The organism is Enterococcus sp. DIV0970a (assembly GCF_051711265.1).
Taxonomy (GTDB): Bacteria; Bacillota; Bacilli; order Lactobacillales; family Enterococcaceae; genus Enterococcus_D; species Enterococcus_D casseliflavus.
This window is the reverse complement of sequence record NZ_JBIOMF010000001.1, coordinates 346,028-403,698: the sequence shown is the minus strand read 5'-3', so window position 1 is coordinate 403,698 and position 57,671 is coordinate 346,028. Positions and strand designations below refer to the sequence as shown.

Genomic DNA, 57,671 nt, shown 5'->3' with positions numbered 1-57,671 from the left:
TTCTTTTCGTAATCTTGGATTTTTTAAGATTCCCTTGGTTTTTATTTGATTTGATATTTTGTGTAAAGCGCTTCCGTATTTTTTAGTAGAATAGACCATAGAGGTGAAAAAAATGAGGAATATAAAAATTGGGTTACTCCTTTGTTTGTGTTTGTCTTTCTTGGCTGGTTGCCAAGCAGTCAAAGAAACGACCGCTGAAACATCGGAAGAAAGTATCGTGATCGGTTTTTCTCAATCGGGAACAGAAAGCAGCTGGCGCAAGCGCCACACCGAATCGATTCGCACTGAATTAGAGAAGGAAGGCTATGAAGTGCTCTATCGTAACGGCTATATGAATCAAGAACGTCAGATTCAAGATATCCGCAGTTTTATCGTGTATCAAGTCGATGCCATCGTCTTTACCCCGATTCAGGAAAACAATTGGGAACCGATTTTGGAAGAAGCTGCGCAAGCGGGGATTCCCGTTTTCGTGGTGGACCGTCATGTCAACGTCAGCGATCCCTCCTTGTTTCTGACTCATATCGGGCCAAGCTTCAAAGCCGAGGGCAATCGTGCAGGTCTCTACGTCAGCAATTATTATAAAGAACATCAAAATGAAACGATCAATGTTTTAGAATTGACGGGACTGGATGCTACTTCTCCGACGTATTTGCGCTCAGAAGGGTTCCGAGAAACCATCAAGCGTGATTATGCCCACAACAATGTAACGATCCAAGTCAAAGATGAGCTAAATGGTGACTTCATTCGCCGCAAAGGCAAAGAAGTCATTGAACAATACATCGCAGAAGGCAAAATGGAGCAGATCGATGCCTTGTTCAGTCACAATGACGAGATGACTCTTGGCGCTCTTGAAGCCCTCGAAAAAACCGATATTGAGCCAGGGAAGGATTTGGTGATCGTATCGATCGATGCCCAAAAAGAAATGATCGACAAATTGAAGCAAGGGATCGTCAATTGTGTCGTTGAATGCAACCCAGATGCTGGTGTGTTCGTCAAAAATGCCATCTCGCGCTACTTGGCTCGCGGCGCCGATGCCATTCCTCGTGAAATCTATGTCCATGAAACAGTTTTTTCCAGTGATATGGACTTTGATCAGATTCCACCGAGAAATTATTGAGGAGATGAAGATGAAAACAAAAAGTATCAAGGGCATCTTCCAGCAGACCAACAAACTGATGATCCTCGTCGCCTTTATCCCCCTCGTAGTAAGCAGTGTCTTTTACTCGCGGCAGATTTTTATTTACCAAAACACCATCAACAATATTGAAGAAGCCAATCAATTATCGGAAAAAGTCGATGCCATTGTCTTGGAAGAAATGTGGGATTTAGTCTTTGGTCAAAAAACCGTCGCACAAGTTCAAGAAACCAATGTGATCGATGAACTAAGGAGCGATCTGCAGCACATTCAAGAAAATACCAGCACTGCCAAAGAACTCAATATTTTAGCAGTCGCCTTTCGGACGCTCGATTCTTTAGAAACCTATCAGCAACAGTTGATCGATAATATTCTCAACGATGAACCGGTGGAACAAAACCAATACGTCATGATCCAAGTGGATTCGGTGATCGATTTGCTATCCGATATTTTGCAGCAGTTTGTCGGAGTAGAGATCAGCTTAGCCAGCCAAACCAATCACGAACTGGTCCAATCCGTGTTGCTGCTGATCCTTTTTCAAGTCGTGTTACTTTTGATCATCTTTGCGATCATCAATAAAAACCGCCGCTTTGTTCGAGATAATCTGCAATACCCGCTGGATCGGTTGTTAGACCTTTCCAATGAACTATCCCAAGGACATTTGAGCTACCGAGCAGAACTGCCCGAAACCCCAGAGCTGCGGACTCTGACGAGTAGCTTGAATCGAATGGCAGATGACTTGACTCGGCTCTTGGAAGAAAATGCCTTGAAGCAGTATCACTTAGCCCAAAGTGAGGTGCGGGTCTTACAAGCCCAGATCACTCCACATTTCATCTATAATAGTTTAGATGCGATCGTTTCTTTGATCGAAGCTGCCCGTTACGAGCAAGCAACCGAAATGACTTATGCGCTGTCAGATTTTTTCCGCATCTCCTTAAGCAAAGGGCAAGACTGGATTCCGCTGGAAAAAGAATTGCGGCATGTGGACGATTACTTGAAGATTTTGCAGATCCGCTATGGCAGGATGCTGTCTTACACCATTGAAGATCAAACCGTCAGTCCAGAACTACAGGTTTTGAAAATGGTCCTGCAGCCCCTTGTTGAAAACGCCGTATATCATGGCACCAAGTTTGTCCGTCGTGTCGGCATGATTCGAATCACAGTGTCAGAATTGCCTCACCAGATTCAAATGACCATCAGTGACAACGGCGTTGGGATCGACCCTGAGCGTTTGCAGGAGATTCGTCGTAACCTTAAAGAAACCACTGATCCCGCCTCTGAGAGCGGCTATGGCCTATATAACGTCTATCGCCGTCTCCAGCTGAACTACGGCAGCGAAGCGCAACTGACGATCCACAGTCAATACCAAGAAGGCACCACGATTAACGTCACAGTACCAAAAAGGGAGGAACCCAACCATGTACAAAGTGTTCATAGTTGAAGATGAACATCTGATTCGCGATAGTTTGCGCCACCAAATCATGACTCTTGCCAAACAATACCCGATCGTTTATAGCGATGAAGCCGCAGATGGCGAATTGGCGCTGGCTTCGATCCTTGATCTGCGTCCTGATATTATTATCAGTGATATCAAAATGCCGTTTATGGACGGCTTGGTCTTTGCGAAAGAAGCCAAGAAATTATTGCCGCAAGTTCGCATTATTTTCGTTAGCGGCTTTGATGATTTTGACTATGCAAAAACGGCACTGCAGCTGCAAGCAGACGATTACTTGCTCAAGCCCATCAAAAACGAAGAATTAGAACAAGCCATCAAAACCGTCGTTCAACACTTAGATGAACAACAAGCCACTCATCAGCAATTATCCAAAGAAGACGATTTATTCGAAATGGAAATCAAAAAGAATCACTTTCTGAATCACCTCTTTAAACAAAAGATCACGATCTCAGAAGCCTTTTTGCAAGCAGAAGAACTGGGCCGGCGCTTTTCAGGCAAACAGTTTTGTGTGCTATTAGCAAAAACCCCCTTCAATCAAAGCTTTTCTGACTACACTCGCTTTAGCCAGCAGCTGACCAAAGCCTATGAACAAGATGATGCCGTCTTGTTCTCCAGTGTGTCCAGCCGCTTCATCAAGTTTTTGCTTTTTGACCATGACCGAGAACAAGTTTTAGAAAAAGCCTATCAGATCGCTCAAAGCCTCGTTCATGGTTCTGGGGAAGAAGTAGCAGTGGCGATCGGACCGGTAGCAGATCGCTTCTCGGGTATCTCTCTTTCTTATCAGAAAGCTCGTGACATGCTAAAAACCTATGGTAGCATCCGCAAGGAAAAAATCATCAGCTATGAAGACGACATTCGCGAAGGGGAACTATCCCCCACCAATCCTTTCAAAACCGACCTTGCTTCACGGCTGGCAAATGCTGGGAAACAGACGATCCCTGAGCTGATCGCTGAATTGATGGCGCCTCAAGGAACCGTTGAGCGAACGCAAATGTACCGTTTGTTCGTCTTAGTCGAACTGCTGGCATTGTTGAAGAAAAGAGACAGTCATTCGTTGCCCCAGATCGTTCAACACGCCCATGACTTAGACTATCTAGCGGCATTGACCCATGAGCCAGAGAACTATCAAACGACTCTGGCAGAACTGTTGCCATTATTAACCAAACAACCCATCAATCCTGCAATGGCGAAATATCAAAGCGTCATCAATCAAGCCAAAGCCTTTATTAGTGAGCACTTTTCTGATCCCAATATTTCCTTAAATGTAGTTGCTGAAAAAGTTCATTTGAGTCCAGCACATTTCAGCACCATCTTCTCGCAAGCCACTGATTCTACGTTTATCGAATACTTGACCGAGCAACGGTTGACCTTAGCTAAGGAACTGCTGTTAACGACCAATCTACGGCTATCTGAGATCGCCTTTGATGTTGGCTACAATGACCCAAATTATTTTTCCTTTTTGTTCAAGAAGAAAGAAAAAATCTCACCGAAAGAATACCGTCAAAAAAATGCCTAGATGAGTGAATGAATGGATGCAAAAAAAGAGTGAGGGACAGCAAAATCGTCCTCACTCTTTTTCATTTTCTACCTCATGCAGTTATTTCTTCTCCATAGCAGCTTTTAAAGCAGCTGCTAATGGGCTTTCTTGCGGTTCTTCTTGATTGATTTTGTTCATCAAGCGGCGTTCTTCGTGTTTCGACAGCTTTTTGCTGCGTTCCTTTTTATCCGCCATTTTTTCGGTGGTCCCATCGAATTTACAGCGGAAATAGGCGCCGTTTTTGCCTTCAATGATCTCCATCTTTCGGTGGCATTGCGGGCAGCGTCGGTTTGAAACTTTCGGGTCTTTCCGACGACGGTACTTGCAGGTGCCACTGGAGCAAACATAGATCTTGCCATCACGGGTATTTTTCTCCCGCAAGGGTTCACCGCATTCGGGACAACGTTTTTGGGTCAATGAGAAATCTTGGTACTTGCTTTCGCTTTGCTTGATTTCTTTGACCAGTTGTTTTGTGTCTGCTTCGATTTGTGCAAGGAAGGTTTGGGCAGAATAGGTGCCTTTCGCAATGGCTTCCAGTTCCTTCTCCCATTTTTCCGTCAATTCTGGTGTCACCAAGGATGGATTGACTAAGACTAACAGCTGCTTGCCTTTTGGCGATACTTGTAAGCCGCTTGGGGTCCGCTCCATCAGCTCAGATTTGATCAGCTTTTCAATGATCTCCGCACGGGTTGCCGGCGTACCGAGACTATGTTTTTCCATTTTACCTAAAAGAGTTCCTTCATTCAACGGTTTCGGTGGTGTGGTCAACTCTTTTTGGATGGTGAACTCAGGCTTGACGGTACTGCCTTTTTGCCAAGCTATGTCACTGGTTTCTTCTTCAGAAGTCGTTTTCCATCCCGCTTCTAACACGGTATTGCGGTTGAATACAAAGGTTTCTGAACCAAAGGTCACGGTCACTTTCTGCTGCTGCTTTTTATGGGGTTTCGCAAAGAGCATTAAGAAACGACTAACGATCATTTGATAGATCCGTTGTTCATCGGTAGTTAATTTTTCATAACGCGCCCGCTGTTCCGTTGGCAATAAGGCATGGTGATCGGTGACTTTTTTATCATTGAAGACAGCTTGCTGCACCACTTGTCCGCCATTTTTCAAGTATCCTTTGACTTCTGGGGCAAAATCCGCAACTGCCTGCAGGCGTTCCTTCATGGTTGCCTTCATATCATTGGTCAAATACTTGGAATCCGTCCTTGGGTAAGTGACGATTTTATGGGTTTCATACAAGCTTTGAACAAGCGACAAGGTCTTCTTGGCTGAAAACCCATAACGCTGATTGGCTTCTCGTTGGATCTCGGTCAAATCATAAGGCAATGGCGCGCTTTCTGTTTTGACCTTCTCTTCGATCGCTGTCACGCGACCATTTTGTTGACTCATTTGCTTGACCAATGCTTCGGCGTCGCTGCGTTCTTTTAGTTGATAGGGATTTTTTTGCTGCAGGTGGGCCTTGGCATCGCCTACGTTTAGGGTAATCACATGATAGGTTTGCGGACGGAAACTCTCGATCTGCATTTCCTGACTGCGCACCAAAGCTAAGGTAGGGGTTTGGACCCGACCCGCACTAAGATTGTCTTGATATTTGACCGTCAATGCCCGCGTGACATTCAATCCTACCAGCCAGTCGGCTTTTGCCCGCGCAAGGGCGGAGTAGTAAAGATTGTCGTAGTGCTTGGCTGACTGCAATTTTGCAAAGCCTTCTTTGATGGCTTTAGGGGTTTGCGAAGAAATCCACAAACGTTTGACTGGTTTGTCAAAACGAACCCACTCCAAAATCCAGCGAGCGACTAGCTCCCCTTCTCTTCCCGCATCGGTAGCGATCACGACTTCCCCGACATCTTTTCTTTGAGCCAGTTGTTTGATGGCTTTTAGTTGATGACCGGTTTTTGGTAACGGTTTGATCCCGATGGACTTAGGAATCATCGGTAACGTTTCCATCTGCCATGATGCCCACTCTTTGTTTAAATCTTCAGGCATTTTCAAGCCCAATAAATGACCAAGGGCCCAAGTAACGATCGCCTTGGGTCCTTCGTAATAATTTTTATGTTTTTGCTCACAGCCCAAAACTTTGCTGAGGTCTTTGGCAACGCTTGGCTTTTCCGCTAGAATTAGTTGTTTCATAAAAATCTTTCCTGCTTTCATCGACGACTTGCTGATATTCTTTAAGCAATGCCAGTCCAATATATTGTTGGAGGTAATCGTCGCATTCTTCGCACCAGCGTTCGTCTTCTTCATTCCAAAAAGCCGTCATAAAGTTTGATTTTGCATTTATGTACGAATACTCTTCTCTGATTTCTTGCCATTTTTGTTCATAAAATGACTGCGCCTCGCTGAAAGTTGCAAATGTGAACGCCTCTTGAATATCTGACTGCCATCCCTCAAAAAACCACCACGGTTCATTGTCCCCATACATGACTACTACTTGATACATTCCATTGCTCCTTTCACGATTCCTTCCTCATATTAGTCACTTTTACTTAAACTTGCAAGGAATAAGTTTCAGCATTTAAACATTGCTTTAAAAATTCATTAAACCCTCGTTTTTTTGTACGATTTATCGGTTGTTTAAGATTACATCATTTCTATGCCCCTATAGTCTAGCATAGATGTTTCCTATTGTGAATATAACATCAAAAGATTAAAAAAATATCAAACAAGATTTATTTTAACCTCGTAAAAAAAATTTGTCTGCGATGGATATGCTACAATAATGACAACCACGAAATTGCCAGGAGGTGCCCCATGTATCTCGAACAAATCACTTTTCCCGATCAAGAGACCGAGTTTGATTTTTTCCTTTCCATCAAACGAACCGTTTATGATTCTTACTACCCTTTTCAGATTCTCAGTGCCCGCCTTTTTCAGCAGATCGATTTTGAACCGGTCACGATCTTATATGGCGGCAATGGTTCTGGCAAAACCACCGCATTGAACGTGATTGCCGAAAAGATCCACGCGCAGCGCTTTGCTGCGTATAATCGCTCGAATTTTTTCGAGGACTACTTAGCCTACTGTACTACTGGCAGCATCGACGAACCGCAAGAAAAAGTACTTTTGACCAGCGATGATGTCTTTGATTACATGCTGGCTATTCGAAACTTGAATCAAGGGATCGATCATCGCCGAGAAGAAGTATTCCAAGAATACTACCAAGCAAAGTATGCAGACTTTCGTTTCACGGGTTTTGACGATTACCATGAATTGAAGAAAATCAATCTTGCACAATCTAACACACAGTCCAAATTCACCCGTAAGCACTTGATCGACAATGTCCGAGAATATTCCAATGGTGAAAGTGCCTTTCGCTTCTTTCAAGAAAAGATTCGTCCCAACAGCCTTTACTTATTAGATGAACCAGAAAATTCTCTTTCTGCTGAGCGTCAGCTGGAACTGGTGCAGTTACTGGAAGATTTTGTTCGCTATGAACAGTGTCAGTTCATTATTGCTACCCATAGTCCTTTCGTTTTGTCTTTAAAGGAAGCCAAAATCTATGATTTGGATCAAACGCCCGTCGATGTTCGGAAGTGGACCCAGTTAGCTAGTGTCCAGCAGTATTACCGCTTTTTTCAAGCACACCAAGCCGAATTTGATGATCGATCATGAGCCAAGCAACCCAGTTTCCGTCAAAGATTTCTTTTGGCGGCTTTTTTTCCGCCACACTCACACAAAGACCAAAATCAAATTGATCAGAGCAATAAAGAAGGCGATAACTCCCGCAATCTTGCCCCACTTGACTTCTGCTTGATTATACTGATCGGAATGCCCCGCAATTTGAGAGGACAAAAAGTAGAACTTTTTAAAAACAAGCAAATACCCGGCTAAACCCAATAGTACGGCTAAGGCAAGATGGTTGATTTGGCTTGAAACGACCTGAGCCTGATGAAGCATCACCACCCCTACGACACTAACGACAAACCCCGATTTCATGAGATTGGCTTTGGTACGATTCATGCTCCTCCTTGTATATTAGAGTTAGGGTTTTAACCTTCCGGTTTTGATTGGATAACCCTATGAACCATCGTTATTTTAATTTGGTATTAACTCATTCATTTTGAGATAATATATTTATTGGATTGAGAGGCTATGCCGTTGCCTCCTTGAGTTTTGAAGCTCGTAATCGAAAGACTGGCACCTCTCTCTGATAAGTGGATTACGTATGAGTTAGATGTTGAAAGTTTTTGCTTTACTCCGTATCTCGTACAAGGTAGTGACGCTTTTCAGTTGAGCGGGTTTCAATCCAAAATATTTTTTTAGAAAGGTCAAATGTATGTACTTCTTAGGAATTGATATCGGCAAGCGAACTCACGTGGCTTCTTTAATGAGTGAAGAAGGTAAAGTGATCCTAAAAGGTTTTTCTTTCCCTAACACTACTGAAGGAGCTGATTCCCTGATTGAGCGGCTTTCAAAATATTCAGAGACTCCCGCTGACTTTATTGTCGGAATGGAAGCTACGGGTCATTATTGGCTCTCCATCTTTTCATACCTCCACGAATCAGACTTTTTGATTCACGTTGTGAATCCTCTTCAAACCGATGGCTGGCGCAAAGGAACAGAAATCAGAAAACGAAAAAATGATATTATTGATTCTGTTTTGATTGCTGACTTGATGCGTTATGGTTCCTTTGTAGAAACAGTATTGTCTGATGAAAATGTTTTTTCGTTAAAACAACTTTCACGTTACCGAACCTATTTAGTAGGTACCGCAAGCGACTTCAAACGAAAAATCATAGCTGTACTAGATCAAGTGTTTCCTGAATATGCATCAATTTTTTCTAAACAAGGTATTTTCGGAAAAGCGTCTAAAGAGTTATTGCTTGAGTTTAGTTCTCCTATAGAGCTAGAAGAAATTTCGGCAGAAACGTTGGCTCAATACTTAGCTGAGTTAAGCAGGAACCGAATAAAGCCAGAGAAAGCAGATCAATTGAAGCAAGCAGCTTCTAACTCCTTTGGAGTGAAATTTGCTCAAGAAGCTTTTACATTTCAATTACGCTCCATGATTGAACAATTGAAATTCATCGAAAGCCAAGTAAAAGAAACTGAAAAAGAAATTAAGCGCATAATGAGTAATTTAGACTCTGTTATTCTCACAATCCCTGGAATCGGCCCTATAAATGGCGCGACAATTCTTGGTGAAATTGGAGACATTCGCAAATTTTCTAATCCGAAAAAACTGGTTGCTTATGCTGGCATAGACGCGTCTGTGTCCCAATCTGGGCAATACGAAGCAACACATAATGTTATGAGCAAGCGTGGATCTCCATACTTACGAAAAGCCTTGTTTTCAGCTGCTCTAGTTGCTTCTCAATGTGATCCTGTTTTTCGCGCGTTTTATCAGAAAAAAATTTCTGAGGGAAAGCATCATCTGACGGCCTTAGGTGCTGTTTCTCGTAAGCTTTGTTATGTGATTCATGCTATTTTAACTAAAAATGAACCTTATAAGATTGTTTCCGATTAGCTATTGAACAATCAAAAAAATCTAATAGTGAAAGGTCTATTTGTTGTACTCATTTTTTGGACTTAACTGTTATAAAATATTTTTTTGATTTAGCTAATTTTCACTTGACTCTATATAGTTAGTCTTTCTTTTAAAAATGCCAATGCATCAAAAAAATTCATTTTCTACCTAAATTATAGCATAATTTGACTAAAAAAATAAAATCCAAGAACTCGTAAACGAATGTTCTTGGATTTTTATCAATCGAAAAAGATGATTACTTGCTGGCTAATCACCACCAGCAAAAATTTCTTCTTTATTATAAATCGGTGTATGTTTTTTCAAGTCTTCAAGGGTTCCTACTTGTCTCCCTTTGGAGTAAAAACCATCTAACAAGCCTAAAGATTGGAAAATCGTTTGCTTATAGGCAATTTCCGCATTCCATTCCGTGGTATCTAGTATTTGCAAAGCTTTATGGATTGCTTCGATGCCAGATGCTCCTGGCGCACTGATCAGTACCCCATGACTGTTGAGGAGTAACATATTCGGTAAGGCAAGTTGTTCTTTTTTCATATAATCAGAAACTAATTCTGCTAATTCTGGTGAGCAATTAGGTTCAAAGTCTAGTACAGGAATATAGCCAATTTTTTGGGTCGCTTCCGTTAAGTTAGGCATATCCAATCCGGCGGTTGCCCAAAACATTGAGTGAGGAGAATGGGCATGTAAGACTGCTTTTATCGCTGGATTCGTATCATAAACCGCTTCGTGTAAGTTGATTTCTCGTGTCAGCTGTCCTACCCCATCAATCACCTTTCTCGTATGAGGCTCAACGACTAAAATCTGGGCTGGTGAGACTTCTCCTAAATAGGCTTCTGACATCATAGTTGGTGTCATAATAATGTATTCTTTTCCAGTTTCATCGGTTGTTTTAAAAGAAAAATTACCGCCTGCAACATTTGTATTCTTCCTGGTAAAAATCAATTTTACGATTCGTGCTAAATCTTCCCGTTCTCTTTCAAAAATCATCCGTCCATCTGACATATTCAAGACCACCTTTTTTATTTTTCAAACGTTTTGTTGCGTAAGATTGTTTGAACAGCTTCTCTTACTTTTGCTGCTTCTTCCTCTTTTTTCTTTTTCCGTTCATCATATTCTTTAAAAAGTACTGGACTGCCATATTTATACACACAGACTGCTAGACCAATCGCTACGACATTAAATAGGTACTGTTGTGTCACCAAAGCTAAGAGATAGCAGCCAATTGCTAGAAAAAGAAGCAATTGCCATTTTATTTTTTCGCTCTTTCCCATTCCTGTCGCCCTTTCCTTTTTGAAAATATTAGCCATTCGTCGCACGCACTTGCGTCGATTGGGTCCCTTGTTCTTCATATCTTTGACTTGGTACCTTTACCTTACTCATATATTTATACAACCAGACAAACATTGCGATAAACACAACGGAACCGACGATACCCAAGATATTTCCTTTAAACGCTTCTGCAAATAAAATTCGAAATTCTGGTCCTTCGATCGAAGACCAAGTGATTTGCTGCCCTTTTTGTATTCCTTCTACTGCGCCGGTTCGATCTGCTAAGCCCGTTAAGATCGGCGTCAAATACGTAGCTGCATATAGATAGATTGGCATCGAAATAACCCCCATGATCAGCATACGAACCAAGTTTCCGCCGGTAAGCAATAATCCACCTACTGCGATCGAATAGTTAATGATTCCTGCTAAAGGCAACACAGCATTTCCTGGCAAGATGATGGCATAGCCAATAAATACAGGTACCAACAAGATAGCAGTGACCCAAATCTCAGAGCGACCAGCTAATACAGGCCAATCTAACCCAATGTAAACTTCCCGATCTTTAAAGCGTTTTTTCATCATTTCCGACATTGCATCAGCAAGTGGTGAAAGGGACTGCATAAACATTTTTGAGATCATTGGGAACAAAGCCATTGCCGTCGCGATTTGAATAGCTAAATTCAATGAACCTGACACGCCATAGGCTGCGGCTAACCCCAAGCCTAAGCCTATGAGAAAGCCCATCACCGAATTTTCAGAGAAGATGCCGATTTTCTTTTTTAAGGCTTTGGTATCGGCACGTCGATTAAAGAAAGGAATTTTATCCATAATCACATTGATTGGTAGTAAAAGTACTGCTGAAATATTCATCAAGTGGGTCACTGTTACTAAAGGAATACCAGTCAAGTCCTCAATGTGGCGTTGGAACATATCCCCCATCTTAAGTTCCAAGATAACCTGTACGACGGCGGTGATAAACCCAGCAAGTAAACTCCCACTGATAAAGTAGACTAGATAGGCAGTCAGCGCTTTGCCCCATACATTCCACATATCAACATTCAACGTCTTGGTCCAGTTCAAAATCAACATGACAAAATTCACACCAAGAACGACGGCAAAGAAAACAAATGCATAAGACCATGACCAGGTGATACTTGCTGCTCCTGTCCAACCTAAATCTAGCGCAGGCAAGTTCAAGCCAGTATTTTTCGCCAATGCTTCGGAAGCTGGACTAACTGCATTTGACATAAAGCCGATGACCATCGACATCCCAGTAAAAGCAATACCTAACGTGATCGCAGACATAAAGGCTTTTTTGAATTTCATCCCTGCAACCAAGCCTAGGATTAAAATGATTAGCGGCACAAAAATAGCGGAACCTAAACCTAAAATATAATTGATAATGTCTTGAAATACTTGCATTTTTTTCACTTCTTTCTTTTGATAGGATGTTTTGTGCTAGCCAATCAATTCTTTGATTTCTTCATAAATCGTATCCATACCCATACCTGTAAGAAACGGAATTCCAGCAAAAACGTGTACACCTAGCTCAGCCGCTTTTTCCAATACTTCATCATCTGGCTGTGCAACATACACATAAATTCCTGTCGACGGCAATTCGTTTTGGATCGACTTGTAATCAACTGCTTCAACGGGGAAATCGATCCCGTCATCTTCAAGCATCCCAGCAATTTTACTTGCGATCGTTTGACTTGTTGCAACGCCACTTCCACATGCTACGATCAATCTTCTTTTCATCTTGAATCCCTCCAAAAATTTTATTTTGTATACTGTGTAACTAATTGATAAATTGCCTGTACTTCTTGTGTCCCAATGAATGCCTTTACAAATCCTTCATCCATAAATAATGCCATTAACGATTGCAGTAAGCCGACTTGCTCTTTTGGTTCTTTGATCCCTAGAAAAAAGAGATTCTTGACCTGCATTTCTTGACTGTCACCCATTTGCTTCATCTTCACCTCGTTTTTCAGACGCACGATCGCTATAAAAGGCTTTTCGACATACGCTGGTTCTGAATGAGGCAAGCCAATATTCAAATACTGTGTAATCAGCCCAGTTGGAAAGGCTTGTTCTCTTGCTAGTAATCCTTCTACATACTGTTCATTCACAAAACCTTGTTCCTGTAATCGTTTGGCTATCTCTTCAAATAGTTCTTTCAAATCCTCTCCTTCCACGTCGAGAAAAATCAGCCTTTCATCAAACATGCTCGTATAGCCCACCTATTCTTCCTCCTTGTTCAACTTTAATGATAAATATTGTTAAACTTTGTTACAATGTGTTTTACAATGTAAATATACAATAGTTAATTTTTCTTGTCAACGCTTTCTTTTCGTATTTTTTCCAAACTAATTACTTTTATCGATACATAAAATTATCAAACTTTAACAAAGATGAACATTTATCCTTGCTTTTTCCAAAAGTAAATGCTATTAATTAATGTATAAAGAAGACAGTTGAAAAAGAAACTTAAAAAAATCGTTAATCAACCAGAGGTGAAACTATGTTAAAGAAAGAACGGCAAGAAAAAATTCTAGCGCTAGTGAATCAGCACGATTACTTATCCATTGCAGAAATAGCCAAAACATTAGACGTTTCCGATATGACCATTCGTAGAGATATTACAGAGTTAGCGAATCAATCTTTATTGGTAAAAATCTATGGTGGCGCCCAAAAACTCGAAAAAATCGAACACGAGCTTTCTACTCAAGAAAAAATCGATACGAATGTTGCTGAAAAAAAATTCATCGGAAAAGTGATGAACAGTATCATTTCAGACAACGATACTATCTATATCGGTGCTGGAACTACGATGCTTCACGCTTTACCTGAACTAAAAAAAGCAAACTTATTCGTGATCACAAATAGTTTGCTTGCTTTTAATTATTTGATTTACAACACAGACTATCGCGTCTTATTGACAGGCGGAGAATTTTCCCGCACGACGGAAGAATTTTATGGGGAAACGGCAGAGAAGAGTTTTGAAAATCTAAATATCGATATCGCTTTTGCTGCTACAAATGGGATCTTTGAAAATAATATCACCACTGCGAATCTTGTTGAAGGTTCGATTCAACGAGTCGCTTTCAAGCATTCCCGCAAAAAATGCATCGTTGCGGATAGTTCCAAGTTTAATCGCTCCGACGTTTACACCTTTTACTCACTTTCAGATATCGACTATTTGATCACTGATGATAAACTTTCTGAGACTACTTTTGAGTATTATCGCTCCTTTACAGAGATCCTCAAGGAGGAACAAAAATGATTTTAACCATCACAATGAACCCTTCCATGGACTACAACTATTTGGTTCCTTCGTTGAAATTGGATCAAGTAAATCGGGTAGATAACCCACATACATCAATTGGGGGAAAAGGTATCAATGCTGGCAGAGTCATCGCACAATCTGGGGAAGACGTTTTATTGACAGGTATTTTAGGTGGACCTGTAGGCAAAACGATCCTTGATTCTTTACTAGCCGAAGAACGTTATGTATTGGATTTCCTAACCATCGATGGTAATTCTCGCAATGCGATCACGATCATGCATGACGGTAACACCCATACAGAGCTAGTAGAAAAAGGACTTTATCTATCGGAGAAAAACGAACAACTTTTTTACCAACACCTTGCAGCATTAATTGAACAACATCCCATCACGGTCGTCTGTATTTCTGGATCAGTAAATTCTGATAATGGGCATTTTCACGATCAATTGCTTCAATTCATCCGTAAGACATTAGGTGAGCAGGTACCAATCCTCATGGATATAGCAGGTGAACAACTAAAAAATTGTTTGACTCAAACGAATGCTCGTCCGAATTTTATTAAACCGAATCAACAGGAATTGGAAGAACTAATAGGTCAAAAATTACATTCATCTCAAGACATTTTCTCTGTCTTAGAGAGCACTCTTTTCGAAGGAATCGACACCGTCATGGTATCTCAAGGCGGCGATGGGGCAATCGTTAAACATCAGTCGACTTTTTATAAGATTGAGATTCCTAAAATCGCCATCGTTAATACGACTGGCTGTGGCGATTCAACTGTTGGTGGCATGGCTGTTGCATTGAATAAACAGTATCCAATGGAACAAGCATTGACCTATTCGATGGCTTGTGGCATGTCTAATGCGCTTTCGAAAACAAACGGTACGATCGATCCTGCACAAGTCGCTGCATTTAGCGAACAGATCCACCTTTTCAAGATCAAAGAATAATCGGCTACCTATTTTTTGGTTCTCTTGATTACGCAAAACATTCGTTGGTACAAATAAAAAAAGCCCTAGCTAAGTGCAACTGATTGGTTCAGTGGTCTTAGCTAGGGCTGATTGTGTTAGTGGTTAAACATATTGTAATTCTTTGGCTTCTTTGTAGGCTGCATCGATCAAACCGCCGCCCAAGCATTCCATCCCGTCATAAAAAACGACTGCTTGTCCAGGAGTGATGGCGCGGACTGGTTCGTCAAAAATCACTTCTGCTCGATCTCCATCTAATAGACGCACCGTTACCGGTACATCTTGTTGACGGTAGCGGAATTTTGCTGTGCATGAAAATTCCCTGCCGCGGTCTTGTTCTGTAGTAAAGTGGATTTGGCTTGCTTCCAAGCGATCTGCATACAATGCGGGGTGATGGAATCCTTGTCCCACATACAAAGTGTTGGTCGCTAAGTCTTTTCCTACGACAAACCATGGTTCTTGAGTGGCACCGCCGCCGCCAATGCCTAAGCCTTGACGTTGTCCGATGGTGTAGTACATCAAGCCATCGTGTTGTCCTTTGACTTCGCCATCTAATGTAACCATATTGCCTTTTTTCGCTGGCAAGTAATTACTCAAAAATTGTTTGAAATTCTTTTCTCCGATAAAGCAGACACCCGTGGAATCTTTTTTCTTGGCTGTTGCTAGTCCTGCCCGTTCAGCGATCGCTCGTACTTCTGATTTTTCCATGCCGCCTAGTGGGAACATGGTTTTACTCAATTGTTCTTGTGACAATTGGCTTAAGAAATACGTTTGATCTTTGTTGTTATCCACGCCTCGCAACATATGGGTCACGCCGTTTTCATCAACGGTCACTTGCGCATAATGGCCAGTTGCTACATAATCGGCACCAAGATCCATCGCATAATCCAAAAAGGCTTTGAACTTGATTTCCTTGTTACACATGACATCTGGATTTGGTGTCCGTCCGGCACGGTATTCTGCAAGAAAATATTCAAATACACGGTCCCAATATTCTTTTTCGAAATTCACTGAATAATAAGGAATCCCTATTTGCGCAGCCACTTTGGCTACGTCTTTGTAGTCTTCTGTTGCGGTACAAACACCGTTTTCATCGGTATCATCCCAATTTTTCATAAAGATCCCGACAACATCATACCCTTGTTCTTTCAGCAAAAGTGCTGTTACTGACGAGTCTACCCCGCCACTCATTCCAACCACCACACGGGTGTTTTCGTTAGACATGATCGTTTCACCATCATTTCAATTATAGATTCTGAAATCATCTACGATTTGAAGGTCGCAACTTTTCAGTAATTTGCATTATACAACAAAACACAAAAAAGTTCACTGTTTGCTGTCTTTTCTTATAAATTCCTTTTTTAGAAAAGTCATCTGGAGGATACCCGCTGTCTGTTCTCCCCCCATTCAGCCCAATAGAAGAAGCGCTGCTTTTTGTGTATCTTATCGACAACCATCCAAACGACTCCCATTGTTCAAAGACAACTAGATAAGCGAATGCTAAGAAGCCGCATTTTACCTTTTAAACGGTCGTTTGTCATAAAATCGTATGGAATTCTTCAGGAAAAGCAGAAATGCCGCTATCAGAAAAAGACTATACTTCTTTTAGATACTACTTTATGAGGAGGGGCATTTCATGAGATCACACACAGGGATATCGAAAACTAGGAGAAACAACGGAAAGAAAAGAAAGAGCCTTGCGCTACTGCTTTTTCTCATCGGTGGTGTTTTTGTCATTCATTACGTGATTGATCAGGTCAGGGATGCTGCGTTTGATCAGACAGCGCTTGTCTCAAAAGAGTTCACTCACCAAGCCAATCAAGCGATTCAACAAGCGATGGCAGACACGCAGCAAGTGCCGTTGATTGTACAAACCGATCAACGCTGGGGCAATGACACATATGGATATGGAGAAACGCAAAATACGTTTGCAGCAAACGGGTGCGCTATTGCTTCTTTAGCGATGATCGATTCTTTTTGGACGGATCATCCGTCGAATCCTGACAAACTATTAAAGTGGGCTGGCGATCAATTTTATCTTCCCAAACAAGGAACGAGTTGGCAAATCTTTCCTCAGTTTGCCGAAGCTTTTGGTTACCAATTTGCCGATTTAGGAAGTTCCTTTGCGGCTGCCTATGAGAAAATGACACAAGGCATCCCCGTTGTGGTCTCGGTTCAATCAGGAACCTTTACGACCTCAGGACATATCATGGTATTGGCTTTGAACAAAGAAGGAAATGTTCAAGTATTCGATCCTAATGATTCCCCCAAAAAAGCTCATTATGAGAAAAGCTATCCTAACGATGTCTTTCAAGCAGAAGGAATCCATTATTGGAGCTTTTGGCTTTGATGTTCTGACCGGCTGAAGCTGCAAAAACACGCCATTTTTGCGACAAAAAAGACTAGCCGAAGCTAGTCTTTTGCTTATCTTACTATTATTGAACGCGTGGTTCGTTGTTTTCTTGAATACGCGTCGTTGTTCGGTTGAAGGCACCTTTGGCTTTACGTGTTTGTTTTGACGCAAAGTCGCCAGTTGTTTCTGCCGCACTGCTTACTTTGTCTTGAACTGTTTCAGAGTCTTTTTCGAATTGTTCACGTGTTTTGACATCTGCTACGTTCACGTTTACTTCGATGACGTCTAAATTCGTCATTTTGTTGACTTGTGTTGAAACAACCTCTTTGATTTGGTCGTAGATCGTGGTCATGTCGCTGCCGTATTCTGCAACGATATCAAGATCGACTGCCACTTGTTTTTTCCCAACTTCAACGTTGATCCCTGAAGTCACATCATCGGTGTTGACTAATTTACCTGCAATATTTGAGAAGAAACCGCCATCGACTGTTAAGAGTCCGTCTACAGATTCTAATGCAATGCCTACGATTTTTTGAATCACTTTATCTTCGTAAGTTAATTCTCCTTTAACACCTGTTGTTGGTTTTGTTTGGTTTTCCATCGTACATTCCTCCTACTATAATCTTGATATAAATTAAACTAATAATGTTACCAAGGTTAACGGCGCGGTCTTTGAAATTGTTCAAAGAATCCGACTTCTTTGAGATAAAATCCCAGATACATACCTAGTGCCGTAAACAGCACCAGCAGTATGGTTTTCAAAAAGCCGATCGTTAGAAACAGGATCGCTAGGATCAAACCGAAGCCTGCAAAGATAAGTGGGATCTTATAGTGGTAGAACCATTCACTCATACCTGTTCCTCCTAAACTACACGCGGCTGGTCATGGGCTGCTGGCGTTTCTTGCGTATCTTTTAAGACAACTTCCGTTTGGATATTGCTTTCGATACCGAAAAGCTGCTGCAGACTGCTGCTGATCTCACCAACCAATGCTTCTTGTTTTTGCGGGATGGCTGCTGTTTGTTTCATTTCTCCATCGATTTTTACGGATACTTTATTCTTGACGATTTTGATTTTTACGGATGGCTGATGGATGAAATCTGCTTGTTTCACCCGTTCAAGCACAAAATGCTCTAACGCCTTCTTCTGAATCACTAAATCGCCTGTCTTATGGGAAATGATCAAGCGGTCCGAACGTTTTGGATAAAACAAAACGACAAAGAGCGCGATCACGGTAAAAATGGCAAAGCCAACAGATAACCAAAAGAGCAGCATACTCATGGAAGATCCGACCCAAGGATATTCATCCAAAGGAATCAAGTAAACAGGCAATAAAGCCGCTTGCTGATTGGCGATGATCCCAAAATAAAAGACAAGTAAGAGTAAAAGCAATCCGATGATAAAAATCACTTTAGAAATCTTACGCATTGGCAACCTCCTTTACTGCTTTCTACTTAAAGCATACACATTTCTTAAATATCCATCAAATAATAACTCTTGGAATCGATTATTTTTTACATATAAAGTTTATTTTTATCAAAAAAATTTCCTTAATCAAAGCTTGCTGTCAAAGTCATCACAAAAAAAGCAAGCCGCCCAAATCTGTTTGGACGCTTGCTTTTTTTGTTATCTGTTAACGAGCCAGCTTAGTAAGTTCTTGTTGTTTTGCATGATACAACACCGCCAGTTCATTTTCGGAAACTGGCCGACCAAAAGGACGCGGCTGTGGCAGAAACGCCAATTCTGGTGCATCGACTCCTACGTTGAGATTCTCAGCGATCGGTACACTGTGATGATGAATATGCCCATGCAGATTGCGGCTGTTTTTGGTGATCCCCAGCAGCATAGGATAATGGGTCAGTATAAATTGCTGATGAGCAAACTTCAGCAAGACACCGACATCTTCAAACGCATACTTTTCGGCTCCCAAACAACCAGGATCATGCTTGCGCAAGTACGCAAAGAAAGCTCGGGTATCATGATTGCCTTTGATAAAAACGATTTTGCCCTGCAGCTGTGCTAACAGCGCAGCAATTTCTGGAAAGCCCGCTTCGTAATCAGGGTGCATCGCGACATCCCCTAAATGATAGACGACATCTTTATCCGCCACGACCTCATTCCAGCTGGCGATCATCGTTTCATGCATTTGCGTCACTGTCTCAAAGGGGCGTGGGGCAAAGTCATTGTCCCCGAGCAAGGCTGCATGAAAATAGTGGGTATCAGACGTAAAAAATTTCATAGTCGCTCCTTACCTTGGTGCTTTTTCTGTGATCAGCGTCTTCAAATCATCGCTAGCGGCTGCTTTTTCGTCGGTGCAGGAAACCGCGCATCGATTGCTGCCAATTCGCTTTTGGAAAAAACGATTTTGCAAGCTTCAATGTTCTGCAGCATATGCAGCGAGTCACTGGTTTGGGGGATCGCTAAGACGTGGGGTTGTCGAAGGGTCCATGCCAAAAGCAGCTGAAAAATCGTGCAGCCTTTGGCTTCTGCCAGCTCTTTCAACACTTCATCATTTTTGAAGTGGTGCCCTAGCCGATCGCCTTGAGCAATGGGTGAGTAGGCAATCACAGGAATCTCAGCCTCTGCCTGCCAAGGCAAAAGATCGTATTCGATCCCCCGGGCACCTAAATTATAGAGTACTTGGTTGGCGGCACATTGATCGCCGTTTTCTAACCGCAACAGCTCCTCCATATCTGCCACGTCAAAATTAGAGACGCCCCATGCACGAATCTTTCCAGAAGCTTTGGCAGCTTCTAGTGCGTCAACTGTTTCTGCTAACGGCACATCTCCTCGCCAGTGGAGCAGATACAAATCAAGATAGTCGGTGCCTAAACGCGCTAAGCTGCGGTCTAAAGCTTTCGGCAATTCATCTGCGGAGGCATTCCAAGGATAGACTTTTGAAATCAAATAAAGATCCCCTCGTGTAAAGGGCTGGATCGCCTTGCCAACTAGTGTTTCTGCGTTTCCCTCGCCGTACATTTCTGCGGTATCGATGACAGCCGCTCCAGCTTTGATGCCCGCTTGCAACGCATCGATCTCGGCTTTTTCCTTGGCTGGGTCATCCCCCATATGCCAAGTCCCCATGCCGACGGCTAGCACTGATTGCTTGTTTAAGGATCGTTTCATCTTGATTCCCTCTTTCTCGTCTTAACTCATCCTGTTCCTGCGAACACCTAGGGTTTGTTTTCTATAGTATAAAAAGAAACCGCCAAAGATACAAAAGAAGTGTATCAATCCCATGCCTGCTTGGCGGAGTGACACACTTCTTGCCCTTTGAATGATATAGCTGCTTTTGACAAAAGCTTACGCTTTGACAAACAACCCGCGGCTGATAAAACCATCCATTAAAAAGTAAAATTTTTCTTGCAACATTTTGTGCTGTTCATCTTTGAAAATATTGACTGCTTTTAACCCATTGGCTGTCGTGATGGACATCTTGAAGGTTTGCAGATCTTTTGCAACAGTGATTTTTAATTTAAAGCCTTCTTTGCTTTGGGGTGTTGCTTCAAGGCCGCGAATCAATTGGAAGTTGCCGCCGTTCGTTTCTGTAAAGCCATTGTCCCGCAACGTATATTTTTTTGCTTCAGGAGCAATGCGGTATTGGGTTGCTGCGCCTAAAACGGTTGCTGTTGTTTCAAATGCCATGTTCTTCACCTCTTTAACATCATTTCTTTCATTATAAATAGTTTTCAGCGAGATTGCTAGCTGTTCTCCTACTTTTTCGTGGCTAAGACAGTTTCTGCTAATAGCTGAGCAAATGCTTCGATTCCCGCCAATGTGTTGCCATAGCCAAAGCTGACTCTGACCGATTCCCGAATAGCTGGATGCTCTTTGCCCACCATCGCTTCGAGCACATGGGAGGGCTCCACATTGCCCGCCGTACAAGCGCTGCCTGTCGAGATCGCAGCCCCTTTTAAGTCCAATTTCATCAGCAGCAAGTCACTGCTGACACCTGGGAAACGCAGATTCAAAATATGCGGCAATTTGTGTGCTGGATCACCATTCAACTGAACATCGACGCCTTGTGCTGCTAAGGTCTCCATCAGCACATCGGCAAACGTTTGATATTGTTCCGCCGCTGCTTGCTGCGCTTCGGGGGTATGCAAAGAAGCTGCTTTGGCCATTCCCATGATGGCTGCTAAGTTTTCCGTCCCTGCTCGCCGTTTTTCTTCTTGCTCGCCGCCATGGAGTAGCGCAGGCAGCGACAAGCCATCTCGTTTATACAAAAAGCCGATCCCTTTTGGTCCGTTGATTTTGTGAGCAGAAATGCTTAGAAGATCAATACTGTTTTCATTGATTTCAAGCGGGATCTTGCCATAAGCTTGCACGGCATCGGTATGAAACACGGCGGGATGCTCCCGTAAAAGGGCCCCAATTTCTGCAATCGGCAGCAAATTGCCCGTTTCATTGTTTGCCGTCATTATGGATACTAAAATCGTATCGGGACGTAAGGCAGCCTCAACTTCACTGACGGCCAATTGCCCCTTTTGATCTACGGGCAAATAGGTCACCTCAAAGCCTAAGCCTTCTAAATAGCGCATACTCTCAATGACCGCCGGATGTTCGATCTGGGTCGTAATGATATGTTTGCCTTGTGCTTGTTTGCTAAGGGCTGTACCGATGATTGCTGTATTATCACTTTCGGTACCACCACTATTAAAAATGATCTCATGTTCTTTGACTCCTAGCTGCTGAGCGATCGCTTGACGAGCCAATTCTAATTGGGTGTGGGCGTCTCGACCATAATGATGAATGCTTGATGGATTGCCAAAAAATGTCTGCATCGTTTCACTCATCACTTTGATCACTTCTGGATGCAGCGGTGTCGTTGCTGCATGATCTAAGTAAACCATTCTTTTCACCTATCCTTCATTACTGCCATTATAACAAATCTTCCTCAGACGTCTATCGTGAGTGTCCATACGAAAAAACCTGTCAGTCAAAAGCGGAAAAATCGCCAATGATGACAGGCAGCTGAACGAGTTCAGCCTTACGAAAAATCAGGAACGTGTGCTGTTTTGCTTGTGCGGCTCACGTCACTTACTGATCGTTTTATTTTTTTCCAGGTTCAGAGGCAATGACAGTCAATTCACCAACCAATTCCCATTTCTTGATCGGGTTTGGCAAAATGCAGCTCGTGCCCATTTTTAGTTCATAGGAATGACCGTCGATCATCAAATGCCCATACCCATCGATCACGGTCATCAAAGTATAATCGGCCTTTTGTGCCAACGATAATTTCCCACGTACTTCCCACTCATACACATTGAAAAATGGCGTTTCAAGATAGGTAACGACTGCTGATTGTCCTTGTTTGACCTCACGGATCGATAATTCTGGCGTCCGTGCAGGAATCGTCGTCACATCGATCGATTGTTGGATATGCAGCTCCCGAGTTTGTCCTTGATCATCGGTACGATCATAGTCGTACACCCGATAAGTCGTATCCGAACTCTGCTGGGTTTCCAAGATCATGATCCCTTTTCCAATGGCATGGATCGTTCCGCTTGGCACATAGAAGAAATCGCCTTTTTTCACAGGGACTTTTGTTAACAAATCATCCCAACGACCCGCTTCGATCATTTCCGCAAGTTCTTCTTTGGTTTGGGCATGGTGGCCATAAATGATTTCCGCACCTGGTTCGGCATCAATGATGTACCAGCATTCCGTTTTCCCTAATTCCCCTTCATGGGCTAACCCATATGTGTCATCAGGATGGACTTGAACGGATAGATCATCTTCTGCGTCTAAAATTTTAATTAATAATGGAAAGACTGGTTCGTCTGAATGACCAAATAGTTCTTGATGGTCTTGCCAAAGATCCGCCAATGTTTTGCCTTTAAACGGCCCATTTTCAATGACGCTCACCCCATGAGGATGCGCACTGATCGCCCAATCTTCACCGATCTTGTCGCTCGGTAAATCAAAACCAAAAACAGAATGCAGGCGACTGCCGCCCCAAATTTTTTCTTGAAAAACAGGTTTCATAAACAATGGTTCCATAATTGTTCCCCTCTCTAGTTGTTCGTGCATATTATAGCATGAATCCGCTTATTCGGCAGTTTCTTTTAAGTAACATTGCAGGATTTCGTCACGATGACCCAAATAGCTTTCTCGATGATCCACTGGATGGACCCGATTCGATAAGAAAATAAACGCTTTTTTGTTAGGGATATCTACTGCGAGAAACGTGCCTGTATAGCCTGTATGAAATAATTGATACGGTGCACCTAACAAGTCCCAACCATAGGTGCGAGGCTTTGTGCTTTCAGGCGTCTGCCTGTGAGTCAGCGCCTGCATGACTTTTTCTGAGAAAAACGGCGCTCCTTGCTGCTGACCATTTGCCAGTAACAGTTGAACGAAAAGCGTCAAGTCATCCACGGTAGAAAACAACCCTGCGTTGCCGGCATGGTTTCCCAACACTCGTGCCTTAGGATCATGGGTGATTCCTCTAAGGATGCTGCCGTCTGGCTGCTGCTGGGTAGGAACGATCATTGGCAGCTGTGAGGGAGGAAAAGGCGGAAAGCCGCTGTTCTTCATGCCTAAAGGCGTCAAGACTTCTTCTTGAAAAATCTCGGTCACTGGTTTTTGATACAGCTCCTCCAATAAAAAGCCCAGCAAAATCGTCCCAGTATCCGTATAGTTGACCGTTTGACCGATCGTATCACTGCTTTCAAGCTGCAAATACGCCTTGCGCAAGGCAGCAGCATCCAACTGGTCTCGATGAGGAATCCACGTGTTGATGGCTGCCGTATGCGTCAGCAAGTGCTTGATCGTTACCAGATCGTCTTTAAACGCTGGCAGCCAACGAGTAAGCGGCGCCTCCATCTCGATTTTTTCTTGATCCCACAATTTTAACAGAACACTCGTTGTACAAACGACTTTCGTCAATGAGGCTAAATCAAACAAATGATCTTTCGTCATAGGTTCGGTTTTCGGAAGAAGCGCTGCCTGTCCGAATACATGGGTCTCTTGGGTTTCACCAGCGATAAAACGCAGCACCGCTCCTGGGAAAACGGTCGGCATTTTTTCTTGAATGAGCTGTACTGTTTTTGGGTACATTGTCATCGTTCCATACTCGCTCCTTTCAGGCTTGTCTTGCTTCTAACTTTAGCACTTTTTAGCAGCAAACAAAACTCGTTATCCCCTTTTTTCCTCCAACTATCCGACTCGATCAGCTAGTCGATTCGCTTGCTTGGTTTCTTAGTCATCAAAAAACATCGACTACTCAAAAGAGTTTCCGATGTTTTTTCTTATCTATTTAGATTTATTTTTTAACGATAAACCACCATTCGATACCGATCGCATCGTAGGTCGTCAACAACTTCCGTTTTTTGTCGATGAAAAACTCTTGCTTCTTCTCAGACAAGTGCTTTTCCAATGTATCGATATCTTCTTGACTGATGGAGATTTTCAAGAAGTCTAAGCCAAGCACCTCATGGGTCGGCAAATCGATCGTACCACCTTGTGCTTCAGTCAAGCCGACTTGGAAGTCACCATCATTGAGGATAAATTCCTTCGTTTCGGCTTCTTTTGTTTTCAAGCCTAAGCTTTCTTCTAAGAAAAGCTGCTCTTTGGCTAGATCACTGACGTTTAAATACAGCTTGCCAAAATGAGCTTCTTTTGATAAGCCAGCCGCTTTTGCAGGTGCCGCTTTGATCAATTCTGCTTCGTCTTTTGGTACCGCAGTTCCTGCGGGTGCTGTAAATAAGACTTCAATTTTGTTCCCTTCTGGATCAGCTATAATAAAGCCTAATTGATTCGCTTCATAACGAGCTTCTTCGAAAGCAATCGCTTTTTGTTGGGCATTGCTCGCGATAGTTGCCGCTTCTTCTAATGAGGATACGGCTAAGACGATGCGCTGCATTTTTTTGATCTCGCCGAAGTGATCGTTGGCACGCGGGCTTTCTTCCAACCATAAAACTTCTCTATCTAATCCTTTTAGACCAAAGATGGCCAATTCATTTTCTTCTCTTTTCAACTCAAAACCAAGTACATCCCGATAAAAGGCAATCGCTTGATCGCGGTCTTTTACCCGGATTGCAACAGTCAGCAACTTCGTACTGCTCCCCAATAAGAAATCTGTCATTGTTTCTCCCCCTACTTACATATGTACTCATTGTACTGATAAAACGAAATTCTAGCAAATGAAATCCCTACCTATTTTATTCTTTTTTTAGAGAAAATAAGAAGAAAAGCACAGAAAAGTCAGAATTTTGCATTTTTATGAGTAGAGAAGAGGCATTTGGGTGTTGCTAATGACTTCAGCTACAGACAGCTGCGGCTGGACTTGCCGCGAGGATCTGGGTTCCTAAACGATCGATTCGATCGGTGATACAAACGGCAGCTACCCCTGCTTTCAAGGCTTTCTGCGCACTTTTTAGTTTTGGCAGCATGCCGCCTGTGACTACTTCTTCGGTGATCAAACGGGGGATCTCTTCAAAAGAAACAGCTGATAACCACTGGCTTTCTTGCTTGATCCCAGGGACATCCGTCAACAAATATAGTTTTTCTGCTTGTAAACTAGCAGCAACCTGACACGCTACTTCATCGGCATTGATGTTCAGCCATTGCCCCTCTGGGGTAATTCCTAGCGGTGCCAGGATCGGGACATGTTTTTTCTCTGTCAAGAGCTTCAGGAAAGCAGCGTTGATTTGTTGAACCTTCCCCACCTGTCCTAATTTTTCTTCATCAATGACTTCTCCTTGAATCAGTTGATCACAGCCAGCATTCAGTCCTACGGCATGGAACCCAGCTTGCTGGAAAGCGGTCGTGATCAGCGGTTGAACTTGTCCCAAAAGGACCATTCTAGTTACTTCAAGCGTCTGGGGGTCGGTCACCCGCAGGCCGTCTTTGATCGTGACTGTCAACGCCATTTTCTCCATCATTTCTGAGATGTAGTGACCACCGCCATGGACGATGACTACTTTTTTGCCCGCAGCTTGCCAGTCTGCTATCGTCTCAAAGAATGACGGGGTTAAATTGTCTGAGGCGACACCGCCGATTTTTACTACGATCGTTTCCATCTACTCGCTCCTTTTTGTCTAGTACCTGATTTCTTTCAGGTATGATATAGTGCGTTGATTTTCACATAGTCATACGTCAGATCACAGCCCCAAGCGGTGCCAACACCTGCCCCTTCTTTCAGCTCGACAACGACTTTGACTTCATTTTCCGCCAATTGTTCTTGCATGATGGTTTCGTCAAAAGCTACCGGTGTCCCTTGGACAAAGACGGGAATGTCGGCTAATGCAATCAATACCGTTGCTGGATCGATCGGCTGCCCACTATAGCCCACTGCACATAAGATACGCCCCCAGTTCGGGTCTTTGCCAAAGAGAGCTGTTTTGACCAGTGGCGAACCGACGATGGTTTTGCTGATCATTCGGGCTGCTTCATCGGTCACAGCTCCACTCGTATGAGCTTCGATCAATTTGCTGGCGCCTTCTCCGTCCTTTGCAACTGCTTTGGCTAGTGCGGTCAGAACTGATTTGAGCATCCCTTTAAACTCATGATAAGCTGGCGTGTCAGCTTCGATCGTTGGATTTTTGGCTAACCCGTTAGCTAAAACTAACACCATATCATTGGTGGATGTATCGCCATCGACCGTGATTTGATTGAAGGTAACGTCGGTTAATTCTTTCAGCAGTACTTGCAAGAGTGCTGGAGCGATCGCCGCATCCGTCGTAACAAAGGCCAGCATCGTAGCCATATTGGGATGGATCATACCAGACCCTTTGGCACAGCCCGCAACAGTCACCGTTTTGTCAGCGATCGTTGATTGGATGACACTGCTTTTTTCAGTCAGATCCGTCGTCAAAATCGCTCGTTGAAATCGGTGGGCATCCCCTTGCCTGTTTAGTTGCTGAATCCCTGCAGTGATTTTTTCCATCGGTAAGCTCTTACCAATGATCCCGGTGGAGGCTACCGCAAAGGCTTCGGGACTCGTATGCAGCTGGGCTGCTGCCAATTCTGCCATCTCTTGTGCATCTTTTAAACCTTGCTCCCCGGTACAAGCATTGGCATTGCCCGCATTGACGATCACACCTTGCAAGGTGCCTGCTTGCATTTTTTCCTTTGTAACGAGAATGGGTGCTGCTTGTACTTGATTGGTGGTAAAGACTGCTGCAGCACTGGCTGGCACTTCAGAGACGATCCAACCAAGATCGACTTTCTCTTTCTTCAGACCGCAATGCAGACCGTCGGCAAAAAAACCTTTGGGGGTTGCGATCGTTCCTTCGATTTCTTTCATTTTCTTTCCTCCTACTGCCACCTTTTGCGGATTGTCCACTGGCTGACACGAGTATCCTCACGCGTCTGTTGGCTATTTTATGGATATAACGGTGCTTGCATAAGACCAGTCGTTTCTGGTATCTTTGCCCATCGATTGAAGTTTTGGATCGCTTGGCCAGCAGCCCCTTTGCCTAAATTATCGATCACTGCGATAACGGTCAACACTTGGGTCAGCGGATTGAAACATATGCCAATGTCACAAAAATTCGTTCCCGTCACTTGCCGCAGCTCGGGCAGCTTTCCTAACGGTTGCACTCGGACAAACGGATGGTCTTGATACGTTTTTACGTACTGCTCATAGATGTCCTCTTGCGAAATCGCGTCTTTGATAGGCGCATAAAGCGTCATAAAGATCCCTCTTTTGACAGGCAGTAAGCTGGTAGAAAATTGGATCGGCGGCATTGCCTGATCCCATTGCTGAAACTGCTGCATGATCTCAGGAATGTGCTGATGCTGATTTGGCTTATACATCGTCATGTTATCCGCAGCGGTTGCAAAGTGACTGCTGTCCGTCAATTTCTTACCAGCACCCGACAAACCCGACTTGCCATCAAAAATCAACGTACCGCTGAATAGTTTTTGCTGAACCAACGGCGCAGCAGCTAAAATGGCAGCAGTCGCATAACAGCCTGGATTGGCGATCAAATTGCCAGGAGTCGGTGCAAACTCAGGCAGCGAATAGGTCGCTTGTGCCAACAACTCGGCAGGTGCAGCTTCTTGGTGATACCATTTTTGATAGCTATCCCGATCCTTCAATCGCAGATCACCAGAAAGGTCAATCACTGGAAAGTCATTTGCGACAAGAGTCGCTGCGAGTTCTTTGCTGATTCCAGCAGGAGTCGCAAAAAACACGAGTTGATTTTCCTTTTGGATTTTTTCTGCATCAAAAGGTTCGATCAGCCGCTCTGTCAGTCCAATTAAATGAGGATACAAAACAGATGAATTTTCATGCATAGAATGACTATGCAAGGTGCCCACCTCCAATTGGGGATGTTGCTGGATCAAACGAATCAATTCAATTCCGGTATACCCTGTTACACCAACGATTGCTGCCTTCAAACACGTCACTCCTCAAAAGAATTTACTTAAGATTATAAGAAACTCCCATCGCTCTGTCAATGATTATTTATAAAACTATTCAAAATAAATTCACTATTATTCGGTTTTTATAAGAAAAAAAGCCCGAAAAATCTATTTTTATGCAATTATGCTAAGACAGCTTGCAAAATCGCCAAGGCTGCTGTCGTTTCCTCTTGCGAGATCGTTAAAGGCGGCAGCAAGCGCAAAACCTTGGATCCCGCTTTTAATGCGAGGAGGCCTTGGTTCCGCAGTTGGGTCAACACGGATTGCAAGCTTTCCGAATCGGCTAATTCGATACCGATCATCAATCCTTTCCCACGAATCGCCTGCACCTTAGATAGTCCTTGCAATCCGTCGAGAAACTGCTGCTGGCGCAAGTGAACATTGACTTGAATGTCCCCTTCTTGCAACACACTGCAAACAGCACTAGCAGCAGCCATCGCTAATTTATTGCCACCAAAGGTCGAACCGTGACTACCGGGTCCAAAAGCCGTTTGCAAATGGCTTTTGCCTAGCATCGCTCCGACAGGGATCCCGTTACCAAGCCCTTTTGCTACGGTAAAAAGATCAGGTTCAATGCCATATCCTTCAAAAGCAAACAGGGTTCCTGTCCGTCCCATCCCGGTTTGGATCTCATCCACCACCAGTAGTACCCCCAACTCCTGACAAAGGGCTGCCACCGCTTGGACCCACGCCACCTCAGCAGGGATCACACCGCCTTCGCCTTGGATCAATTCTAAAAACACGGCTGCCGTCTGCTCATCTAAAACGGCTTGCAATGCCTCAAGGTCATTAAAGGGTACATACACCATCTCTGGTACTAACGGTCCAAACCCATCATGGATACTACTTTGCCCAGTCAAAGACATCGCCCCAAAGGTTCGACCATGGAAAGATTGTTCAAAACTAATGACTTTGCTGCGGCCAGTCGCTTTGCGAGCCAGCTTTAAAGCAGCTTCGTTCGCCTCAGCGCCACTATTGCAAAAATAAGCCAGATACGGTTCGTCTGAGGCGCTCTTTTGATTTTGGGTCAGCTTCTGGGCAACTTCTTCTTGCAACTGGCTGTCATACAAATTCGGCACATGCCAAATCTGCTCTGCTTGGGTCATCAACGCGGCTTGCACTTTGGGATGCCCATAACCGAGATTAACGACCCCGATGCCACTTGTTAAATCTAAATATTGGTTGCCTTGCGAATCTACCACATAGCTGCCGTTGCCTTGCTGGATGTCGATGGGTAAACGGCTGTAATTAGGAAAAAGATGACTCATTGGTTTCACTCCTTGTCTTGGATCATTCGAAATTATGTATTAATATACATTTCAATCCAATAAATTGCAATAAATATTTAAATTAAAGCGATAAAAATTCATAAAAAAAGAAAGCAGTGACAATCACTGCTTTCTTTCAGTCAACCTTTGGCGGTCTGTTTATCATCATTTGGGGAAGAATTTCTTTCATTACAAACAGTGGATCACGCCACTTCTTCTGAAAATTGACTGTTATACAGGTCTGCATAGAAACCGTTTTGTGCCATCAATTCCTCATGATTTCCAGTCTCAACAATGGACCCGTGATTCATCACGATGATATTGTCAGCATCACGAATCGTAGAGAGACGGTGAGCAACCACAAAGCTGGTCCGATTTTCTAACAAACGACCCATTGCTTTTTGGATCAAGATTTCCGTCCGCGTATCGACACTAGAAGTTGCTTCATCCAAAATCAAAACGTCGGGATCCGCTAAGAAGGCGCGGGCGATCGTGATCAGCTGACGTTGACCTTGGGAGATGTTGCTGGCTTCTTCATTCAAGACCGTATCATAGCCTTCTGGCAATTTGCGAACAAAATCATCCACATGGGCAGCTTTCGCCGCAGCGATCACTTGCTCTTTGGTTGCTTTTTCATTTCCATAATGAATGTTGTCATAGATGGAACCAGTAAACAACCACGTATCTTGCAGCACCATCGAGATATTACTACGCAACTCATCACGAGTCAAGTCTCGGGTATCTTTGCCATCGTAACGAATGCTACCGCCAGAAACATCATAAAAACGTTCCAAGAGATTGATCAGCGTGGTTTTCCCAGCGCCGGTAGGTCCTACGATAGCCACCATCTCACCAGCTTTGACATCCAGATTAAAATCGGTCATCAATAATTTGTCTGGCGCATAACCAAATTGAACATGATCGAAACGAACTTTGTATTCACTGTCTTCCACTGGCAATCCAGAAGGCTCATCAGTCATTTCTTCTTCATCAAAGACTTCAAAGACCCGTTCGGCAGATGCAACGGTTGATTGGATGGTGTTTAGTAAGCTAGCGATTTGAGTGATTGGTTGAGAGAATTGATTGGTGTATTGCAAGAATGCTTGCACATCCCCTAACGTCATGTTCCCATTCGCCACTTTGATCCCACCAAGGACAGCCACGAAGACATAGCCTAAGTTTTTAATGAAGTTCATCAAGGGCATAATGATCGCTGAAATAAATTGGGCTTTCCAACCAGCGGAATACAGACGGTCATTTTCTTCTTCAAAAACGACTTGATCGGCAGCTTCATGGTTGAAGGTTTTGACAACGGTATGACCGCCGTAAGTTTCTTCGACTTGGTCATTGAGCAATCCTAAACTTTTTTGTTGTGCCGCAAAGAATTTTTGCGATTTTGGTGCGACGATCATCACGACGATCAAGCTTAAAGGAACCGTTGCTAAAGCAACCAAAGTCAGTTGCCAACTGATCGTCAGCATCATCCACAAAACCCCGATAAAGGTCACGACACTCGTAATAAATTGGGTCAAGTTTTGTTGCAGGGTACTTGCGATATTATCCATATCATTGATCGCCCGTGACATGATATCCCCATTTGAGTGAGTATCATAGTAAGAAATCGGCAAGCGGTTCATTTTTTCATCTAAGTCACGACGCAGCTCATAAACCGTCCGTTGCGAGACACGGGTCATAATAAACTGTTGTAGAAAGTTGAAGACGGCTGAAATCACATACATGCCGATCGCGATCAAAATGATTTGACCAACTTTCTCAAAATCGATAGGAAATTCTGTTACCTGTTGGCCGGCTTGCATCTGCTGCGCACCGATCATGACACCTTTAAAAATTTCAGTGGTCGCTTCCCCTAAAATTTTCGGTGTTTGGATTTGGAAGATCACGGCTGCGATCGCTAAAACGAAGACGGCAATGATAGCGATGGAGCGTTTCGACATGTACCCGAAAAGCCGTTTGACCGTCCCCCAAAAGTTTTTTGGTTTTGGTCCTTTGGCACCGATGTTACGGCCTGGACCGCCGCCCATTGGTCCGCCACGGTGTTGTGTTGTTGTTTTCTTTTCACTCATGCAAGATCCTCCTCTCTCAATTGTGAAGAAACGATTTCTTGGTAGGTTTCATTGTCTGCCATTAATGATTCATGGGTTCCTTTTCCTACGAGTTTTCCTTCATCCAATACTAAGATCGTATCGGCATCCATGACGGTGCTGACCCGTTGGGCAACCACGACCATAATGCTGTCTTGCATGTCGCGTTTCAGCGCTGCTCGTAAGTTGGCATCGGTTTTGAAGTCCAGTGCGGAGAAGGAATCATCAAAGACATAGACATCTGCTTGTTTCACTAACGCACGAGCGATCGCTAAACGTTGACGTTGTCCACCAGAGAAGTTGCCGCCGCCTTGTTCTACACGGCTATCTAAGCCATCTGCCAGTTCGGAGACAAAATCTTTTGCTTGGGCGATCTCTAGTGCTTGCCAGATTTCTTCATCTGATGCATCGGGTTTTCCGTATTTCATATTTTCACGAATGGTACCAGAAAACAGTACCGCTTTTTGCGGAACAAAGCCCACGACTTCTCGTAGATTGTGCTGGGTGACTTCTGCAATATTGACCCCATTGATTTTGATTGCACCAGACTCCACATCGTACAAACGAGGCAAGAGATTGACTAAGGTCGTTTTCCCTGAGCCCGTCCCACCGATGATGGCAACAAAATCACCAGATTTTGCTTGAAAATCGATATCTTCCAACGCCAATTTCTCAGCGCCTTGGTAGCGATACGCCACATGGTCAAAGGCCAAGGTTGCTTGGTCCCCTTGTAAGCTCAATGTCGCTGGTGTTTTTGGATCGAGAATTTCATCTTCTTCATTTAAGACTTCGTTGATCCGATCAGCTGATGCTTGGGCTCTTGGCACCATCACGAAGATCATGGACAGCATCATAAAGCTGATCAAAATTTGCATTGCATAGGTCATAAACGCAATCAAGTTTCCGACTTCTAAGGTCATTTCGGCAATATAATGACCCCCAAACCATGTGATGGCAATGTTCGTCCCACTCATGATCAACGTCATCAATGGCATCATCAATGCCACGATGGTGTTTACTTTAATCGCGGTGTGGGTGTAATCTTTGTTGGCTTCATCAAAGCGATTCGCTTCATAATCCGTCTTGTCAAATGCCCGAATAACGCGGACCCCCGTCAAGCCTTCACGAAAGACTAAGTTCAAACGGTCGGTTTTCTTTTGCATACTTTTGAATAAAGGAACGGCAAAATACATAATACCGCCGACCAATACTAGCATGATAGGAATAACGACTAAAAAGATTCGGGTTAATTGGGCATCTTTTTGATAGGCCAAGAAACTCGCCCCAATCAGTGTGATCGGTGCATTGATCATCATACGTAAAAACATTTGCGTCACCATTTGAATTTGGTTGACGTCGTTGGTGGTTCTTGTAATCAATGATGCGGTCCCAAATTTATCAAACGATCGAGAAGAAAAATTCTCAACTTTTTGGTAAATGTCCGAACGTAGTTTTTGTCCTAATTTTTGTGATTCTCTTGTTGCGAAATACGTATTTCCTAAAGCGGCGATGATACTGATCAATGAAAAGCCGATCATGTAAAAGCCGGTTTTCCAAATGTAATCAATGTCGCCTGTCGCCACCCCATTGTTGATAATATTGGAAGTCAATGTCGGTAGATACAAATCAGAAACGACTTGGATCACCATAAACACCACTGCCATGATTATAGAAATGACGGATACGCGTTTTATCAGCTTAATCATAGGTTTCCCCTCTTTCTTTTTTTGCGCCCTCTCTTAACCAGCGGACTTTACTGTTGAAATCAGCGATCGCTTCGGCAGGATCATAGTCTGGATCAAACGCTGATTGGCGATAGGCTTCGGCAATCGTCGAAAAGACGGTATGCATCAGCAGCTGGATCAGCATTTTCAACTCATGGTCGTCTTTGACTTTCAATAAATCTTTGTCGACCTCTGACAAAAAGATGGCTTGCTGCTTCTGCCGATCGGCTTTGTTTTCTTGATGCATCTTGTGCTGCATCTCTGGCACGACTTTATGGAAGGAACGATAATCCATACTCATAAATAAATTGCGGTAAAAGTTTGCGTTTTTGCCTTTGAAAACCTCGGCGATCATCCGTGAAAAGTACCATTCGAACCCCGCAAACAGATCCCCGTTTTCATGTTGGATCGATTTCAGCAGATCTCGCTGACTATTTTTTTCAACGTATGGAAATAATAGTAATAAAGATCTTCTTTGTTTTCGAAGTATTGGTAAAAACTCCCGCGAGGAATCTCGGCATCTTTGATGATGTTGGCGATCGAGGCGTCTTTCAGCGGCAGTCTTGAGAATTCTTTTTTCGCCGCATTTAAGATGCGCTTTTGTTTTTCTGGCGGCAAGTGAAAAAATGTATCGGTCGGCATCACAAGCAACTCCTTTCTAATTTAAAATAAATCACAGCTCTCGATATGACACGTTGTCATATGACACTGTGTCATTATACACCCCTCACCAGAGAATACAAGAATTTAAATTTGACTTTTTTATGAAGGAATCGATTCTGGTCTTTTTATAAAGGGCGTTATTTGAAAAGAAATAACCAATGAAATTTCTGAAAACAAAAAACCTTCGTTTCCCTGATGGAAAACGAAGGTTGCTATTTTTTCATTCTAACGATTATAAATAACAATCATTTTTTCTTGCGGCGCCATAGAATCAAGAAAACGATCAGCAGCAGGATAACACCTGCGATCAGTAAGGTATAGCTTGGCGCTTCATTGGTTTTAGGTAATGTTTTTTCACCATCGGCAGTAGCGTTGGCCTCTTTCGAAGAAGTCGTTGTCGCTGTTTCTTGAGCACTCGTCGATGTTGCGGTCGCTTCTTCAGACGTACTCGTTTGCGTGCCTGTAGGCAGATACATGGAATCATTTGCCGCTTGAATGATATAAGAGATCCGTCCTGGGACAAAGGCATCTGGATCGACTTGCATCTCTTGTTCCATCTGATTTAAATTGGTCAAAATTGAGATCATCCATTCGTTGGAAACGGCTTGATTCAAATGTAAAAAGACTCCGTCTGCTGGATAGACGACCCGTAAATATTCTTGCAGCTGATCCACAACAGGAATCAAGTCAGCAAAACTGGCGTAGCTATTTGCATCAAAAGCCAGTTGCGGCTCAATGGCTTCCCAGGATAACGTCTGATCGACAAACAAGGCACCGATGATTTTTGCTAAGTAAGCAATATCAAAGCCCATCGCATCACTGGAATAACGTAGCGCCAGACGATTGCCATTGGTCAATTCTTCATCTGTCAACTGGTCCAACTGTTCTTGGGTAAATGCGGTCACACTTCCTTCAGTGATCCCTTGGGTTAAGGCGCTACGCAGCGAACTAGGTTCATCGGCTAACGTGTTGATCTCACTGACATCTTGCGTCCCCGTCTCTGCTTGGATCGAGGCAATAACAGCTTCGGAATCGACTGGTTCTTGATTCTCGGTAGTCGTAGTTTCTGAAGCAGCGGATTGATCCGTCTCTTGATTTTCTACTGTACTTTCTTGGACAGCAGCTTGTGTCTGATCCGTTCCTGATTGCTCCTCTGATGAAAGCGTCTCGCTAACGGCAGCCTGATTGCCACTTTCACTCGTAGCTGTTTCATCTGCATGAACCATCAGTGGTGAAAAAGCCAGCGTCATTAGTCCGAACCAAATTATTTTTTTCATCCTCATTGCCTCCTCGAATGGGAACACTCCCTTTGTAACGAAACTGTAACATAAAGGGAAATTTTTCGCAATCTATTTAGTAACTTCTTAAAAAAAACCTCTATCTTTATCCGATAGAGGTTTTAACATTATTTTATCGTTGCCACATGCATGACGGCTTGACCCGCTTTTGTTTCTGTTCCTGGTAACCCTTCGATATTGGCTACTTGCTCCATATTGGTGATGATCACGAGCATCTCAGAAGCTTTGCCTTTAGCCGTCAACTGTGCCAAATCGACTTGGGCAACTTGGGTAGCTGGTGTCACGGCTTGGCCTTCCTCCACCAGGATCTCAAAAGGTGCTCCTTGCAATTCGACGGTGTCAACACCCATGTGCAGCAGAATCTCTAGCCCGCTGGCAGTCTTGATCCCCAATGCATGTTTCGTGGGAAAAATCGTCGTGACGGTTCCTGCTGCTGGTGCATAGATCGCACCATTGTCTGGCAAGACGAAATACCCGTCGCCCATCATTTTTTGCGAAAATACCGGATCACTTGATGCACTGATCGCTTTTGTCGTGCCTGTGGCTACTGCGTATAAAGGGGTATCGATCGGTTCTTTTGATGGATTTGCTGTCATTTCCTTTGCAGCCGTTTCACTCGTTTCTTTTGGTTGCGGTTGCACAGTAACGGTTGCAGCTGGTTTTGCTTCTTCTGCCTCGCTTTCTTTGACTGCTTCTAAGCGATCTTTCGGAATCCCAAAGAAGTAGGTGGCAACGAAGCCGCCAGCATAGCCTGCTAACAAGCCGAAAATATAGCCCATCCAACGGCCGTTGGCAATCAAGGGGATCAAAGCTAGCCCTGATGGTCCAATCGCCGTTGCGCCGATATTTGTCAAAGCGCCAATGACCGCACCACCGATCCCACCACCAATACAAGCAGTGATAAATGGTCGACCTAATGGCAACGTCACTCCATAGATCAATGGTTCGCCGATGCCTAAGATCCCAACTGGCAATGCACCTTTGATCATTTCAGAAAGCTCTTTGTCTTTACGTAGTCGTACCCATAAGGCTAAAGCTGCACCGACTTGACCAGCACCAGCCATGGCTAAGATCGGTAATAATTGCGTGCTGCCTGTTGCTTCGATCATTTGAATGTGGATCGGGGTCAAAATTTGATGCAAACCAAACATGACCATTGGTAGGAAGGCCGCCCCTAAGACAAACCCAGAGAAAGCACCGCCCACGTTCAAGACCCAAGTGATCGAACCGACTAAGCTGTCAGAGATCAGACCTGCCAATGGCATGATCAAGAAAATCTCCGTCAAACCGATGATCAGCAAACACAACGTCGGGGTCACGATAATATCGATCGCTTCAGGAATCACTCGATGCAGCACTGCCTCTAATTTCGCCAAAAGCCATACAGCGAAGATCACACCGATGATCCCTCCTTGGTTGGCAGCTAAAGCTTCGCCAGTGAACAAGTTTTGGATCGGGGCTTCTGGGTTCATACCTGTCAGCAAGATGATCGAACCGATCACGCCACCAAGGGTTGGATTGGCTTTAAAGACCTGCGCTGCATTGACCCCAGTAAAGATCGCTAAATAGGTGAACATCCCATTTCTGAGGACGTTTAAAATCATGACATAATAATTCCAAGTATCTCCATCTAATCGGCCAGCCGTGATCATATTGGTCAGGACAGAAGCGATCCCTGCGACGAGTCCTGCACCAACGAAGGCTGGAATCATTGGAACAAAGATATTAGAAATATCTTTCAGCAGCGACTTTAATGGTGATGATTTTTGTTTGGCTTTTTGGGCTGCTTTCATCTCTGCCGTTTTTTCTGATAACGCCTCTTTGCCTGATTTTTGCGGTGGGATCTCTTGCCCTAAATCAACACCAGCTTTTGCCACCATTGCATTGGCTACTTTGTTGACTTTCCCTGGTCCGATAATGACTTGCAGCTGCTCATCATTGACCACACCCATTACACCGGGAATCTCTTTTAACCCTTGTTGATCGACCTTGTCGTGGTCGCGGACGGTCATTCGTACGCGAGTCATACAGTGATTGACTGTTTCTACGTTGTCCATTCCGCCGGCTTCTTGAAAAATCTTCTCCGCTAACTCTTCTACCGTCAGTGTTTCTTTTGCCATTACTTTTCTCCTCCTAACGCCGTTTTGACAAACCCTTGTGCCGTGGCAAGTTTTGCTTGTGCTTCGTCTTTCGTGCTATCAGTCAACAGCATCACGATCGCCAATTTGACATTCTGATCTGCTTCTTCAAATGCCGCGGCGGCTGTTTCATAATCAGCTTCAGTCGCCTGCATGATGATCCGTTTTGAGCGTTCCACCAATTTTTCGTTGGTCGCTTTCACGTCGACCATCAAATTATTGTAGACTTTGCCGATCCCTACCATCGATAACGTCGAGATCATATTCAAAATCAGTTTTTGGGCAGTCCCAGATTTCAAGCGAGTCGAACCTGTCAGAAATTCTGGTCCACAATCGACCTCGATTGGAAAGCTGGCATGCTGAGAGATCTCCGCGTCTTTATTACAAGCGATCGTAGCCGTTGTGGCACCGAGCTCATTGGCATAGTCAAGCGCCCCAATCACGTAAGGGGTTCTGCCACTGGCAGCGATCCCGATCACCATATCATTTTGGTTCAACTTCAAATCGACAAGGTCTTGTTTGCCTAGCGTTAAGGAGTCTTCTGCTCCTTCGACAGCGACCGTCATCGCTTCTTCGCCACCGGCGATCAGACCGACCACCATCTCAGGTGATACCCCAAAGGTTGGGACACATTCGGCCGCATCCAAGACGCCTAATCGACCACTTGTCCCAGCGCCAAGATAAATCAAGCGTCCGCCCTTTTTAAAAGCGACGATGGTTTGTTCAATCACTTTTTCAATACTAGGAATTTCTTTTTCCACCGCATAGGCAACTTTTTGATCTTCTTGGTTCATTTTTTGACACGCTTCTAAAATCGTCATTTCATCTAAATTGCTCGTTTCACTGTTGCGTCGTTCGGTCGTTAATTTGTCTAAATTGATTTTATTCATCGGAATCATCTCTTTCTAATTTAAATCGCATCCCTGCTTTGATTTGTTGGATCAACGGCAGATCGGCTGGTATCACCTGAGCGGCGAGGTTGACTTTTGGGTCTGTCGGCAAAGGTCGTTTGCACACCTGGATCTCTCCCATATAGCGCAAGTACTCTTGGTTATCGATCGTCACAGCCCCCACTGGCCGCTCTTGGCTAAGTTCAGGTGTGACTTCTGGAATGGCATTGAAACGGGCATCGGCGCTGCGCAAGACATCCCGAGCTTCATCGTAACGATTTTGGTGATTCCCTAAGACGTGTTCAAAGTAAGTGGAACCAAGATCTTTGACCCGCAAAACGATCCGCGCTTCTTGCAGATACGTCGCAAACTGCTGGGCACTTTTTTCAGAAACCATGCCATCGCCAATGTAAACAGCATCGACTGAGCCAGTTGCCAATAAGTCGATCGCTGCGGCAAAAGGCGACCAGTTGCGGTGTCTTTCCAGTGTGGGTAATCCTTGAAATAACGGTCTGCGTTTCTTGGCATCCCCTGGAACAAAGGCTTGGACGAAAAAGCCTTGTGCTTTCAACCAGCGGTTCTTCTCCTGAAACCAGCCAACATCCAGTCCCGTTTCTGGTCGGGGGTAATAATTGTGCCAAGCTTCCAAACGAGTAAAATCGGCTCCATACGCCTGCAGCTCTCGAATGTCTTTTTCCGTCAATGTACTGGCATTCAAACTGATGGTCATTTCTTTTGAAAAAGCTGCGATTTGCTGATTGTCGATCGCATAATCCATTCGTAAACCAGTGACACCGATCTCCCTTAGTTCCGCCAGATTGTCGATGGAAAAGCCCGCTTCTGCTAATGCGTTTCCAGAAATATCTACCATTAAAGACAGCTGATGGTCTTTTGCGAAACCTCCCAAGTCCGTCAAACGCTGCCGATAAGTACTGCGATCATCTTCTGGTATGTGCATGGAGGTGAAAATCCCTTTAAAGCCTGATGCCATCGCAGTCATCTGCTCAAGTTCTGCTGCCGTCAAGTCTTCGTTCATAAATACAGAAAAGCCGAACATCTCTTTGCCTCCTTGATGGGTCACTTTCGTGATACCGTTTTCTATAAAAGCATTATAACTGATTCTTTTCCCATTCGCAACTATATTTCATAATTAAATCATTAATATAGAAATATTGTTTCATTTAATAAGAAAGCTTTACCGTTTAAACTTTCTTATGCCCTTCTTTCTACACTTATGGTACACTTTATTAGGAACGAAACTTGCTTTCGTCATTTTTACATAGTAGGAGGAATCACATCATCAATGATTACAATGGATGATATTATTCGCGAAGGCAATCCAACCTTGCGTGAAGTAGCAAAAGAAGTACCTTTTCCTTTGAGCGAAGAAGATATCGCACTGGGAAAAGAAATGATGACCTTTTTAGAAAATAGCCAAGATCCAGTCAAGGCAGAAGAACTTGAATTAAGAGGCGGCGTTGGTCTAGCAGCTCCTCAATTAGATATTTCAAAACGAATCACAGCGGTCCTCGTCCCTAGCAGCGACCCAGAAAAAACAGAACCTGATTTTAAAGATGTTCTATACAATCCCAAAATTTTAAGTCATTCCGTGCAAGAAGCTTGTTTGGGTGAAGGCGAAGGCTGTCTGTCCGTGGACCGTGAAGTCCCTGGCTACGTGGTACGCCATGCCCGGATCACGATCAGCTATTACGACATCAACGGCAAAAAGAAAAAAGTTCGTTTGAAGAACTATCCTGCGATCGTCGTTCAGCATGAGATCGATCATTTGAACGGGGTCATGTTCTACGATCATATCAATCAACAAAATCCTTTTTCATTGAAAGAAGGCATTTTAGTCATCGACTAACTAAAAAGTCTCTACCGACATTTTGCGGCAGAGACTTTTTTTCTATACTATTGACTATCTTCCTTCACGGTTTTGGCATTAATTGCCTTTCGCTAGGCTTTCTTGATGATCGGCTTTGATTTTTTCTAATAACGCTGGCTGTTCAAAAAGGTCTAATGCCGTCAGCGCTAAAAGTTCCGCCGCGATGGCGATCGATTGCAAGCCTTTTTCACTCTTGGCAGCGGCTTTGAATTCTTCCGAATGACCCGCAATGTAGTCATCTGAAATCGAAACGGTGGGTTGGATCGTCGGGATCACTTGACTGACATTGCCGACATCAGACGAACCAAGGCTTGTTTTGGCTTCCGTATCGATCTCATCGGCAGGTACGCCCGCTTCTTGGGCATGGGCGAAGAAGATCTCATCAAAACTTGGTGTCACGATCACATCGTCGACGGAGTTTTGGAACAAACCAAATTCATAGGTCGCTCCCGTAGCTAAAGCTGCTCCTTTTACGATGTTTTCGACTTTCTCGTAGACATCATTCAAGGTTGCTCGATTGGCAGCTCGTAAATAAAAACGACCGGCTGCATATTCTGGCACGACATTGGCTGCCACGCCGCCATCGGTGATCACACCATGAATATTGACGTCTTTTGGTAAATGCAGGCGCAACCCATTGATCCCGTTAAAGACTTGCAGCAATGCTTCTAACGCGTTGATGCCTTCTTCTGGTGCCGCTGCCGCATGGGAAGCCCGACCATAGAACTTGATATCCACTGGATCATTGGCTAATGAAGCCGTCGTTTTGCCATAGCGATGGGCTGGATGGACACAAAGAGCGGCATCGACATCATCGAAGAACCCTTCACGGACAAAACTGCCTTTAGCGGAACCATTTTCTCCACCTTCTTCTCCTGGCGTCCCATAGACTCGAATCTCCCCGCCTAGCTCATCGATGAAAGGTTGCAGAGCACTGGCAGCTAAGACGGAATAAGTCCCGAAGAGATTGTGTCCGCAGGCATGACCGATGCCAGGTAACGCATCATACTCGGCTAAAAAGGCAATCGTCGGACCCGGTTTTCCACTGACATAGCGGGCATCAAAGCCGGTGCGATGGCCTGCCACATCCTTTTTGACAGCAAAGCCTTCTTTTTCTAATTGGGCGATCAGGGCATCGGCTGAATAAAACTCATAGTTGCTGACTTCTGGGTGATTGTGGATATCTAATGCCAAGGCTTGATAAGCGGCTAAACGCTCTTGGATAAATGGTTTGATGGCTGCTTTCGTAATAGTTGCTGTTGTCATAATCAAATCTCTCCTTTTTATACATGCTTTTTCAGTTTTTTTATCAAATTACATGGTGCTTATTTTGCCCCAAAGGTTTCCCAAGCAGGAACGCTTGATCCTTTTGACGTTTCCTCGATGACTTTTTTCGTATCCTCTGTTTGGTAAGCAGCGACCACTTTTTGGTAAACTTCATTGTCTTCCTCTTCTTTACGGGCGGCAATGATGTTGACGTAAGGACGGGCCGTTTCATCAACAGGCTCTAAAAAGATCGCATCTTCGGTTGGTACAAATCCTGCATCCACCGCCATGCCGCTATTGATGACCGAAACATCGACATCCGAAAGTGCCCGGGCGGTTTGCGCTGCATCAAGTTCTGAAATTTCTAAGTTCAAACGATTTTCTGTAATATCCGCGACCGTTGGTGTTTGTCCGGCTGCTTCATCCACTTTGATCAATCCAGCTGATTGTAATAAAAGCAATGCCCGACCACCATTGGTCACATCATTAGGGATCGCAACTTTAGCTCCTTCCGCCAAATCGTTGACATCCGTCACTTTGTCGGAATAAATGCCTAATGGCGCATTGACTGTATTGCCGATCGATACGAGATCAGTACCAAATTCTTCATTATAGTTGTCCAAGAAAAATTGGTGTTGGAATGAATTAAGGTCGATGGACCCATCAGCTAAAGCTGCATTGGGTTGATTGTAATCAGAGAATTGGACATATTCTAAATTGATGCCTTCGTCTTTCAAACGATCCTTGACATCATCCCAGACGTCGGTGTCCGCCCCGATCATCCCTAGTTTCACCGTCACTTCTTCTTGGTCATTGGCTGCGGCACTGCCATTGTTTCCGCATCCTGTAATAAAGAATAATGCTGCCCCTAAAACGATTGATTGTACGATTTTTTTCATTTTTGCTTCCTCCATAGACTTGCTTGTTTTTTTATTTGTACGTAAGTAGTGGTCAGTGTGATACTCGTTTAATGAGTAGGTTGCTGACAAATTGACTGATAAAAACGAATACCAAGATGATCAAGGTCGCCATGATCGTGACATCGGTCTGGAATCGGTTGTACCCGCGGGTGATGGCTAAGTTGCCTAAACCACCAGCGCCAACAGCTCCTGCCATGGCGGTCAATCCGATCACATTGATCACAGTCAATGCAGAGACCCGAATGATTCCCGCCACGCCTTCTGGTAAATAGACCCGAAAAATGATACCGAAAGGACTGGTGCCCATCGCTTCAGCTGCTTCTACGACACCGGGGTCAACTTCTAGCAAGGCGATCTCGATCTGCCGAGCAAAGAAGGGGATGATCCCAGCAATCAGAGGAACCAATGCTGCTGTTTCGCCGATGGTCGTTCCAACAAGGAATCGGGTAAAGGTTCCTAGTAACGTCAATAAGATAATAAAGGGGATCGAGCGGACCACATTGATGACTTTATCGAGAAATTCAAAGAGCGGTCGATTTTCTAAAATCCCATTCGGTCGAGTTACTACCAAGACGATCCCTAACAAGATACCTAAGATGCCCGCAATCAAAGAGGTCCAAAAAACCATATACAAGGTTTGGATCGTTGCTGTCACAAATTCATCTTGGATCGCAACAACATTGGGAAAATATCTTTCTAATAAGGCAGCCATCTAAAATCCTCCTTTAATCACATTGTTTAATGGTTCTGCATGATTTTCTTTTAAAATATTGGTGTAAACTCCTTGAGCCTTCAAGTATTCTAAGGCATGTTTACGCTGATGGTATTCGCCAGATAAGCTAACGACTAAGCTGCCGATCGGCACTTCTTGCAAGATCTCCACGTTGCCGTAAAGAATATTGGTGGTCACTTTGTAGCGGCTGTACAATTGGGCGATCAGTGGTTCATTGGTTTGATCGCCAACGTAGGACAGCTCCACCAGCCATTCATTTGGTGCCAAGGAAGAAAACTTCGAACTGCCAAGGATCGTTTCTAAGGCCTGGTCGATGTGCGTCGCCGTTCGGATGAAATCTTTGGTCAATGGTTTTTCTGGTTGACTGAAAATCTGAACGCTTGAACCTTGCTCGATGACTTCGCCGTCTTCCATCACTGCCACTTTGTTGCAGATTTCTTTGACGACTTGCATCTCATGAGTAATGATCACGATAGTCAAGCCGAGGGTTCGATTTAATTTTTTCAACAAAGCCAATATCTGTAAGGTCGTTTTCGGATCAAGGGCGCTGGTTGCTTCATCACAAAGCAAGATCTCTGGATCATTCGCTAACGCTCTGGCAATCGCGACCCGCTGTTTTTGTCCTCCAGATAGTTGGCTAGGAAACGCTTGGGCTTTTTCTTCCAATCCCACCAATGCTAACAGCTCGGTTACTTTTTGATGACGTTCCTGTTTGGACCGTCCCCCATATTTTAAGGAGAAATCCACGTTATCAAAAACATTGCGGCTGTCCATCAAGTTGAAGTGCTGAAAGATCATTCCGATCGTTTTCCGTTTTTCTCGCAGGGCTTTCGCAGAAAGCGTGGTCAGCTCGGTACCATTGACGACGACGCTGCCGCTACTTGGGCGCTGCAATAAGTTGATCACACGGACGAGTGTACTTTTCCCGGCGCCTGAGTAGCCCACGATGCCGTAAACGTCCCCTTTGTCGATCTCGATCGATACGTTTTTGACCGCTTGGATCGCGGGTTTCTTTGGTTGATTGAATGTTACTGATATGTCTTTTAATGAAATCATCGTCTTCCCCCTAGTTCTTGTCTTTTTCAATAAAAAAAAGGCATCCTCAAACAAGTCACCTGTGACTTGTTTGAGGACGCCTTTTTGCGTGTTACCACCTCAGTTTAAGCTGCACTCACATACAGCTCCTTTTCGAGTACGATCATACTCTAGCCAGATAACGGTCGCTACCGTCGTCGCCTTGCAAACTACTGCTCGGAACGAATCACTCCTTGGCCATTTTCTAAAAGTCGTTTGATGCTTCTTTTCAGCTACCGAAGCTCTCTGTTGAAAAAACGTGCTTTTGTACTTACCAATTCTTCGTGTGTGGTGCTATTTGATTTTGGGTATAAAAAAAGTCCTTTTACCAGCGTTTGCTAGTAAAAGGACGAATACTCGTGTTACCACCTTTTGTTTAGAAGGTTTCCCTTCCCTCAACCCAACGTCTAGTCGTGCTAGAGATTGGTGCACTTTGTAACGATAGTGCGCATCCGTGATTGCCTACTTATCGACAATCAATCCTCCAAGGCCATTTTTCATCGCTTCTGACTTGACTCTTTCCACCAACCAGAGTCTCTCTTTGAAGTATCCGCGGTTACTTTCCTTCTCAACAGATTCATTATTCTTGTTGAAGAGTACTTTACTGGAAAATGAACACCTTGTCAACAAAAAATCACAATTTTTTCATCTGAGGATTTGCCAAGACTTCCGCAAAGCGTCCTTGCCAGAATGGTTTACGCCTCAATTTTGATAGAGCATGCCTTTTTCTGCTAACTGTTGTTTGGCTTTTTCCAGAGCCGCAGGATCGGTGTAGCGCAACGTATGCAAGTGTACCCCATTGGTTAAATCTGAGAGCAAGCGGGCTTCTGCATGTTTGGTTTTGTTGATGAAATCAGTCACGTCTTGGTCTGTTTGAATCTGCAAATTGCCAGTGATCTCTCCATAGATCTCATGCTCAACGATGACATCGACCACTTCCACACCACAAGCGACAAAGATGCGCAATTCTTCTTCCGTTTGTTCAGGTCGATGCTGCACCGCGAGCTTACTTACATGCCCTGCCTCATCCAACAGCGCTTGCAGACGATAGCCGCGAGCCGTAGCCACAATCGCTTCACCAGCTGCTCGCAATAAGGCAATGTCCCCAACGATGATTTGACGGCTGACTCCGAGGGATTCTGCCAGTTTGCTGGCACTGATCGCTTTGTCCGCTTGCTTCAATGCCGCTAAAATGTTTTCTCGACGTGTTCCTCCATCCATACTCATTCCTCCAATTGATTCACTTGATAGGTTTTTGAGTGGTTCATAATTGATTGAAACATAGCCAAAATCGTTTCTTCATAGGCTTGATTAGAAATCGCCTGCCGAATGTTTTCCAGCACTTTCTCTTCACGATTTTCATCTAATACTGGCAATTGACTGCTTTTCTTCAATTGTACGATTTCGTTGACCGTGCTCATACGTTTTTCCAAAAGATGCGTGATTTGCCAATCAATGTCATCGATCGCTGCCCGCTGAACAGCCAAGGGATCTTGCTGGTTGTTTTCTTCTTCTAAATCGATCGTCTTGATGACCCGTGCTGGATTTCCCGCCAACACAACATTGTCTGGGAATGATTTGGTAACGACACTGCCAGCGCCTACCACGACATTGTTGCCTAAGCGGACCCCTGGCAAAATCGTGGCCGCACCACCGATCCATGCGTTGTCGCCAATCACGATCGGTGCCCCTAATTCTAAGCCGCTATTTCGTTTGACCGGATGTAATGGATGAGTCGCCGTAAACAACCGAACATTGGGTGCCAGCATACAATTGTCGCCAAAGGTAATCGGGCAAACATCTAATAGCACACAGTCGTAGTTAGCATAGAAGTTTTTGCCGACAGAAATATTGTAGCCATAATCAAAGCGGACATTCGGTTCGATATAGATTCGACCAGTCACAGAGCCGAAAGTTTCTTTTAGTAACTGCTCTTTGATTTTTGTATCAGTTTCTTGGTTGATCAGGTTCATTTGTTCACGGGCATATTTTCGATCTGCCACCAATTCTGGATCTGGGGAAAAGTACAATTCGCCAGCAATCATTTTCTCTTTTTCGGTACGTTGTGTCATATCATAAACTCCTTCATTCAATTTTCTGGAAAAACGTTTCGGCTGCTGCGGTCAACATGCCATATTCATTCGGGATCGCCAATGGTTCCTTATTGATGACCAACACCTGCTGGCTGTAATCGACTAACCCTGCAAAAGGATAGACTTGCAGCGAAGTCCCCACGACCACCGTCAGGTCGGCTTGAGCAACGGCTTGAATGGCTCCTTCAATGGTTTCATCAGTAAATCCTTCCCCGTAAAGCACGATCGCTGGCCGAATCTGACCGCTGCACCCTGCATGGTGCCAATCTTGCAAATACGCTTGCCAAGGTACCTGATTGCCGCATTTTCGGCAATAACAGTTGTACAAAGAGCCGTGAAAATCGATTCTTTGGTGACTGCCTGCTTTTTCATGCAAGCCATCGATGTTTTGCGAAACGACCCAGACGGTTTTCTTCGCTTGCAGCTCAGCCATTTTTTGATGAATGATATTAGGCTGTGCTTGAGGATGGTAGAGGTGCTTGACGAACTGATAAAATGTTTCCGGTTCGTTTTCTAAACAGTCATGGCTTAACAAATACTCTGGCTGTGCCACTCCTTGATAGACCCCTTTTAAGGAACGGTAATCAGGAATGCCCGATGGGGTCGAAACACCAGCCCCCGTCAAAAAGGTCACGGATGATGCGGCGGTGACCGCTGCGATTGCTTGCTCAATAGATACCTTCATCGTTCTAACTTCCTTTATGGCTTTTCTCTTATTCTAACCGAAAAAGAACCGTTTTTGCGAAAAATCAGCCATTTTCTTTTTTAAAAGCAACTAATGCTTTTTCGTGCGGAATTGCTTATAATAGATGCAACAAATGCAAGGAGAATGGGAAAACCAAATGAAAATTTTGATTATCGAAGACAACAATGAGATCAGCGAAATGTTGGCTACTATTTTAGCAGCTGACTATACTGTCCAGCAAGCCTATTCAGGCACGGAAGGTCTGCTACTTTTTCAGCAAGATGCTTTCGACTTGATTTTGCTAGATCGAATGCTCCCTGGTAAAGATGGGACACAAGTCTTGCAAGAGATTCGCCAAACCTCCACGGTCCCCGTCATTATCTTGACTGCCTTAGATGAACCAGCCGATGTTTCCACCCTTTTGCTGGCGGGTGCCAATGATTACTTAACGAAACCCTTCAATGTCGAAGAATTAAAAGCCTGTATCATTGTTCAGTTGCGCACAAATAAACAAGCCCCTCCTGTTGCCAGCAGCCTCTCGTATAAAAACATTCAACTGTTGCCTGACTCGTTTCAGCTGCAACGAGGAGAAGCAACGGTTCAGTTGAAGAAAAAGGAGTTTGAGATTTTTTCCCTGCTCTTAGCCAACCCCAAAAAAGTTTATACGAAAGAAATGCTCTATGAAGCTGTTTGGCAAGAACCCTATTACGGTGAAGAAAACACGATCAATGTCCATATCAGCCATTTACGCAGCAAAATCAAAACACTCGATCCAGAGGAAGCGTATATCGATACTGTCTGGGGCATCGGCATCAAGTTAGCTTAAAAAGGAGGAACCCCATGCATATACTTCAGTTTTTCGCTGCCTTGATCGTTGCTTTATTGATCGGTTACTGGCTATTTTTACTGTATGATCTGAAAAAGTACCACCAACAATTAGCAAGAATCAGCGAAATCGAAACAAATCAAGAGATCCATTTGCAGACCCGAGTGCCCGCTTTAAAAGCGATCGCCTTGTTAAACAATCAGATACTTAGAAAAAATAAGCAGCAACACTATCAAATGCTGCAAGAAAACCAGCAATTGGAACAAGCCATTCAAAATATCTCTCACGACTTGCGCACACCTTTAACGGTCGCCAGCGGCTACACACAACTGCTGCAAGCCGATACGACCCTCGACAACCAACAGCTGCAGTTGTTGGAAAAAGTCAGCAGTAACCTAGAAAAAGTCGAAAATCATCTGGAGCAGTTATTGACCTATCAGCGCCTCAAAGACAATCAACTGGCTTTGACCTTAGAAGAATTCGATCTTTCTCGTTTGCTGGAGGAGGAACTGCTCCAGCTCTATCCTTCTTTTGAGGAAAACCATTTATCACTGACGGTTGCGATCCAACCCAATATCATGATCATTTCAGATAAAAAAAGTTGGCAGCGTATTTTTCAAAATGTCCTTGGTAATCTGCTGGAACATGGCAATGAAACGGGAACGATCCGCTTGAAACAACAAGGAGATCGCATCGTTTTCCAACAGGAGAATCAGCTGAGGACACCGATTCAGCACCCAGAAAAATTGACTCACCGCTTTTATACGGAAGACCTTTCACGGCACAAACAGCAAGCTGGACTTGGTCTGTATATCATCGCGGCATTGACTCATGCATTAGAGGGCAAGATTCAATTGGATACAACCGAAGAGACGTTTCGTTTGACTTTGGCTTGGCAGCAGTCTGCTAAGTCCCATTAAACACTGGCTACACGGACAAAAACGCCCAACAGTCTGACCTTTTGCGGTCGGTCCTGTTGGACGTTTTTCTTTTCTTTATAATTCTTGTCTCTTAAACACCAGATGTGCAGCCAAAAGACAAAGCAACAAACTAATCAGACTCCCAACAAAAATTGGTTGAACCATTTCCCACGTTTTGAAAGTGGTCATAGTCACCATCTCTAATCCGCCTTGGAAATCCAAGTATTCTAAGAATTTCCAGGTTGGCAAAGAAAAACGTGCAATCGCAAAGCCCATCGGAATAAAGATCGTCGCCAACACGCTGACTGCTGTATTTTTGGTCAAATACAACACCAACAAAGCAAAGGATGAGGTAGCCAGTAAGATCAATACAAAGCCAGCGAAATAATACACTAAGTTTTCTAGCTGAGAGATGTCTTCAAAGCCGGTACCGCCAATGATCGTTCCCGCAACAAAGCTCACTAAGCAAATAGCCAAAATTTGCAAGACAAGTACCAACGCATACACCAAGAATTTTCCAAAGAGATAGGCGGGTTTAGAAACACCGACGGTAATGATATTCTTCATCGTCCCTTTCGTGTACTCACTCCCTAAAACTTGCATCACTAACGGCAGTGAATAATACAATAACATGGAAGACAGGCTGGTCTGGATCGCAAGAAAACCCGTCATTTCGGCAAGGCTGCCTGTGGTTTGCGTACTATCTCCCAGGGTGACTCCCACGTCGCCATTTGAAACAACCGCTAAAATCACCAACAATAAAATAATTCCTTCTGTGATCCAAAAACTTTTACTTTTAGATAAACGATACAAATCTGCCCGAATAAAATTCAACATCTTAATTTCCCCCTTCACTTGTCACTAACTCTTTGAAATACGACTCTAGGTTTTCCCCTTCAAAAGAAATCTGGTCGATAGCGATCCCTTCATAAACCAATTGACGGATTAGATCACGAATCAATACATTTTCTTGGTAGATGTGGATCTTGTGGTCACTGACAACTTTATATTCAGAAATCAGTTGACTGTCCAGTAAGCGGCTAGCTGTGGCTACATCATCGACTTCTAATTGAATAAACCGTTTCGCCATCAGATCGAATTCGTGTTTGGTCATCTCTTTGATCAGACGCCCCTCACTAATGACTCCAAAGCGTGTAGCCACTAAGTACAACTCTTCTAAAATATGGCTGGAGATCAAAATCGTCATGCCGCGTTCTTGATTCAATCGTAAAAGCAACTCTCGAAATTCAACGATCGCGACAGGATCCAAGCCATTGATCGGTTCATCTAAAATTAGAAAATCTGGCTGATTCAACAAAGCAATCGCTAAGCCCAGTTTTTGTTTCATCCCTAAAGAAAAATCACGGTATTTCTTGTTGCCGACATTGGTCAAACCAACAAATGCCAGTGCCTTACTAACGGCATCAGGTTCCACCACCCCGCTGATTTTGCAATAATAGTTCAAATTTTGTTCAGCCGTCAATTGGTCGTAAGCGACTGGGGTCTCAATCACATTACCGACCCGTTTCAGCATCTGGATGTAGGCTTTGCCGCCTTCAACACCAAACAACTGCAGACTGCCACTGGTGGGTTGGATCAACTGCACGATCGCTTTTAGTAAGGTCGTCTTCCCAGCACCATTTCTCCCTACCAATCCATAAATATCTCCTTTGGCGATCGTTAGATCGACATCATGCAGCGCCAGCTGTTTGCCGTAACGCTTGTTTAATCCTTTGATTTTAAGAACATTTTCCATTTCTACTTCCTCCTTGCTTGCTTCTGTGATCATTCTAGCAAGCAGATCTAAATCAGCTATTAACTAATTATTAATTGATTCTTAACTCGTATTTTTTTGCAAAAAACAACTTATTTCTATTATACACAGCTGAAAATAACCCCAGTGAGAAAAATCGTCCCTTTTTCAGCAAACCCACCAATAGCAAATGTAGCAGACGATCTTTTCATTACTGCTTTTGCGCTTTGTTTTTTGCCTCACAAAGAAAGAGATTCCTTCATGACAAGGAACAAAAAACGTGGTAAACTAGTCACGAATCAAAGTGAGGTGAAATACATTGGTAGCAGCTATTATTTATTGGGCAATGATCATTATCAGTTTCGGTTGGTTGGCAGTCAGCTTATATTTCTCTATCTTCTATTTAGCACGTAAAGAAAATGGCAATTTATGGGCATTTGGCTTTTTAAATGTCATCACAGCAATCATTCAAGCCATCGTCCTTGTGGTTTACCGTACCTTAGGACAAGATTGGGGCGTTACACAATACTCAAGCCTCATCTATCTAGCACTTGGCTTATTGCTTGGCTTGACAGTCATCCAAGCTGTTTTAGGCCGTGAACCAAAAGCGAAAGTCGCTTAAGGGTTCCAATAGACACTCGTAAAAACGATCCGCTTTCTCTTTGATAAAAATAGGGAAATGGTCGTTTTTTTGTTAAAAAGAATTGACATTTGGGTGCTTTTCTTCTAAACTCTGAGAAGAATCAAATTAAATACGAGTACCCTTTAACATTTAGGTAGAGGTCGCGAGGTTCATTAATCCTGCTGAGTGAAGCAACACGTTTACAGCAGAGCTAGGGAACATCGCCGAAACAAGATCGGTTTTGCTTGCATCGATTTTGTTGGGCCGCAAATGAACAATTTGTGGACTGTCTTAGCTTGTCTAAGTTGCGCTATGTTTTGTGAAAGGTTTGTCGACGATGACCTGTCAACAGCCGTTTTCCAATCATGGAGTACGGCTGTTTTTTTGCTTTTTCATCCTTACCTGCTTGTCCAACTCGTGAAAGGAAAGAGATAAAATGAAAAAAAATAATTGGATCTGGGCGGTCTTCGCCCTCTGTCTAACCCTCATTCAGCTGCCCCTAACCGTGCAAGCGGATGACCAAACGCCTGCGGAACAATTCCGTGTCGGTATGGAGGCAGGCTATGCCCCCTTCAACTGGACGCAAACGACGGACGCCAATGGTGCCGTGCCGATTTCTGGGGAAGAAGGCTCGGCGTTTGCCGGCGGTTACGATGTCCAGATCGCCAAACGAATCGCTGAAGGTTTAGGCAAGGAATTAGTGATCGTTAAAACCCAATGGGACGGTCTGCCGCCAGCTTTACAGGCGGGGACTATCGATGCCGTCATCGCTGGTATGTCACCAACGGCCGAACGCCGCGAGCAAATTGATTTTACCGATCCTTACTATGAATCCGACTTGGTGGTCGTAGTACGTAAAGATGGAGCATTCGCCGATGCCAGAAGCCTCGCCGATCTTTCGGGGGCAAAAATCACTGCTCAGCTGAATACCTTCCATTATACGGTCATTGATCAAATCCCTGAGGTCCAAAAAGAACAAGCCATGCGGGACTTCTCCTCCATGCGCGTTGCTTTAGCTTCGGGCATCATTGACGGCTACGTCAGTGAACGACCAGAAGGCGTCACTGCCGTCGGAGCAAATCCTGATTTGAAGATGGTCGAGTTCGATGAAGGAGCAGGTTTTGAAACCAATCCAGAAGACGTCCAAGTAGCAGTCGGGATGCGCAAAGGCGATCCCGATGTTGAAAAAGTCAATGAGATCCTTGCAGGAATCTCTGAAGAAGAACGGGTTTCCCTGATGGATCAAGCAGTCTTAGATCAGCCTGCAGATGCCAGCGGAGAAACGGCGGATCAAGGTCTGATCGCTGATTTCAAAAAAATCATTGATGATTACGGCATGCTCTTTTTACGAGGCGCTGGCTTGACCTTATTCATCGCGATCCTTTCAACGATCATCGGATTGATCATCGGTCTTTTAGTCGGTATCTTCCGGACACTGCCGCTTTCAGAAAATCCAGTAGGACGTTTCTTCCAACGAATCGTCAATGGCCTGCTGACCATCTATATCGAAGTTTTCCGCGGTACCCCAATGATGGTTCAGGCAATGGTTATTTTCTACGGAACGGCTCTAGCTTTTGGTGTCTCCATGAATCGCACGCTGGCAGCTGTGCTGATCGTTTCTATCAATACGGGTGCCTACATGTCTGAAATCGTTCGTGGGGGGATTTTTGCTGTAGATGACGGCCAATTTGAAGCAGCTCAAGCCATCGGAATGACCCATTGGCAAACCATGATCAAAGTTGTGTTGCCGCAAGTAATGCGCAATATTTTACCAGCTACCGGAAATGAGATCATTATCAATATCAAAGATACTGCCGTCTTAAGTGTCATCAGTGTTGCGGACCTCTTCTTCCAAGGTACATCAGCCGCTGGAACGAACTTCCAATACTTCCAAACATTTGCGATCATCGGTGTGATCTACTTAGTCTTGACCATCAGCGCCACCCAGATCTTGCGCTTTGTTGAACGCAAAATGGACGGTCCCAGTGCGTATGTCAAATTAGAAGACATCAACCCGAACGAATAAGGAGGAAGAACATGTCAGCAATCATTGAAATTGACCATTTAAAAAAGAGTTTTGGCGACAACGAAGTCTTAAAAGATATCAGTTTGTCTGTTAATAAAGGAGAAGTTGTCACGATCATCGGTTCTTCTGGTTCAGGAAAATCCACACTTCTTCGCTGCATCAACTTGTTAGAAAAACCAACCAGTGGGCAAATCATCTACTTAGGTGAAAATGTGCTGGAAAAAGGCTATGACTTGCCGAAATACCGTACACATCTAGGAATGGTTTTCCAATCCTTTAACCTATTCAACAATATGAATGTATTAGAAAACTGCGTGACGGGACAAGTCACTGTTTTGAAACGTGATCGCAAAGAAGCAGAAGCGACTGCCAAAGAAAATCTGGAGCAAGTCGGTATGGCTCAATATGCCAACGCCAAGCCTTCCCAGCTTTCAGGCGGACAAAAACAACGGGTAGCCATTGCCCGCGCCTTATCGATGAATCCAGATGTCATGTTGTTTGATGAACCGACTTCTGCGCTGGATCCAGAAATGGTCGGTGAAGTGTTGAAGACCATGAATACGTTAGCTCATACTGGTTTGACGATGGTGATCGTTACCCACGAAATGGGCTTTGCCAAAGAAGTATCTGATCGTGTCATCTTTATGGATCAAGGTGTCATTGCCGAACAAGGGACACCTGAAGATATCTTTATTCATCCAAAAGAACAGCGCACCAAAGAATTCCTTTCCCGTGTGTTGAATTAATTTTCTGTCTTGAAACACTTAGCGGTCTTCTTCCGAGCTTTTTCGTCCTTTTTCAGTACGCTTGGAAGAATTTAATGCTAAGTGTTTTTTATTCTCTAAACGACAATTGTCAGAATTTATCAAAAAATCACAAAAAACCATTGCTATTTGTTAGAAACTTTGTTATTTTTTTTAAAACTAAGGAATTATAGGAGCTTTCATTTATGGAAAAAAAGTTACAGTTTAAGGATTATATGTATGTTGGATCAATGCTTTTTGGTCTTTTCTTTGGTGCGGGAAATCTGATTTTCCCAGTCCACATGGGACAAGAAGCCGGTGCGAATGTCGGCTTGGCCAATCTTGGCTTTTTAGTAACAGGGATCGGCTTACCGTTTTTAGGGGTGATCGCCATTGGGGTTTCCCAGAGCAGCGGTGTTTTTGAATTAGCTTCTCGAATCAATCGACGCTACGCACTTATTTTTACGATTTTGCTTTATTTAGTGATCGGGCCGTTCTTTGCTTTGCCCCGTTTGGCTACCACTTCTTATGAGATCGGGATCGCTCCCCATGTTTCATCTGACATGCAAACTTGGTTATTGGCGTTGTTTTCTGCCCTCTTCTTTGGCGCTGCCTGGTGGTTTTCTCGTAAACCAAGCAAAATCTTAGATTATGTAGGGAAATTTTTGAATCCATTATTTCTGGTCTTACTAGGCGTTTTGCTGTTTTTTGCTTTTTGGCAACCTCTAGGAACCATCAGCGATGCGCCGATCTATCCTAGCTATCAAAGCGATGCTTTCTTTACTGGTTTCACCAACGGTTACAATACCCTTGATGCGCTGGCATCTTTAGCCTTCGGGATCATCATCGTCTCGACGATTCGCAATATGGGGGTTGAAAAACCTACGACGGTCGCAAAAGACACGATCCTTTCTGGTTCTGTCAGTATCGTGTTGATGGGGATCATCTATACCTTACTTTCTTATATGGGAACCAAAAGTCTAGGGCAATTTCCTATCAGCGAAAACGGGGGGATCGCTTTAGCACAAATCGCCAACCATTACCTTGGCACTGTCGGCAGTCTGCTGTTGGCTTTGATCGTTATCTCCGCTTGTTTAAAAACTGCCATTGGTTTGATCACGGCTTTTTCCGAAACCTTTGCTGGATTGTTTCCCAAGCAAAGCTACGGGTTCTTTATCGCTTTGACAAGTATCTTGCCAGCGATCTTCGCCAATGTCGGCTTGACCAATATCATCGAGTTTTCTATTCCAGTCTTGATGTTTATCTATCCACTGGCGATCACGTTGATTTTGTTGGCGATCATCAGTCCCTTGTTTCATCATCGTGCCAGTGTCTACCGAATGACGACATACTTCACATTGATCGCTGCAATCATCGACGGCTTAAATGCAAGTCCCGCACTGATTACCAACAACGCTTTCGTGCAAGGAATCTTGTCTTTTGCGTCAGATTATCTGCCCTTCTTCCAAATCGGGATGGGGTGGGTCGTACCGGCTGCGATCGGATTTTTGATCGGTTTGCTATGGTCGTGGTTCAAAAAAGACCCTGTTTCAGCCTAAATTAGTTAAAAAGATGAAAATAACCTACCTTTTTTTAAAGGGTAGGCTATTTTTTTGATTAAAAAGACTGACAGTTTCGTAAAAAAAAGATACAATAGAGCCACAAAGGAGGATACCTATGTTTTATGAAGAACTTATGATGGACCCGCAAACATTAATTAAATTTAAAATATTCCGGCGTATGCTGACTCTGCAAAACCCTAGCCACCCAATCGCACAATTGGCAAAGGAAATGGAGTTAAGCTACCAACAAGCTTTTATAGAGTTGACTGAGATCGACCAAGATCTAACTGAGTTAACTCCGGATCATATGTCGATACTCGGTCGTGGCGGTAAATTACAGCCTCAGAATATCGCGGTAACGATCGATGAATACCGCTTCTATTTATTGAATAAAAGCGTTCCGTTCTTATATGTTCTTTACATGCTGAATGAAGACCATCCTACGATCACGGATTTTTGTGCAAAATACGATGTCAGTCGTTCAACGGTGTCTCGCAAATTTGAACATCTAAAAAAACATTTGAAGCAATTTCAGCTTCGCTTTACGTACACTGAATCAAACTTGGTGGGCGATGAGCGTCTTGTGCGGCTCTCCCTATTCAATATCATTTGGTTAGGTACTCGTGGAATAGAATGGCCATTTGCGATCGCTGAGAGTGAGACAGAAAAAATGGTGGATCGATTCACGGAGTACTTCCCAATGACTCATTCTTATCTTGGCCGATTAGAGTTGAAGTATTTCGCCGCCTTGATTCTTTTACGAATCAAAAAAGGAAATTTTGCCAAATACGACAAGCGGTACAATTTCCTAATGAAAAATAATCCATATTTCGATTTTGAGCGTTTGACACAAGTCGTTGATCCTGAAGTTTCAATGACAGACAAACAATTAAAAGGCGAATCAGGGTTTATTTACTTGATGGCGCAAATCTTCCCATTCTATTTGAGTCCTGAAGAAGAAGCGTTGCAACAAACCTTGCAATTCTTTTCAAGCAAACAAAACCCAGTTTATCCATTAGTCGCAGACTTGTTAGCAGAGATGAAAGCAACCTTCTTTGCTTCACAACCTGGCCTGTTAGATGAGCCATTGGTCGTGGGTAATTTAATCAATGTGACTTTCGGCAACTACGTTTTCCGTCAGCCGTTTCCAAATATCTATCGCTTGCTGACGCCATCGATCAATCGCGGGTCTGCTGAAGAGCAGCTGCAGCAAAAAATCGATGAATTCTTAACGAGTTATCGTGAAGAATCCGCGGTGGACTATATCAACGATGAAAACCAAGAGCAGATGGCAACGATGTATACCCACGCCCTGCTACCGTTTTATGATCAAATCCGTTATTCGAATCGTTTACGGGTAGGGGTTGCGTTAGAAGACAATTTCTTAGTCGTTCAAGGATTGAATCAATTCTTACATGACTTGACCTTCGTAGCAGCAGAACCTTATGATCTAAACCAGCAAGAAAACTATGATGTCATCGTTAGTTCCAATCAGTTGATGAAAAAACTCAAACCAGAAAAAATGAGTTATATTTGGGATTATGCGGCAGATGATCGGCAATACATTGATTTGTATCGTACCTTGAAAAACCGTTTTGATGAAAAGAACCTTT

General features: G+C 43.8%; 54 protein-coding genes, 1 pseudogene, 1 riboswitch and 1 other annotated feature (1 of these 57 cut by a window edge). Of the genes and pseudogenes, 16 read left to right on the top strand and 39 right to left on the bottom strand.

Features of this window, described 5'->3' with window-relative positions; genetic code table 11:
* Positions 1-112: 112 nt before the first annotated feature.
* From IGK14_RS01935 to IGK14_RS01925, 3 genes are read left to right on the top strand one after another with little or no spacing between them, the layout of a single operon-like run.
* A complete protein-coding gene (locus IGK14_RS01935) occupies positions 113-1,117 on the top strand; it encodes an ABC transporter substrate-binding protein (RefSeq protein WP_010748707.1) in 1,005 nt (334 codons plus the stop codon).
* A 10-nt stretch (positions 1,118-1,127) separates the two neighbouring features.
* Positions 1,128-2,576 (top strand): sensor histidine kinase, encoded by a 1,449-nt coding sequence (locus IGK14_RS01930; protein WP_010748706.1) that lies wholly within the window; start codon positions 1,128-1,130, stop codon positions 2,574-2,576.
* The gene (locus tag IGK14_RS01925; RefSeq protein ID WP_010748705.1) at positions 2,554-4,107 is read left to right on the top strand and encodes a response regulator; all 1,554 of its coding nucleotides are present in this window, start codon (positions 2,554-2,556) and stop codon (positions 4,105-4,107) included. Before IGK14_RS01930 ends, IGK14_RS01925 begins: the two co-directional genes overlap by 23 nt.
* A gap of 81 nt (positions 4,108-4,188) precedes the next feature.
* On the opposite strand, the gene IGK14_RS01920 is transcribed toward IGK14_RS01925, so the two are convergent.
* On the bottom strand, positions 4,189-6,261 hold the full coding sequence (locus IGK14_RS01920) for a DNA topoisomerase III (protein ID WP_438711517.1): 2,073 nt from the start codon (positions 6,259-6,261) through the stop codon (positions 4,189-4,191).
* Complete coding sequence (locus IGK14_RS01915) at positions 6,194-6,571, bottom strand: DUF1033 family protein (RefSeq protein ID WP_005227251.1); 378 nt, start codon at positions 6,569-6,571, stop codon at positions 6,194-6,196. Before IGK14_RS01915 ends, IGK14_RS01920 begins: the two co-directional genes overlap by 68 nt.
* Before the next feature lie 311 nt (positions 6,572-6,882).
* On the opposite strand from IGK14_RS01915, the gene IGK14_RS01910 reads away from it, so the two are divergent.
* Complete coding sequence (locus tag IGK14_RS01910; protein WP_010748704.1) at positions 6,883-7,743, top strand: AAA family ATPase; 861 nt, start codon at positions 6,883-6,885, stop codon at positions 7,741-7,743.
* A 57-nt stretch (positions 7,744-7,800) separates the two neighbouring features.
* Here the strand turns inward: IGK14_RS01910 and IGK14_RS01905 are convergent, their stop codons facing one another.
* A complete protein-coding gene (locus IGK14_RS01905) occupies positions 7,801-8,091 on the bottom strand; it encodes a hypothetical protein (RefSeq protein WP_010748703.1) in 291 nt (96 codons plus the stop codon).
* Between the two features lie 316 nt (positions 8,092-8,407).
* Here IGK14_RS01905 and IGK14_RS01900 point away from each other — a divergent pair, with 316 nt between their 5' ends.
* Positions 8,408-9,595, top strand: coding sequence for an IS110 family transposase (locus tag IGK14_RS01900; RefSeq protein ID WP_010748508.1), 1,188 nt, complete (start codon positions 8,408-8,410; stop codon positions 9,593-9,595).
* A gap of 267 nt (positions 9,596-9,862) precedes the next feature.
* Here the strand turns inward: IGK14_RS01900 and IGK14_RS01895 are convergent, their stop codons facing one another.
* Genes IGK14_RS01895 through IGK14_RS01875 form a run of 5 tightly spaced genes read right to left on the bottom strand, consistent with a single transcriptional unit; the run spans position 9,863 to position 13,122 of the window.
* Entirely contained in the window at positions 9,863-10,615 is a 753-nt protein-coding gene (locus IGK14_RS01895) for a class II aldolase/adducin family protein (RefSeq protein ID WP_010748701.1), read from the bottom strand.
* A 17-nt stretch (positions 10,616-10,632) separates the two neighbouring features.
* Entirely contained in the window at positions 10,633-10,884 is a 252-nt protein-coding gene (locus IGK14_RS01890; protein WP_008376154.1) for a hypothetical protein, read from the bottom strand.
* A 28-nt stretch (positions 10,885-10,912) separates the two neighbouring features.
* Positions 10,913-12,304, bottom strand: a complete 1,392-nt coding sequence (locus IGK14_RS01885; RefSeq protein WP_010748700.1) for a PTS galactitol transporter subunit IIC — start codon at positions 12,302-12,304, stop codon at positions 10,913-10,915.
* Positions 12,305-12,340: 36 nt separating this feature from the next.
* Positions 12,341-12,640 (bottom strand): PTS sugar transporter subunit IIB, encoded by a 300-nt coding sequence (locus tag IGK14_RS01880; protein ID WP_005227245.1) that lies wholly within the window; start codon positions 12,638-12,640, stop codon positions 12,341-12,343.
* A 20-nt stretch (positions 12,641-12,660) separates the two neighbouring features.
* Entirely contained in the window at positions 12,661-13,122 is a 462-nt protein-coding gene (locus IGK14_RS01875; RefSeq protein ID WP_005227244.1) for a PTS sugar transporter subunit IIA, read from the bottom strand.
* A 281-nt stretch (positions 13,123-13,403) separates the two neighbouring features.
* Here IGK14_RS01875 and IGK14_RS01870 point away from each other — a divergent pair, with 281 nt between their 5' ends.
* Together IGK14_RS01870 and IGK14_RS01865 are read left to right on the top strand one after the other, a co-directional pair.
* A complete protein-coding gene (locus IGK14_RS01870) occupies positions 13,404-14,165 on the top strand; it encodes a DeoR/GlpR family DNA-binding transcription regulator (protein WP_005227243.1) in 762 nt (253 codons plus the stop codon).
* Complete coding sequence (locus IGK14_RS01865) at positions 14,162-15,118, top strand: 1-phosphofructokinase family hexose kinase (protein WP_010748699.1); 957 nt, start codon at positions 14,162-14,164, stop codon at positions 15,116-15,118. Before IGK14_RS01870 ends, IGK14_RS01865 begins: the two co-directional genes overlap by 4 nt.
* A gap of 123 nt (positions 15,119-15,241) precedes the next feature.
* Here the strand turns inward: IGK14_RS01865 and mnmA are convergent, their stop codons facing one another.
* A complete protein-coding gene (gene mnmA, locus IGK14_RS01860; protein WP_034695311.1) occupies positions 15,242-16,360 on the bottom strand; it encodes a tRNA 2-thiouridine(34) synthase MnmA in 1,119 nt (372 codons plus the stop codon).
* A gap of 412 nt (positions 16,361-16,772) precedes the next feature.
* Here mnmA and IGK14_RS01855 point away from each other — a divergent pair, with 412 nt between their 5' ends.
* Positions 16,773-17,486, top strand: a complete 714-nt coding sequence (locus IGK14_RS01855; protein WP_010748697.1) for a C39 family peptidase — start codon at positions 16,773-16,775, stop codon at positions 17,484-17,486.
* Positions 17,487-17,571: 85 nt separating this feature from the next.
* Here the strand turns inward: IGK14_RS01855 and IGK14_RS01850 are convergent, their stop codons facing one another.
* The 21 genes and pseudogenes from IGK14_RS01850 to IGK14_RS01750 all read right to left on the bottom strand — a co-directional run bounded on the left by IGK14_RS01850 (position 17,572) and on the right by IGK14_RS01750 (position 40,004).
* The gene (locus tag IGK14_RS01850; protein WP_005227237.1) at positions 17,572-18,090 is read right to left on the bottom strand and encodes an Asp23/Gls24 family envelope stress response protein; all 519 of its coding nucleotides are present in this window, start codon (positions 18,088-18,090) and stop codon (positions 17,572-17,574) included.
* Between the two features lie 56 nt (positions 18,091-18,146).
* Entirely contained in the window at positions 18,147-18,341 is a 195-nt protein-coding gene (locus IGK14_RS01845; protein ID WP_005227236.1) for a DUF2273 domain-containing protein, read from the bottom strand.
* An 11-nt stretch (positions 18,342-18,352) separates the two neighbouring features.
* Positions 18,353-18,916 carry an alkaline shock response membrane anchor protein AmaP gene (amaP, locus tag IGK14_RS01840; RefSeq protein ID WP_010748696.1) on the bottom strand — a complete coding sequence of 188 codons (564 nt, stop codon included), beginning with the start codon at positions 18,914-18,916 and terminating at the stop codon, positions 18,353-18,355.
* A gap of 205 nt (positions 18,917-19,121) precedes the next feature.
* Positions 19,122-19,727, bottom strand: coding sequence for a metallophosphoesterase (locus IGK14_RS01835; RefSeq protein WP_005227234.1), 606 nt, complete (start codon positions 19,725-19,727; stop codon positions 19,122-19,124).
* 41 nt (positions 19,728-19,768) lie between these two features.
* On the bottom strand, positions 19,769-20,614 hold the full coding sequence (locus IGK14_RS01830; protein WP_010748695.1) for an aldo/keto reductase: 846 nt from the start codon (positions 20,612-20,614) through the stop codon (positions 19,769-19,771).
* A 177-nt stretch (positions 20,615-20,791) separates the two neighbouring features.
* Complete coding sequence (locus IGK14_RS01825) at positions 20,792-21,133, bottom strand: DUF1831 domain-containing protein (RefSeq protein WP_005232263.1); 342 nt, start codon at positions 21,131-21,133, stop codon at positions 20,792-20,794.
* A gap of 68 nt (positions 21,134-21,201) precedes the next feature.
* Positions 21,202-22,341 carry a cysteine desulfurase family protein gene (locus IGK14_RS01820; RefSeq protein WP_438711511.1) on the bottom strand — a complete coding sequence of 380 codons (1,140 nt, stop codon included), beginning with the start codon at positions 22,339-22,341 and terminating at the stop codon, positions 21,202-21,204.
* Positions 22,342-22,540: 199 nt separating this feature from the next.
* On the bottom strand, positions 22,541-23,494 hold the full coding sequence (manA, locus tag IGK14_RS01815; protein WP_170920124.1) for a mannose-6-phosphate isomerase, class I: 954 nt from the start codon (positions 23,492-23,494) through the stop codon (positions 22,541-22,543).
* Positions 23,495-23,539: 45 nt separating this feature from the next.
* The gene (locus IGK14_RS01810; RefSeq protein ID WP_010748693.1) at positions 23,540-24,556 is read right to left on the bottom strand and encodes a serine hydrolase domain-containing protein; all 1,017 of its coding nucleotides are present in this window, start codon (positions 24,554-24,556) and stop codon (positions 23,540-23,542) included.
* 199 nt (positions 24,557-24,755) lie between these two features.
* A complete protein-coding gene (locus IGK14_RS01805) occupies positions 24,756-25,577 on the bottom strand; it encodes a VOC family protein (protein ID WP_010748692.1) in 822 nt (273 codons plus the stop codon).
* Between the two features lie 175 nt (positions 25,578-25,752).
* Entirely contained in the window at positions 25,753-26,514 is a 762-nt protein-coding gene (argB, locus tag IGK14_RS01800; protein ID WP_015508861.1) for an acetylglutamate kinase, read from the bottom strand.
* Positions 26,515-26,549: 35 nt separating this feature from the next.
* The gene (argJ, locus tag IGK14_RS01795; protein ID WP_438711509.1) at positions 26,550-27,740 is read right to left on the bottom strand and encodes a bifunctional glutamate N-acetyltransferase/amino-acid acetyltransferase ArgJ; all 1,191 of its coding nucleotides are present in this window, start codon (positions 27,738-27,740) and stop codon (positions 26,550-26,552) included.
* A gap of 77 nt (positions 27,741-27,817) precedes the next feature.
* The gene (argC, locus tag IGK14_RS01790; RefSeq protein WP_010748689.1) at positions 27,818-28,840 is read right to left on the bottom strand and encodes an N-acetyl-gamma-glutamyl-phosphate reductase; all 1,023 of its coding nucleotides are present in this window, start codon (positions 28,838-28,840) and stop codon (positions 27,818-27,820) included.
* Positions 28,841-28,986: 146 nt separating this feature from the next.
* Positions 28,987-30,132: an acetylornithine transaminase gene (locus tag IGK14_RS01785; RefSeq protein WP_081116173.1), complete on the bottom strand. Its 1,146-nt coding sequence runs from the start codon at positions 30,130-30,132 to the stop codon at positions 28,987-28,989.
* A gap of 203 nt (positions 30,133-30,335) precedes the next feature.
* Complete coding sequence (locus IGK14_RS01780; RefSeq protein WP_010748687.1) at positions 30,336-32,216, bottom strand: ABC transporter ATP-binding protein; 1,881 nt, start codon at positions 32,214-32,216, stop codon at positions 30,336-30,338.
* Complete coding sequence (locus IGK14_RS01775; protein WP_005227218.1) at positions 32,213-33,940, bottom strand: ABC transporter ATP-binding protein; 1,728 nt, start codon at positions 33,938-33,940, stop codon at positions 32,213-32,215. The genes IGK14_RS01780 and IGK14_RS01775 overlap by 4 nt, the downstream gene beginning before the upstream one ends.
* A pseudogene (locus IGK14_RS01770) lies at positions 33,933-34,600 on the bottom strand (TetR/AcrR family transcriptional regulator). The gene IGK14_RS01775 and the pseudogene IGK14_RS01770 overlap by 8 nt, the downstream one beginning before the upstream one ends.
* A gap of 266 nt (positions 34,601-34,866) precedes the next feature.
* Positions 34,867-35,898, bottom strand: a complete 1,032-nt coding sequence (locus IGK14_RS01765) for an LPXTG cell wall anchor domain-containing protein (RefSeq protein WP_010748686.1) — start codon at positions 35,896-35,898, stop codon at positions 34,867-34,869.
* Positions 35,899-36,026: 128 nt separating this feature from the next.
* On the bottom strand, positions 36,027-38,039 hold the full coding sequence (locus IGK14_RS01760; RefSeq protein WP_010748685.1) for a glucose PTS transporter subunit IIA: 2,013 nt from the start codon (positions 38,037-38,039) through the stop codon (positions 36,027-36,029).
* Positions 38,039-38,947 (bottom strand): N-acetylmuramic acid 6-phosphate etherase, encoded by a 909-nt coding sequence (gene murQ / locus IGK14_RS01755; protein ID WP_010748684.1) that lies wholly within the window; start codon positions 38,945-38,947, stop codon positions 38,039-38,041. The genes IGK14_RS01760 and murQ overlap by 1 nt, the downstream gene beginning before the upstream one ends.
* Positions 38,940-40,004 carry a DUF871 domain-containing protein gene (locus IGK14_RS01750; RefSeq protein ID WP_010748683.1) on the bottom strand — a complete coding sequence of 355 codons (1,065 nt, stop codon included), beginning with the start codon at positions 40,002-40,004 and terminating at the stop codon, positions 38,940-38,942. Before IGK14_RS01750 ends, murQ begins: the two co-directional genes overlap by 8 nt.
* Before the next feature lie 246 nt (positions 40,005-40,250).
* Here IGK14_RS01750 and def point away from each other — a divergent pair, with 246 nt between their 5' ends.
* On the top strand, positions 40,251-40,814 hold the full coding sequence (gene def, locus IGK14_RS01745) for a peptide deformylase (RefSeq protein WP_005227211.1): 564 nt from the start codon (positions 40,251-40,253) through the stop codon (positions 40,812-40,814).
* A gap of 78 nt (positions 40,815-40,892) precedes the next feature.
* Here the strand turns inward: def and IGK14_RS01740 are convergent, their stop codons facing one another.
* The 7 genes from IGK14_RS01740 to IGK14_RS01710 form a co-directional block, all read right to left on the bottom strand.
* Positions 40,893-42,101 carry a M20 family metallopeptidase gene (locus IGK14_RS01740; protein WP_010748682.1) on the bottom strand — a complete coding sequence of 403 codons (1,209 nt, stop codon included), beginning with the start codon at positions 42,099-42,101 and terminating at the stop codon, positions 40,893-40,895.
* Positions 42,102-42,160: 59 nt separating this feature from the next.
* On the bottom strand, positions 42,161-43,000 hold the full coding sequence (locus IGK14_RS01735) for a MetQ/NlpA family ABC transporter substrate-binding protein (protein WP_010748681.1): 840 nt from the start codon (positions 42,998-43,000) through the stop codon (positions 42,161-42,163).
* Between the two features lie 52 nt (positions 43,001-43,052).
* Entirely contained in the window at positions 43,053-43,733 is a 681-nt protein-coding gene (locus IGK14_RS01730) for a methionine ABC transporter permease (RefSeq protein WP_010748680.1), read from the bottom strand.
* Positions 43,734-44,810, bottom strand: a complete 1,077-nt coding sequence (locus IGK14_RS01725) for a methionine ABC transporter ATP-binding protein (protein WP_010748679.1) — start codon at positions 44,808-44,810, stop codon at positions 43,734-43,736.
* 360 nt (positions 44,811-45,170) lie between these two features.
* Positions 45,171-45,409, bottom strand: a binding site (T-box leader).
* A gap of 121 nt (positions 45,410-45,530) precedes the next feature.
* Positions 45,531-46,055 (bottom strand): transcription repressor NadR, encoded by a 525-nt coding sequence (locus IGK14_RS01720; protein WP_005227206.1) that lies wholly within the window; start codon positions 46,053-46,055, stop codon positions 45,531-45,533.
* Positions 46,052-46,900, bottom strand: a complete 849-nt coding sequence (locus tag IGK14_RS01715; protein ID WP_010748677.1) for a chorismate mutase — start codon at positions 46,898-46,900, stop codon at positions 46,052-46,054. Before IGK14_RS01715 ends, IGK14_RS01720 begins: the two co-directional genes overlap by 4 nt.
* Before the next feature lie 13 nt (positions 46,901-46,913).
* A complete protein-coding gene (locus tag IGK14_RS01710) occupies positions 46,914-47,606 on the bottom strand; it encodes an NAD-dependent protein deacylase (RefSeq protein ID WP_010748676.1) in 693 nt (230 codons plus the stop codon).
* Positions 47,607-47,763: 157 nt separating this feature from the next.
* Between IGK14_RS01710 and IGK14_RS01705 the strand changes: the two genes are divergently transcribed.
* Both IGK14_RS01705 and IGK14_RS01700 read left to right on the top strand, forming a co-directional pair.
* Positions 47,764-48,432 (top strand): response regulator transcription factor, encoded by a 669-nt coding sequence (locus IGK14_RS01705; RefSeq protein ID WP_010748675.1) that lies wholly within the window; start codon positions 47,764-47,766, stop codon positions 48,430-48,432.
* A 14-nt stretch (positions 48,433-48,446) separates the two neighbouring features.
* Positions 48,447-49,352 carry a sensor histidine kinase gene (locus IGK14_RS01700; protein ID WP_010748674.1) on the top strand — a complete coding sequence of 302 codons (906 nt, stop codon included), beginning with the start codon at positions 48,447-48,449 and terminating at the stop codon, positions 49,350-49,352.
* A gap of 75 nt (positions 49,353-49,427) precedes the next feature.
* On the opposite strand, the gene IGK14_RS01695 is transcribed toward IGK14_RS01700, so the two are convergent.
* Both IGK14_RS01695 and IGK14_RS01690 read right to left on the bottom strand, forming a co-directional pair.
* Positions 49,428-50,189 carry an ABC transporter permease gene (locus IGK14_RS01695; RefSeq protein WP_010748673.1) on the bottom strand — a complete coding sequence of 254 codons (762 nt, stop codon included), beginning with the start codon at positions 50,187-50,189 and terminating at the stop codon, positions 49,428-49,430.
* Position 50,190: 1 nt separating this feature from the next.
* Complete coding sequence (locus IGK14_RS01690) at positions 50,191-51,108, bottom strand: ABC transporter ATP-binding protein (protein WP_010748672.1); 918 nt, start codon at positions 51,106-51,108, stop codon at positions 50,191-50,193.
* Positions 51,109-51,424: 316 nt separating this feature from the next.
* Here IGK14_RS01690 and IGK14_RS01685 point away from each other — a divergent pair, with 316 nt between their 5' ends.
* The 5 genes from IGK14_RS01685 to IGK14_RS01665 all read left to right on the top strand — a co-directional run.
* The gene (locus IGK14_RS01685; protein WP_005227198.1) at positions 51,425-51,727 is read left to right on the top strand and encodes a hypothetical protein; all 303 of its coding nucleotides are present in this window, start codon (positions 51,425-51,427) and stop codon (positions 51,725-51,727) included.
* 147 nt (positions 51,728-51,874) lie between these two features.
* Positions 51,875-52,048, top strand: a riboswitch (Lysine riboswitch).
* A gap of 115 nt (positions 52,049-52,163) precedes the next feature.
* Positions 52,164-53,753 carry an ABC transporter permease subunit gene (locus tag IGK14_RS01680; RefSeq protein ID WP_010748671.1) on the top strand — a complete coding sequence of 530 codons (1,590 nt, stop codon included), beginning with the start codon at positions 52,164-52,166 and terminating at the stop codon, positions 53,751-53,753.
* An 11-nt stretch (positions 53,754-53,764) separates the two neighbouring features.
* Complete coding sequence (locus IGK14_RS01675; RefSeq protein WP_005227196.1) at positions 53,765-54,499, top strand: amino acid ABC transporter ATP-binding protein; 735 nt, start codon at positions 53,765-53,767, stop codon at positions 54,497-54,499.
* A 203-nt stretch (positions 54,500-54,702) separates the two neighbouring features.
* Positions 54,703-56,055, top strand: a complete 1,353-nt coding sequence (gene brnQ / locus IGK14_RS01670; protein ID WP_010748670.1) for a branched-chain amino acid transport system II carrier protein — start codon at positions 54,703-54,705, stop codon at positions 56,053-56,055.
* A gap of 118 nt (positions 56,056-56,173) precedes the next feature.
* Positions 56,174-57,671, top strand: partial view of a helix-turn-helix domain-containing protein gene (locus tag IGK14_RS01665; protein WP_005227194.1) — the 5' portion only. The gene runs 8 nt beyond the window's last position; the window shows 1,498 of its 1,506 coding nt (coding positions 1-1,498); the start codon lies at positions 56,174-56,176; the stop codon falls past the right edge of the window.

Coding starts and splice junctions, on each gene's coding strand:
- IGK14_RS01850 (WP_005227237.1), bottom strand. CDS start 18,090: ATGGAAAACCAAACAAAACCAACAACAGGTGTTAAAGGAGAATTAACT.
- IGK14_RS01830 (WP_010748695.1), bottom strand. CDS start 20,614: ATGAAACGATCCTTAAACAAGCAATCAGTGCTAGCCGTCGGCATGGGG.
- IGK14_RS01900 (WP_010748508.1), top strand. CDS start 8,408: ATGTACTTCTTAGGAATTGATATCGGCAAGCGAACTCACGTGGCTTCT.
- IGK14_RS01935 (WP_010748707.1), top strand. CDS start 113: ATGAGGAATATAAAAATTGGGTTACTCCTTTGTTTGTGTTTGTCTTTC.
- IGK14_RS01760 (WP_010748685.1), bottom strand. CDS start 38,039: ATGGCAAAAGAAACACTGACGGTAGAAGAGTTAGCGGAGAAGATTTTT.
- IGK14_RS01730 (WP_010748680.1), bottom strand. CDS start 43,733: ATGGCTGCCTTATTAGAAAGATATTTTCCCAATGTTGTTGCGATCCAA.
- IGK14_RS01805 (WP_010748692.1), bottom strand. CDS start 25,577: ATGACAGATTTCTTATTGGGGAGCAGTACGAAGTTGCTGACTGTTGCA.
- IGK14_RS01775 (WP_005227218.1), bottom strand. CDS start 33,940: ATGATTAAGCTGATAAAACGCGTATCCGTCATTTCTATAATCATGGCA.
- IGK14_RS01735 (WP_010748681.1), bottom strand. CDS start 43,000: ATGAAAAAAATCGTACAATCAATCGTTTTAGGGGCAGCATTATTCTTT.
- IGK14_RS01895 (WP_010748701.1), bottom strand. CDS start 10,615: ATGTCAGATGGACGGATGATTTTTGAAAGAGAACGGGAAGATTTAGCA.
- IGK14_RS01905 (WP_010748703.1), bottom strand. CDS start 8,091: ATGAATCGTACCAAAGCCAATCTCATGAAATCGGGGTTTGTCGTTAGT.
- IGK14_RS01700 (WP_010748674.1), top strand. CDS start 48,447: ATGCATATACTTCAGTTTTTCGCTGCCTTGATCGTTGCTTTATTGATC.
- argB (WP_015508861.1), bottom strand. CDS start 26,514: ATGGAAACGATCGTAGTAAAAATCGGCGGTGTCGCCTCAGACAATTTA.
- IGK14_RS01855 (WP_010748697.1), top strand. CDS start 16,773: ATGAGATCACACACAGGGATATCGAAAACTAGGAGAAACAACGGAAAG.
- IGK14_RS01695 (WP_010748673.1), bottom strand. CDS start 50,189: ATGTTGAATTTTATTCGGGCAGATTTGTATCGTTTATCTAAAAGTAAA.
- def (WP_005227211.1), top strand. CDS start 40,251: ATGATTACAATGGATGATATTATTCGCGAAGGCAATCCAACCTTGCGT.
- IGK14_RS01870 (WP_005227243.1), top strand. CDS start 13,404: ATGTTAAAGAAAGAACGGCAAGAAAAAATTCTAGCGCTAGTGAATCAG.
- IGK14_RS01785 (WP_081116173.1), bottom strand. CDS start 30,132: ATGAGTCATCTTTTTCCTAATTACAGCCGTTTACCCATCGACATCCAG.
- brnQ (WP_010748670.1), top strand. CDS start 54,703: ATGGAAAAAAAGTTACAGTTTAAGGATTATATGTATGTTGGATCAATG.
- IGK14_RS01880 (WP_005227245.1), bottom strand. CDS start 12,640: ATGAAAAGAAGATTGATCGTAGCATGTGGAAGTGGCGTTGCAACAAGT.
- IGK14_RS01765 (WP_010748686.1), bottom strand. CDS start 35,898: ATGAAAAAAATAATTTGGTTCGGACTAATGACGCTGGCTTTTTCACCA.
- IGK14_RS01890 (WP_008376154.1), bottom strand. CDS start 10,884: ATGGGAAAGAGCGAAAAAATAAAATGGCAATTGCTTCTTTTTCTAGCA.
- amaP (WP_010748696.1), bottom strand. CDS start 18,916: ATGCGTAAGATTTCTAAAGTGATTTTTATCATCGGATTGCTTTTACTC.
- argJ (WP_438711509.1), bottom strand. CDS start 27,740: ATGAAAGAAATCGAAGGAACGATCGCAACCCCCAAAGGTTTTTTTGCC.
- IGK14_RS01675 (WP_005227196.1), top strand. CDS start 53,765: ATGTCAGCAATCATTGAAATTGACCATTTAAAAAAGAGTTTTGGCGAC.
- IGK14_RS01710 (WP_010748676.1), bottom strand. CDS start 47,606: ATGAAGGTATCTATTGAGCAAGCAATCGCAGCGGTCACCGCCGCATCA.
- IGK14_RS01720 (WP_005227206.1), bottom strand. CDS start 46,055: ATGAGTATGGATGGAGGAACACGTCGAGAAAACATTTTAGCGGCATTG.
- IGK14_RS01920 (WP_438711517.1), bottom strand. CDS start 6,261: ATGAAACAACTAATTCTAGCGGAAAAGCCAAGCGTTGCCAAAGACCTC.
- IGK14_RS01910 (WP_010748704.1), top strand. CDS start 6,883: ATGTATCTCGAACAAATCACTTTTCCCGATCAAGAGACCGAGTTTGAT.
- IGK14_RS01825 (WP_005232263.1), bottom strand. CDS start 21,133: ATGGCATTTGAAACAACAGCAACCGTTTTAGGCGCAGCAACCCAATAC.
- IGK14_RS01865 (WP_010748699.1), top strand. CDS start 14,162: ATGATTTTAACCATCACAATGAACCCTTCCATGGACTACAACTATTTG.
- IGK14_RS01820 (WP_438711511.1), bottom strand. CDS start 22,341: ATGGTTTACTTAGATCATGCAGCAACGACACCGCTGCATCCAGAAGTG.
- mnmA (WP_034695311.1), bottom strand. CDS start 16,360: ATGTCTAACGAAAACACCCGTGTGGTGGTTGGAATGAGTGGCGGGGTA.
- IGK14_RS01680 (WP_010748671.1), top strand. CDS start 52,164: ATGAAAAAAAATAATTGGATCTGGGCGGTCTTCGCCCTCTGTCTAACC.
- IGK14_RS01835 (WP_005227234.1), bottom strand. CDS start 19,727: ATGAAATTTTTTACGTCTGATACCCACTATTTTCATGCAGCCTTGCTC.
- IGK14_RS01885 (WP_010748700.1), bottom strand. CDS start 12,304: ATGCAAGTATTTCAAGACATTATCAATTATATTTTAGGTTTAGGTTCC.
- IGK14_RS01915 (WP_005227251.1), bottom strand. CDS start 6,571: ATGTATCAAGTAGTAGTCATGTATGGGGACAATGAACCGTGGTGGTTT.
- IGK14_RS01930 (WP_010748706.1), top strand. CDS start 1,128: ATGAAAACAAAAAGTATCAAGGGCATCTTCCAGCAGACCAACAAACTG.
- IGK14_RS01690 (WP_010748672.1), bottom strand. CDS start 51,108: ATGGAAAATGTTCTTAAAATCAAAGGATTAAACAAGCGTTACGGCAAA.
- IGK14_RS01780 (WP_010748687.1), bottom strand. CDS start 32,216: ATGAGTGAAAAGAAAACAACAACACAACACCGTGGCGGACCAATGGGC.
- IGK14_RS01705 (WP_010748675.1), top strand. CDS start 47,764: ATGAAAATTTTGATTATCGAAGACAACAATGAGATCAGCGAAATGTTG.
- IGK14_RS01740 (WP_010748682.1), bottom strand. CDS start 42,101: ATGACAACAGCAACTATTACGAAAGCAGCCATCAAACCATTTATCCAA.
- IGK14_RS01750 (WP_010748683.1), bottom strand. CDS start 40,004: ATGTTCGGCTTTTCTGTATTTATGAACGAAGACTTGACGGCAGCAGAA.
- murQ (WP_010748684.1), bottom strand. CDS start 38,947: ATGAATAAAATCAATTTAGACAAATTAACGACCGAACGACGCAACAGT.
- IGK14_RS01715 (WP_010748677.1), bottom strand. CDS start 46,900: ATGACACAACGTACCGAAAAAGAGAAAATGATTGCTGGCGAATTGTAC.
- IGK14_RS01810 (WP_010748693.1), bottom strand. CDS start 24,556: ATGACAATGTACCCAAAAACAGTACAGCTCATTCAAGAAAAAATGCCG.
- IGK14_RS01725 (WP_010748679.1), bottom strand. CDS start 44,810: ATGATTTCATTAAAAGACATATCAGTAACATTCAATCAACCAAAGAAA.
- IGK14_RS01925 (WP_010748705.1), top strand. CDS start 2,554: ATGTACAAAGTGTTCATAGTTGAAGATGAACATCTGATTCGCGATAGT.
- IGK14_RS01845 (WP_005227236.1), bottom strand. CDS start 18,341: ATGAGTGAATGGTTCTACCACTATAAGATCCCACTTATCTTTGCAGGC.